42 protein-coding genes and 1 pseudogene (2 of these 43 only partly in view) are annotated in these 57,671 nt (G+C 70.5%); 18 read left to right on the plus strand and 25 right to left on the minus strand.

Annotated elements, in window-relative coordinates:
• From CMC5_RS04600 to CMC5_RS04640, 9 genes and pseudogenes are all read right to left on the minus strand, one after another.
• Window positions 1-142 carry the 5' end (the start) of a solute symporter family protein gene (locus tag CMC5_RS04600; protein WP_050429273.1) on the minus strand. Its footprint begins 1,406 nt before the window's first position, so 142 of the gene's 1,548 nt are visible here — the first part of the coding sequence; its start codon is at window positions 140-142; the stop codon falls past the left edge of the window.
• Window positions 139-414, minus strand: a pseudogene (locus CMC5_RS42040) (DUF485 domain-containing protein); the annotation flags it as partial. The pseudogene CMC5_RS42040 and the gene CMC5_RS04600, both read right to left, overlap by 4 nt.
• 134 nt (window positions 415-548) lie before the next feature.
• A complete protein-coding gene (gene acs / locus CMC5_RS04610) occupies window positions 549-2,498 on the minus strand; it encodes an acetate--CoA ligase (RefSeq protein ID WP_050429274.1) in 1,950 nt (649 codons plus the stop codon).
• Window positions 2,499-2,540: 42 nt separating this feature from the next.
• Window positions 2,541-3,923: a hypothetical protein gene (locus CMC5_RS04615; protein WP_050429275.1), complete on the minus strand. Its 1,383-nt coding sequence runs from the start codon at window positions 3,921-3,923 to the stop codon at window positions 2,541-2,543.
• A 268-nt stretch (window positions 3,924-4,191) separates the two neighbouring features.
• Window positions 4,192-5,586, minus strand: coding sequence for a sigma-54-dependent transcriptional regulator (locus CMC5_RS04620; RefSeq protein ID WP_050429276.1), 1,395 nt, complete (start codon window positions 5,584-5,586; stop codon window positions 4,192-4,194).
• A gap of 139 nt (window positions 5,587-5,725) precedes the next feature.
• Window positions 5,726-8,734: an ATP-binding protein gene (locus tag CMC5_RS04625; protein WP_050429277.1), complete on the minus strand. Its 3,009-nt coding sequence runs from the start codon at window positions 8,732-8,734 to the stop codon at window positions 5,726-5,728.
• Window positions 8,735-8,742: 8 nt separating this feature from the next.
• A complete protein-coding gene (locus tag CMC5_RS04630; RefSeq protein ID WP_050429278.1) occupies window positions 8,743-8,943 on the minus strand; it encodes a hypothetical protein in 201 nt (66 codons plus the stop codon).
• A gap of 53 nt (window positions 8,944-8,996) precedes the next feature.
• On the minus strand, window positions 8,997-10,505 hold the full coding sequence (locus CMC5_RS04635; protein WP_050429279.1) for a hypothetical protein: 1,509 nt from the start codon (window positions 10,503-10,505) through the stop codon (window positions 8,997-8,999).
• A gap of 192 nt (window positions 10,506-10,697) precedes the next feature.
• Window positions 10,698-11,513 (minus strand): SDR family NAD(P)-dependent oxidoreductase, encoded by an 816-nt coding sequence (locus CMC5_RS04640; RefSeq protein WP_050429280.1) that lies wholly within the window; start codon window positions 11,511-11,513, stop codon window positions 10,698-10,700.
• 107 nt (window positions 11,514-11,620) lie between these two features.
• On the opposite strand from CMC5_RS04640, the gene CMC5_RS04645 reads away from it, so the two are divergent.
• From CMC5_RS04645 to CMC5_RS04655, 3 genes are all read left to right on the plus strand, one after another.
• The gene (locus tag CMC5_RS04645; RefSeq protein ID WP_050429281.1) at window positions 11,621-12,193 is read left to right on the plus strand and encodes a prolyl hydroxylase family protein; all 573 of its coding nucleotides are present in this window, start codon (window positions 11,621-11,623) and stop codon (window positions 12,191-12,193) included.
• 82 nt (window positions 12,194-12,275) lie between these two features.
• Window positions 12,276-13,256: a diacylglycerol/lipid kinase family protein gene (locus CMC5_RS04650; protein WP_050429282.1), complete on the plus strand. Its 981-nt coding sequence runs from the start codon at window positions 12,276-12,278 to the stop codon at window positions 13,254-13,256.
• Window positions 13,257-13,265: 9 nt separating this feature from the next.
• Entirely contained in the window at window positions 13,266-14,111 is an 846-nt protein-coding gene (locus tag CMC5_RS04655) for a metallophosphoesterase family protein (RefSeq protein WP_050429283.1), read from the plus strand.
• Between the two features lie 51 nt (window positions 14,112-14,162).
• Here CMC5_RS04655 and CMC5_RS04660 read toward each other — a convergent pair whose 3' ends face one another.
• The 6 genes from CMC5_RS04660 to orn form a co-directional block, all read right to left on the minus strand.
• Window positions 14,163-16,253: a S9 family peptidase gene (locus tag CMC5_RS04660; protein WP_156338204.1), complete on the minus strand. Its 2,091-nt coding sequence runs from the start codon at window positions 16,251-16,253 to the stop codon at window positions 14,163-14,165.
• 11 nt (window positions 16,254-16,264) lie between these two features.
• Window positions 16,265-18,565 carry an ATP-binding domain-containing protein gene (locus CMC5_RS04665; RefSeq protein WP_050429285.1) on the minus strand — a complete coding sequence of 767 codons (2,301 nt, stop codon included), beginning with the start codon at window positions 18,563-18,565 and terminating at the stop codon, window positions 16,265-16,267.
• A gap of 125 nt (window positions 18,566-18,690) precedes the next feature.
• Window positions 18,691-19,581 (minus strand): hypothetical protein, encoded by an 891-nt coding sequence (locus tag CMC5_RS04670; protein ID WP_050429286.1) that lies wholly within the window; start codon window positions 19,579-19,581, stop codon window positions 18,691-18,693.
• A 202-nt stretch (window positions 19,582-19,783) separates the two neighbouring features.
• Window positions 19,784-21,448 (minus strand): serine/threonine-protein kinase, encoded by a 1,665-nt coding sequence (locus CMC5_RS04675; RefSeq protein ID WP_050429287.1) that lies wholly within the window; start codon window positions 21,446-21,448, stop codon window positions 19,784-19,786.
• A 24-nt stretch (window positions 21,449-21,472) separates the two neighbouring features.
• The gene (locus tag CMC5_RS04680) at window positions 21,473-22,168 is read right to left on the minus strand and encodes a glutathione S-transferase N-terminal domain-containing protein (RefSeq protein ID WP_050429288.1); all 696 of its coding nucleotides are present in this window, start codon (window positions 22,166-22,168) and stop codon (window positions 21,473-21,475) included.
• Window positions 22,165-22,752, minus strand: a complete 588-nt coding sequence (gene orn / locus CMC5_RS04685) for an oligoribonuclease (protein ID WP_050435714.1) — start codon at window positions 22,750-22,752, stop codon at window positions 22,165-22,167. Before orn ends, CMC5_RS04680 begins: the two co-directional genes overlap by 4 nt.
• 74 nt (window positions 22,753-22,826) lie before the next feature.
• On the opposite strand from orn, the gene CMC5_RS04690 reads away from it, so the two are divergent.
• The 5 genes from CMC5_RS04690 (at window position 22,827) to CMC5_RS43985 (ending at window position 28,401) form a co-directional block, all read left to right on the plus strand.
• On the plus strand, window positions 22,827-23,843 hold the full coding sequence (locus CMC5_RS04690; RefSeq protein ID WP_050429289.1) for a cation diffusion facilitator family transporter: 1,017 nt from the start codon (window positions 22,827-22,829) through the stop codon (window positions 23,841-23,843).
• Window positions 23,844-23,967: 124 nt separating this feature from the next.
• Window positions 23,968-24,669, plus strand: a complete 702-nt coding sequence (locus CMC5_RS04695; protein ID WP_245678296.1) for a (2Fe-2S)-binding protein — start codon at window positions 23,968-23,970, stop codon at window positions 24,667-24,669.
• A gap of 2 nt (window positions 24,670-24,671) precedes the next feature.
• The gene (locus tag CMC5_RS04700; RefSeq protein WP_050429290.1) at window positions 24,672-27,083 is read left to right on the plus strand and encodes a xanthine dehydrogenase family protein molybdopterin-binding subunit; all 2,412 of its coding nucleotides are present in this window, start codon (window positions 24,672-24,674) and stop codon (window positions 27,081-27,083) included.
• Window positions 27,080-28,057, plus strand: a complete 978-nt coding sequence (locus CMC5_RS04705) for an FAD binding domain-containing protein (protein ID WP_050429291.1) — start codon at window positions 27,080-27,082, stop codon at window positions 28,055-28,057. The genes CMC5_RS04700 and CMC5_RS04705 overlap by 4 nt, the downstream gene beginning before the upstream one ends.
• Window positions 28,054-28,401 carry a hypothetical protein gene (locus tag CMC5_RS43985; RefSeq protein WP_050429292.1) on the plus strand — a complete coding sequence of 116 codons (348 nt, stop codon included), beginning with the start codon at window positions 28,054-28,056 and terminating at the stop codon, window positions 28,399-28,401. The genes CMC5_RS04705 and CMC5_RS43985 overlap by 4 nt, the downstream gene beginning before the upstream one ends.
• 110 nt (window positions 28,402-28,511) lie before the next feature.
• Here the strand turns inward: CMC5_RS43985 and CMC5_RS04715 are convergent, their stop codons facing one another.
• From CMC5_RS04715 to CMC5_RS04735, 5 genes are all read right to left on the minus strand, one after another.
• Entirely contained in the window at window positions 28,512-28,991 is a 480-nt protein-coding gene (locus CMC5_RS04715) for a hypothetical protein (protein ID WP_050429293.1), read from the minus strand.
• A 45-nt stretch (window positions 28,992-29,036) separates the two neighbouring features.
• The gene (locus tag CMC5_RS04720) at window positions 29,037-30,422 is read right to left on the minus strand and encodes a hypothetical protein (RefSeq protein ID WP_156338207.1); all 1,386 of its coding nucleotides are present in this window, start codon (window positions 30,420-30,422) and stop codon (window positions 29,037-29,039) included.
• 5 nt (window positions 30,423-30,427) lie between these two features.
• Window positions 30,428-30,871, minus strand: coding sequence for a hypothetical protein (locus CMC5_RS04725; RefSeq protein WP_050429295.1), 444 nt, complete (start codon window positions 30,869-30,871; stop codon window positions 30,428-30,430).
• A 1-nt stretch (window position 30,872) separates the two neighbouring features.
• Window positions 30,873-33,368, minus strand: coding sequence for an Hsp70 family protein (locus CMC5_RS04730; protein ID WP_050429296.1), 2,496 nt, complete (start codon window positions 33,366-33,368; stop codon window positions 30,873-30,875).
• Between the two features lie 82 nt (window positions 33,369-33,450).
• Complete coding sequence (locus tag CMC5_RS04735; RefSeq protein ID WP_050429297.1) at window positions 33,451-34,614, minus strand: bestrophin family protein; 1,164 nt, start codon at window positions 34,612-34,614, stop codon at window positions 33,451-33,453.
• 177 nt (window positions 34,615-34,791) lie between these two features.
• On the opposite strand from CMC5_RS04735, the gene CMC5_RS04740 reads away from it, so the two are divergent.
• From CMC5_RS04740 to CMC5_RS04780, 9 genes are all read left to right on the plus strand, one after another.
• Window positions 34,792-36,117, plus strand: coding sequence for a cytochrome ubiquinol oxidase subunit I (locus CMC5_RS04740; RefSeq protein ID WP_050429298.1), 1,326 nt, complete (start codon window positions 34,792-34,794; stop codon window positions 36,115-36,117).
• On the plus strand, window positions 36,107-37,120 hold the full coding sequence (locus CMC5_RS04745; protein ID WP_050429300.1) for a cytochrome d ubiquinol oxidase subunit II: 1,014 nt from the start codon (window positions 36,107-36,109) through the stop codon (window positions 37,118-37,120). The genes CMC5_RS04740 and CMC5_RS04745 overlap by 11 nt, the downstream gene beginning before the upstream one ends.
• 122 nt (window positions 37,121-37,242) lie before the next feature.
• Window positions 37,243-38,127, plus strand: coding sequence for a hypothetical protein (locus tag CMC5_RS04750; protein ID WP_050429301.1), 885 nt, complete (start codon window positions 37,243-37,245; stop codon window positions 38,125-38,127).
• A gap of 197 nt (window positions 38,128-38,324) precedes the next feature.
• Window positions 38,325-39,755 carry a DUF2252 domain-containing protein gene (locus tag CMC5_RS04755; RefSeq protein ID WP_050429302.1) on the plus strand — a complete coding sequence of 477 codons (1,431 nt, stop codon included), beginning with the start codon at window positions 38,325-38,327 and terminating at the stop codon, window positions 39,753-39,755.
• Window positions 39,756-40,526: 771 nt separating this feature from the next.
• A complete protein-coding gene (locus CMC5_RS04760; RefSeq protein WP_218920228.1) occupies window positions 40,527-41,231 on the plus strand; it encodes a DsbA family oxidoreductase in 705 nt (234 codons plus the stop codon).
• Window positions 41,232-41,240: 9 nt separating this feature from the next.
• Entirely contained in the window at window positions 41,241-42,815 is a 1,575-nt protein-coding gene (locus CMC5_RS04765) for a hypothetical protein (protein WP_050429304.1), read from the plus strand.
• Between the two features lie 89 nt (window positions 42,816-42,904).
• The gene (locus tag CMC5_RS43990; RefSeq protein ID WP_050429305.1) at window positions 42,905-43,933 is read left to right on the plus strand and encodes a hypothetical protein; all 1,029 of its coding nucleotides are present in this window, start codon (window positions 42,905-42,907) and stop codon (window positions 43,931-43,933) included.
• A 556-nt stretch (window positions 43,934-44,489) separates the two neighbouring features.
• Window positions 44,490-44,897, plus strand: coding sequence for a group II truncated hemoglobin (locus CMC5_RS04775; RefSeq protein ID WP_082362242.1), 408 nt, complete (start codon window positions 44,490-44,492; stop codon window positions 44,895-44,897).
• A 272-nt stretch (window positions 44,898-45,169) separates the two neighbouring features.
• The gene (locus CMC5_RS04780; protein ID WP_050429307.1) at window positions 45,170-45,349 is read left to right on the plus strand and encodes a hypothetical protein; all 180 of its coding nucleotides are present in this window, start codon (window positions 45,170-45,172) and stop codon (window positions 45,347-45,349) included.
• Window positions 45,350-45,513: 164 nt separating this feature from the next.
• On the opposite strand, the gene CMC5_RS04785 is transcribed toward CMC5_RS04780, so the two are convergent.
• From CMC5_RS04785 to CMC5_RS04795, 3 genes are all read right to left on the minus strand, one after another.
• Window positions 45,514-45,801 (minus strand): GlsB/YeaQ/YmgE family stress response membrane protein, encoded by a 288-nt coding sequence (locus CMC5_RS04785; RefSeq protein WP_063796483.1) that lies wholly within the window; start codon window positions 45,799-45,801, stop codon window positions 45,514-45,516.
• 136 nt (window positions 45,802-45,937) lie between these two features.
• Window positions 45,938-48,517 (minus strand): hypothetical protein, encoded by a 2,580-nt coding sequence (locus CMC5_RS43995; protein ID WP_050429309.1) that lies wholly within the window; start codon window positions 48,515-48,517, stop codon window positions 45,938-45,940.
• Complete coding sequence (locus tag CMC5_RS04795) at window positions 48,514-52,080, minus strand: poly-gamma-glutamate biosynthesis protein PgsC/CapC (RefSeq protein ID WP_050429310.1); 3,567 nt, start codon at window positions 52,078-52,080, stop codon at window positions 48,514-48,516. The genes CMC5_RS43995 and CMC5_RS04795 overlap by 4 nt, the downstream gene beginning before the upstream one ends.
• 327 nt (window positions 52,081-52,407) lie before the next feature.
• Here CMC5_RS04795 and CMC5_RS04800 point away from each other — a divergent pair, with 327 nt between their 5' ends.
• Window positions 52,408-54,858 carry a hypothetical protein gene (locus CMC5_RS04800; RefSeq protein WP_179955509.1) on the plus strand — a complete coding sequence of 817 codons (2,451 nt, stop codon included), beginning with the start codon at window positions 52,408-52,410 and terminating at the stop codon, window positions 54,856-54,858.
• Window positions 54,859-54,902: 44 nt separating this feature from the next.
• Here the strand turns inward: CMC5_RS04800 and CMC5_RS04805 are convergent, their stop codons facing one another.
• Window positions 54,903-55,628, minus strand: coding sequence for a PspA/IM30 family protein (locus tag CMC5_RS04805; protein WP_050429311.1), 726 nt, complete (start codon window positions 55,626-55,628; stop codon window positions 54,903-54,905).
• Window positions 55,629-55,761: 133 nt separating this feature from the next.
• Window positions 55,762-57,671, minus strand: partial view of a pyruvate, phosphate dikinase gene (ppdK, locus tag CMC5_RS04810; RefSeq protein WP_050429312.1) — the 3' portion only. Its footprint extends 841 nt past the window's final position; the window shows 1,910 of its 2,751 coding nt (coding positions 842-2,751); the start codon falls outside the window, past its right edge; it ends in the stop codon at window positions 55,762-55,764.

Consider the following 57,671-nt stretch of genomic DNA (forward strand, 5'->3'; position numbering starts at 1 on the left):
TCCGACCCGCGGCGAAGAACTCGCTGGTGGTCTTGGTGCGCCGCGCCGCCCAGTAGGTGATCCCCATGGTCAGGGCGACGAAGCCGAAGAAGAAGGCGATGGCGATGGGGCTCGTCTGACCGAGCGAGGTGTCGGGCTTCATGAGTCCTCTCCAGCAGCGCGGATGGCTTCGACGGCGGGGTCGTACCGGCGGTTGGCCCAGACGACGTAGATGCCGGTGAGCACCCAGGCGGCGAGGATGACCGTGGCGCCGAGCGCGATGCCCACGCTCAGGCCGGGCCGGATCACCTGCCCGAGCAGGGGCTTGTCGAAGGCCACCAGCAGCACGAAGCCGAAGTAGACGATCATCGTGGTTGCGGTGAGGATGAGCGCGATGCGGTCGCGCCGGGCCGCGAGCTCGCTGAGCGCGCGGGTCGTGCTGGGGGGGCCCTGCGCTGGTTCCTTTCCGGCGCCAGGCGCCGACGTGTCAGGGGGGTCGTGCCCCGACGCGCTCCCGGTGGCGTCGTCCTCCGGGGCGTCCGTGAGCCGCGAGGCTGCTCGCTGTGCGCTCATGCTGCGCGCTCCTCACCGAGGACGGTGGTGATGATCGACTCGACGATGGCAGGCTCGGCCAGCGTGCTGGTGTCCCCGAAGCCCTCTCGTTGCCCTGCGGCGATGCCCCGGAGGATGCGGCGCATGATCTTCCCGGAGCGGGTCTTCGGCAGGCCCGGGACCATGTGGATGCGGTCGGGCGTGGCGATCGGACCGATCATGTGGCGCACCTGCTCCTTGAGCGCGCCGATGAGCTGTTCTGCGCTCTCGACGGGCGTGTCCGGGCGCAGCACCACGTAGGCGAAGATGCCCGTGCCCTTGATGGGGTGGGGGAAGCCGACGACGGCCGACTCGGCGACGGCGTCGTGGCGGCTGAGCGCGCTCTCCACCTCGGCGGTGCCGAGGCGATGACCCGAGACGTTGAGCACGTCGTCGACGCGGCCGGTGATCCAGTAGTAGCCGTCGTCGTCACGTCGGCAGCCGTCGCCGGTGAAGTAGAGCGACGGGAACCGGTTGAAGTACGTCTCCCGGAAGCGGCGGTGGTTGCCGTAGAGCGTCCGCGCCTGGCCGGGCCAGGGGCGCGTCACGCAGAGGTTGCCGCTCACCTCGCCGCCATGGATCACGTGCCCCTCGTCATCGAGGAGCGCGAGGTCGATGCCGTAGAACGGGAGCGTGGCCGACCCGGCCTTGCACGGCGTCACGCCAGGGAGGGGGGTGATCATCACGCCGCCCGTCTCGGTCTGCCACCAGGTGTCGACGACCGAGGCCTTGCCGTGACCCACTTTCTCGTGGAACCAGGTCCACACCTCGGGGCTGATCGGCTCGCCGGCGGAGCCGAGCACGCGCAGGGTCTTGCGGCTGGAGCGCTCGAGCACCTCGTCGCCGGCGGCGATGAGGGCACGGAGCGCGGTGGGCGCGGTGTAGAGGGTCGCCGCGCCGAGGGCGTCGGTGATCTCCCAGAGCCGGCCGGCGTCGGGGTAGTTCGGGGTCGCCTCGAGGAGCACCGTGGTGACGCCGTTCACGAGGGGGCCGTAGACCACGTAGCTGTGCCCGGTGATCCAGCCGATGTCGGCGGTGCAGAAGTGCACGTCGTCGGGGCGCGCGTCGAAGGCGTGCGCGTGGGTCATCGAGGCGTAGACGAGGTAGCCCGCGGTCGTGTGCAGCACGCCCTTCGGCTTGCCGGTGGACCCGGAGGTGTAGAGCACGAACAAGGGGTCCTCGGAGGCGACCCACTCCACGGGGCAGGTCGACCTGTGCTTCGCCGTCTCGTCGTCGAGCCAGAAGTCGCGGCCTGCGCGCATGGGGACGGAGGCGTCGGTGCGCCGGGCGACGAGGACCGAGCGGATCTGCGACAGGCCCTCGATCGCCGCGTCGGCGATCGCCTTGAGCGCCACCTTCTTCGGCCCTCGCGGCGCCTCGTTCGCCGTGACCAGCACCTCACACCCGGCGTCGAGGATGCGCTCGCGCAGCGCCTCGGCGGAGAAGCCGGCGAACACCACCGAGTGCACCGCGCCGATGCGCGCGCAGGCGAGCATGGCGAAGACGGTCTCGGGGATCATGGGCATGTACAGGCACACCCGGTCGCCCTTGCGCACGCCGTGGGCCTTGAGCACGTTGGCCACCCGGCCGACGTGGTGCTTGAGGTCGCGGAAGGTGAAGGTCTTGTACTCGCCGGGCTCGTTCTTCGCCCAGATCAGCGCGGGCTTTCCGGGGTGCACGGCGGCGTGGCGGTCGACGCAGTTGAAGGCCGCGTTGAGGCGGCCGCCGGTGAACCAGGAGAAGTCGACCTCCTCCACGTCGACGTCGAGGATGCTGTAGGGATCGTGGAACCACGACAGCGTGCGCGCCTGCTCACGCCAGAAGCGCTCTGGCTCGGCGAGGCTCTGGCGATAGCTTTCGCGGTACTCGTCCATGCTGCGTGCCCGCGGGTTCCCCAGCGCGAGGGGGCTCGAACTCAGATCGATCATGGTGACGGTTTCCCTCCACGGTCTCCCCGGCATGCGCCGGGGCTAAAGATAGACGTGCGTCTGCAGGGTCAGCTCGGATTTGCGTGTGTCTTCCACCGGCTTGCCCGAGGGCACGGGCTGAAACACCGGGCGGCTCCGGTAGTTGATCGTGATCTTGGCGTTGTGCCCGAGGATCAGCCAGTTGAGGCCGATGTCGGGGACGACGACGGGGTCGCCCAGCGCGGTGAAGTTGGACCAGCGCACGGACGCATAGGGCTGTAGCTGCCCCGCGCGCCCGAAGCTCCACGGCGCGAGCCAGCCGAGGATGCCGTAGTAGGTGATGCCCGTGCCCATGGTCGGTACCGCGTTGCCGGCACCGTTGAACGAGCCGGCTGCGCCTTCGGCGACGCCGGACGAGGGGTTGAGGATCCCGACGTTGCGCACGTACCCAGGGCCCGAATCCTCGTACTGGGCGCTGACGTAGCCGGTGAAGGCGCCTGCCTTGCCGGCGGGCAGATCGACGAACGTGTCCACGCCGAGGAAGAGCTGATCCGCCTTCCGCTCTTCGCCGGCGGAAAGGTACGACATGGCGTTCGGGTGGTAGTAGAAGCCCGTGCCGACGTTCCAGACCTTCTTCTTGCCGAGGTACGTGCCGACGGCGTAGGGGAGCGCGTTGCTCTCGGGTTCGAGGAAGTCGTACTTGAAGTAGCCGGTGAACGCCTTGCTCTGCGATCTCGGGTTGTAGTCGGCGCGGCCTTCGCCAGGGGTGCCAGGGGTGGAGAACGGCTCGTTGATCGCGACGCGGTAGTCGAACTTCTCGATCTTGCCCTTGGCGTACACGCCGAGTTGCCGCGCGAACTGGTCCGTCTTGTCGATGGTCGGCCAGTTGGAGATCGGCATGTCGATGGGGAGCATCGAGATGGTGGTGCTGTTCGCCAGCCGGGTGGGGCCCTGCCAGTAGTGAAGGCCTGCGCCCATGGAGAGCACCTCGTCGACGATCTGATACTGCCCCCAGATGTCGTGCATGTAGAGCTGTGGGCGCTTCGGGGTGTCGGCGCCCGTGCCGAAGCCCCCGGAGACGGAACTCTGGTTGTTCATGCCGAAGTGGGCGACGAGCATCACGTCCTTCGAGACCTGCGCTTGGACGAGGAGGCGCGCGCGGCGAACGGCGAAGTCGAGGGCCGAGGACGTGGGCTCCTCTCGCACGACGGAGTCGGGATTCAGCTCGGTGTAGCGGAGCCACACCTGGCTCCAGGCCATGACCCGCAAGAAGCGGGAGCCGTCCTCGCTGAGAGGGATGGTCGCGCCCTGGCTGAGGTTGGGGAACGCCGGTGTGGGGGTGCTCTGCACCGGCGGAAACCCTGGCGGTGGACTGATGACCTGAGCGCTCGCCGTCGCGGCCACGCTGAGCGCGGCGACGGTGAACGCGGCTCCGAGCACGCGCATGAGATGGCCAGCTCCCCCGCACCAGGGGACGGCAAGCCCCCCGGCGCGCTCGAAAGAATCGTCGGCGAGGCCCAGGCCCGAGCAGAGGTCGGGGGATCGGGTGGTCGCCGTGGAGCCTCTACAGCAAGCCCGGGGCCAAGCCGTGCGGCCGCCGATTCATGCGCCATGGGCGGTCCCGTGGATCGTGCGTCGGGCGACCCCGAGCGGGGTGGGGTGTTTCGTAACGAGGGGTCGCTACCTTTGGTAACGCTCACGCCTCACAACGCGCTCACGCCCCGCGCGGACGCGGCAGGCCGAGGCGCTGCCGGCGTTCCCACAGCGCCTTGCGGCTGATGCCGAGGCGCCGTGCCATCTCGGTCTCGGTGAGATGATCCTGGTGTTCGAGCACGAATTTCCGGAAGTAGTCCTCGAGCGAGAGGGAGCCGTGGTCGCTGCTGGTCGCAGCGGGGGGGTTGTCGGTGGTGGGAGACCCGGACCTGCTCTCGTCGCTCTCCAGGCCGAGCAGCTCGGGCGTGATTTCGCCCCCTTCACACAGGATCACCGCCCGCTCGATCGCGTTCTCCAGCTCCCGGACGTTGCCCGGCCAGGGGTGCGAGATGATGGCGCGCTCGGCGTCGTTGGTCAGGACGAACCGTCGGCCGGTGGACGAGGCGTGGGTGACGAAGCTGCGCGCGAGCGCGAGCGCATCACCCGAGCGCTCACGCAGGGGAGGGATGCGGATCTCGATGACCCGCAGGCGGAAGTAGAGGTCGTTGCGGAACGTCCCGTCCCGCACCATCGCCTGGAGGTCACGGTGGGTCGCCGCGACGAGGCGTACGCTGACCCGTCGGGCCTTGGTGGCGCCCACGTGCCGCACCTCGCCCGTCTGCAGGAAGCGGAGCAGCCGCGCCTGGGCCGAGGCGGGGAGCTCGCCGATCTCGTCGAGGAACAGGGTGCCTCCGTCGGCCGCCTCGACGAGGCCGGTGTGCGTGCTGGTCGCGCCGGTGAACGCACCGCGCTCGTGGCCGAACAGCTCGGACTCGATCAACCCTTCCGGGATCGCGGCGCAGTTCACGGGGACGAAGGGGCGATCTTTGCGGCGGCTGTGGCGGTGGAGGGCGGTGGCGACCAGCTCCTTGCCGGTCCCACTTTCGCCCAGCACCAGGACCGTCGCGTCGCTCGGGGCGACCTTGCGGATCCGCTCGAACACGTCGCGGATGCCGCGCGAGCTGCCGATCATGCCCAGGTCCGACCCCGCCCCCTCCGTGGGGGCGCCGGTACACTGGGTCGGAGGAGGTGCAGCCGCGCTCTCCTCGACGGCGCTGGAGCCCGGACGCGGCTGGGCGAGGATCGTCTCCACGAGCCGGAGCACCTCGTCGTGGTCGAAGGGCTTGGGCAGGTACTCGGTCGCGCCGAGCTTCATCGTCTCGACGGCCGACCGCACGGTCGCGTAGCTGGTCATCACCAGCACCGGGGTGCCGGGATAGCGCGTGACGAGGTCGGTCCCTGGCGCGCCTGGGAGCCGCACGTCGGCGATGATCAGATCGAAGGCGCGAGGATCCTGATCGGTCTCCGCTTCGCGTACCGACCCGGCCTCCGTCACCTCGTATCCCTGACGCATCAGCAGGCGACGCAGCTCTGCGCGGATCACCAGCTCGTCTTCGACGATGAGGATACGGGGCATCTCGACGGGCGCTGATCTTCCTTCGAAGCCTCCGCCAGGGGAAGCCGTACGGTTGTCGGCAGGGCGATTCCCTCCCGAGTTTCCAGGCGGTGCACGGGGGCTCGATGTGCGCTGCGTCAGGCTGAAACCTTCACGATTCTCAATGGTTTTCGGGATGACGCGCTGCATGAAGTGGGAGCCGCACGGTCACCGTGGTGCCGATGCCTTCCTGGCTCTCGAACACGACGTCGCCGCCGTGCTCGCGCACGATGCTGTACACGAGCGAGAGGCCGAGGCCCGTCCCCTCCGCCGGGTCCTTGGTGGTGAAGAAGGGCTCGAAGACGCGTGTCTGGAGGCCCTGAGAGAGGCCCACGCCATGATCGATGACCTGCGCGAGGACGGAGGTCTCCTCGGCCTGAGCGGTCACCACGACCTGCGCTCCTGCCGTCGAGGCGTCGCGGGCGTTGGTGAGCAGGTTGACGAAGACCTGGGTGAGCTGCTGCCGCTCGCCGAGTACGAGCAGGCCCTCAGGGCACAGGTTTTCGAGCTGCACCTGCTTTGCGGCCCGGTCGAGGCGGACGAAGCGGATGGCGTCGTCCACCACGGCGGCAAGCTCGACGCGGCCCACCCGCGCGCTCGCCACTTCGCCGACATGGCCGGGTGCGCCGGGTGCGCCGGGTGGGCCGGGGGCAATGGAGCTGGTACCCGTCTGACTGAACGTCTTGAGCGAGCGGACGATGGCGCTGATGCGCATGGCCTGCTCGACGATCATCCGGGCCCGCTCCTGCGTGTCGGGTGAGTCCGTCTCCTCTTCGAGGTTCTGCGCGAGGCAGGTGATCCCGGTGAGCGGGTTGCCGATCTCGTGGGCCATGCCGGCGGCGAGCCGCCCCATCGAGGCCAGGCGGTCGTGGTGGATGAGCTGCGCCTGCAGCGCCTCGCGCTCGGTCCGATCCTCGACGAGCAGCACCATCCCGCCCGACCCACCCGCCGGCGCGCTTCCGGGCAGCGCCGAACGCGCCAGCTCGGCGCGGTGTACGCGCAGCGAGCGGCGCTGTCCGTCGCGCGTCTGCACGGCGATCTCGTCGACGCCTTGTTCACCCGTCGCGACGAGGCGCCCCAGCACCTCGCCCCAGGGCGCCTCCACACGCTCGATGGGCAAGCCGACGGCGTCCTCGCCGGCGATGGTCGTCGTCGCGCCGAGCGCGCGGTTCCAGAGGATCACGCTGTGGTCCGGGCCGAGCGCGCACACGCCGAGCGGCAGGCCTTCCAGCACGGAGCGCAGGTAGCGTCGCAGCACGTCGAGCTGAGCGGCGGTTCCCTGGAGGGGGCTGCCGCTCTGTCCCAGCCGCTCTTCCAGAAACCGGAGCTGATCCGCGAGCGCCGCGTCCTCGCCTGGGCTCGTGTCCGCGCCCTGATCGACCACCATCCGCGCGAGGACCGGGCCGAGCAGGCCCGAGAGGTTCTGTTCGACGCGCTCGCGGAGCTGCCGTTGCTCGGCAGGTCGGAGATCCCCGGGCTCGAGGTCGAGTTCCTGCACCGCGCGCTCCACCTCCGCCTGCGCCGCGCTCTCACCGAGGGAGCGCGCGAGGCGCTGGGTCAGCTCCGCAGCCGAGGTGGCGGGCGCGCCGCGCTGCGGGGCGGGACCTTCGCGCGCACACCGACGTGCCGCTTCGACCTCGGCGTCGCCCTGGCGGGTGAGCAAGGAGACGATCGCGAACAGCGTCACGTTGAGCGAGAGCGACACCACGGTCGGGGGCGTCCAGCTGTCGGTGTAGAGGTCCCCGAACGCGGGCAATCGGAGGCTCGTGCCATGGCTGGAGCTGACCAGGGGCAGCATCGCCATGGCGATCCACGCCAGCGCGCCGGCGCCGAGGCCTGCGAGGAAGCCCTGACGCGACGCGCGCTGCCAGAACAGCAGGCCGAACAGGCCTGGCAGGAGCTGCGCGAAGGCGACGAACGACACCAGGCCGGGCTGCACCAGGGGGCCGCCGCTGACCTCGAGCAGGTAGAGACCGTAGCCGGCCACCACGATGGCCGCGATGAGCCCTCGCCGCAGCCACAGGAGCCGCGCATAGGCGTCGCGCTGGAGCACCTCGATGCGCGCGGGCAGGACCAGGTGGTTCAGCGTCATCGCCGCGAGCGCGATGGTCGTGACGATCGCCATGGCGCTTGCGGCGGCCACGCCGCCGACGAAGCCGAGCAAGGAGAGCGAGACGGACCCCAGCGCGCGCGGCACGGCCAGCACCAGGACGTCCGCCGGGGCGCCGGGGGCTACCTCGCGTCCGGCCCACAGGATGGGCAAGAGCGGCAGGTTGATCAGCAGCAGGTAGAGGGGGAAGCCCCAGCCCGCCGTGAGCAAGGAGCGATCCGGCGGGCCCTCGGCGAAGGCCACGTGGTACTGCCTCGGGAGCAAGAACGCGGCGCCGAAGGAGAGCAAGAGGAGCGTCATCCAGCTCGTGCCTCGCCTCACGGGGGCGAGCTGAGCGGCCCACGCCTCCGGGTGCGCGGTGAGCCAGGTGGAGAGCCCAGCGGTGCCGCCGAACACGCCCCAGAGCGCGAGCGCGCCCACGGCCAGGAGAGCGCCGAGCTTCAGTAGCGAGGCGAAGGCCATCGCCACCGCGAGGCCCGCGTGCCGCTCGCGGGGGGTCACGTGGCGGGCGCCGAAGAGCACGGTGAAGAGCGCGAGCAGCGCCGTGACCAGGAGCCCGAGCGTCGGGATGGAGTGCTCGGGGGCGAGCGCGCGCGCCGAGTCGACGATGCCGCGGATCTGCTGCGCGATGTACGGCACCGAGGCGAGGAGCGAGAACAGCGCCACGACGGCGCCGGTGAGGCGGCTCGGGTAGCGAAAGGCGAACAGGTCGGCCAGCGTGCTGAGCTGGTGCGCGCGCGCGAGCCGGAGGACCGGGAGCCAGATGGCCGGGATGGCCAGGCAGGCGAGCGTCGGCCCGAGGGAGATGGCGAGGAAGTCGAGGCCGTGCTGGTCGGCAACTCCGACGCTCCCGAAGTACGTCCAGGAGCTGGCGTAGATGCCGAGCGAGAGCACGTAGGTCAGGGGGTGGCGCGCGAGCCCGGCGGGCAAGCGGCCCCGCTCGGCGGCGTGCGCGAGCAGGAAGAGCACCGCGACGTAGCCGAGCGCAGCGGCGAGCAGGTGGGCGTCGGAGAGCGCCAAGGCCGTCTCTACTCGTCCTCGCGCGTGGCGGAGTGGGAGGCCCACGCGGCGAGCCCGATCAAGACGATCCACACCACGAACGGGGCGAGCCAGCCTGCTTCGGCGCGCGCCCAGAGAAAGCGCGCCGGCGTCACCAGCAGGAGAAGGCCGAGGCCGAGGCCGACCATCGAGATCTCGGCTGCCGTGCGGCCGTCGCGTGACCCTCCCATGAGCGCAGCATACCTCGACCCTGTGGGCGTCGCGTGGGCGTGTGCGCCCGGTCCTACGCGCGAGCGGTCTTCAGCTTGCCCAGAAGGACCGACCGTCGGAGCCCCAGTCCGTGCTGCTCCTGGGTCTCCTTGGCGAGCAGGTAGTAGCGGAGCGCCTCTTCCTTGCTCCCCCGTGCGCCGTGGACGTCGCCCATCACCTCCTGACAACGGGCTCGTTGCGTCGGGCTCGGCATTTCGAGGAAGCAGCGCTCGGCGTCTTCTAGCAGCGCCAGGGGATCGAGGGGACGCGCGGGATCGGGTGGTAGCGCGGACGCGAGTTCGAGGAGCGTGTCCCCCCGGAGGCGGAGGCTCCAGGCGTGCTCCAGGGTGGCATGGAGCCGCGAGAGCGCCGCGTCGACGTCGGTCGGGGGGGCGGCGAGGCGCGTGAGAACGACGATCTCGGCGCTCTGGAGCGCGGCCAGCTCCTTGAGATGCTGCTGCTCCGCGACCTCGGGCAGCGTGGTGGCGAGGAGGGTGTGGGCTTCGTCCCACCGCGCCGCGCCGACAAGGATCTTCACGAGCTTGCGGGCGAGCAGCGGGACGGCGTCCGGCCACTCGGCGCGCGCTCGCGCGAGGGCGCTGGTCGAGAGGGTGGAGGCCCTCGCGAGTTCCGTGCCTTCCAGGGCGAGCAGCTCGCCACGGAGGGCGGGAAAGAGGATGGCGTACCAGGGTGGATCTGCCGAGGCGATGTCGAGCGCGACCCGCTCCGCCAGGCTCAGCGTCGCCTCGACCTGACGGAACGCGGTCTCCGTGACGCCGTCGACGTCACTGGCCCTCCGGGTCAGGTCGATCAGGAAGTCGCTGTACAGGTACAGGAGCCCGTCCTGCCGCTCGCGCGCGGCTGCCGCGATCAGGCCGTCCACGCGCGCGATGATCGGCTCGATGCGCCCGTCCTGCTCCAGGGAGAGCCGCAACATGAGGCAGTGGGTGTCGGGATCGATCTCGTTTTCTGGCGTCGCGGACGAGTGGACGAGGTGCAGCGCGTGGTCGGCGGCCTCTCGCTCCCCGCGCGCGAAGTGGCACGCTGCCAGGCCCACCTGGATGGGGGCGGTGTTCATCCCGCGCTGCTCGTGAAGCGAGAGCGCTTCGCGGAAGTCCTTCTCGGCGATCTCGAGCGCCCCCCGTTCGAGTGCGGCGCCAGCGCGGAACTGCAGGGCTTGCGCGCGGCTGGGCTCGTAGACGGCGGGCATCCGATCGGCCTCGCCGAAGAGCTGCGCGGCCATCCTGTAGTCTCCACGTGACTGGGCGGCGAGACCGGCGCGGAGGAGGACGAGCCAGTCGTTCATGGTGCGGTCGTCCACGCCCGGGAGTGCGGCGAGGGCGCGCGCCATCCCGCGCTGCTCGGTGCCGAGGGGCGTCGGGTTGGACGCTTCGAGGAGCCGCCGAAGCGAGGGCGCCTCGGGCCCCGTGGCGCCCTCGCTCTTGGCGAGCCCTGCCTGGATCCAGTGCCGTGCCTGCGTGAGCCGATCTCTCTGCGCATGGACGGCGGCAACGATCATGTCGAGTTCAGCTGGGATGACCATGAACTCCTCGCTGAGGGATGTGGCCGCAGGGGGTGGCCGGCGGTTCCCGGACGAGCGACCGGGCCTGCATGCCAGGATCCACGTGAGGGGCGTGCTTGTGCAAGCGGCATCCGGCGCTCGCTTGCGCATCCTCCCGCGGAAGATGGCCATTCACACCCTGGAGCGCGGGCCACGGGCCGTGGCCTGCGGCCCTCATCCCATCCGGCGGAAAACTTGCGGTACGATCCAGTCGTAGAAGGCCTGCGGCGCGCTGCGCTTCGCCTGCCACGCCAGGCGTCCGTCCAGGTGCGGCAGCGCGTAGAGTTCGTTCTGCTCCACGGCCTTGATCGCGGCGCGTGCCACACCGTCGGCCTGCACCTTGGACCGCGCCATGAGCCGCTCGATGGCCTCGGGGCCGGAGTTGGGGACGTGGGTGCGACCGCTCGCGGCGATGCCGGTCTTGAAGAAGGTCGGGCACAGGACCGTCACCGTCACGCCAGCGGGTGCGAGTTCGACGCGCAAGGTCTCCGAGAGGGCGACGACGCCGGCCTTGGTGACGTTGTAGGGGGCGAGAGGCGGGGTGCAGAGCAAGCCGGCTGCGGACGCGACGTTCAGGATGGCGCCGCTCCGCTGGGCCTTCAGCCGCGGAGCGAAGGCGTGGCACCCATAGATCACCCCCCAGAGGTTGATGCCCATCACCCAGTCCCAGTCCTCGAGGGGGACGTCGCCCGTCAGACCCCCGACGGCGACGCCGGCGTTGTTGATCAGGAAATCGACGCCGCCGATGGCACGGTCCGCCTCGTCCGGGAGTGCGAGGACGTCTTCGCGCCGGCTCACGTCGCAGGCCACGACGGAGGCCTCCCCGCCCGCGTCCCGGACGAGGCGTGCGGTCTCCTCGCCCGACTCCTTGTTGAGCTCGGCGATGAGGATCTGGGCGCTCTTGCTACGGGCGAGTTCGAGCGCGAGGGCACGGCCGAGGCCAGAGCCAGCACCAGTGATCACGACACGGGGACGATCGGGCAGCCGCATGGTTTTGCCCCCTACCATGGTCACGCCTCCGCTTCTGCCCGGTTCTGCCCGGTCCGGTCCGGGGGCTGCCCTGGAGGATCCGGCAGGCGTCGCGCCATCGTCCACGCATGACCTCCATCGAGAAGCAGGCTCTGCAAGGCGATCGGCTCTTCACCCTGTCCCCCGTGCTCTCCGCTGCGGAGTGCGACCAGCTCATCCAGCAGGCCGAGGGCGTGGGTTTCGCCGAGGCACCCATCACCGTGGGGCCCAACAAGTTCCGGATGGCGCCCGAGGTGCGCAACAACCTCCGGGTGATGCAAGACTCCCCGCGCGACGCGGCCTGGCTCTGGAAGCGCATCGAGCCCCTGGTGCCCCCAGCGTACGGGGACCTCTACGCCATCGGGCTGAACGAGCGGTTCCGCTACTACCGCTACGAGGTGGGACAGTTCTTCGACTGGCACCGTGACGGCGCCTTCGTGCGCTCCAGCGCGGAGCGCAGCATGCTCACGGTGCTCTTCTACCTGAACGAGGATTTCGGCGGAGGCAGCACCGACTTCTACGACTGCGACGGTGATCTCCGCGTCACCCCTCGGCGAGGCGCGGCGCTGCTGTTCATCCATCACCTCTCGCACCGGGGCGCGCCAGTGACCCGAGGGAGAAAGTACGTGCTGCGCTCCGATGTCATGTATGCCCGCGCCTGAGCTTCCGGGGCCTGGATCAGGGAGGGCCCGATGGACGGCGTGGTGACGTGGCGGAACATCTCTTCTCTGGAGAAGCTCTGCCATGCCCAGACCGCTGGCCATCGTGCTCAACTGCGCCGCCCGGGAACGGAGGGCCGCAGCGACCCGCTCGTGGCTCGTCGAGCGCCTGCGCGCCGAGGGGTTCGAGGTGGATCTGTTCTGCGTCGACCGAGGGGGTGACGTGATCGGGACGGCACGGCGTGCGGTGGCGCAGGGGTATCCCGCCGTCGTCGCCGCGGGCGGAGACGGCACGATCAGCGCCGTCGCTTCGGCGGTGGTGGGGACGAGCGTATGCCTGGGCGTCCTGCCTGTCGGGACCATCAACCACTTCGCACGGTCGATGGGGATCCCGGCGGACCTCTCGGCCGCGGTGAAGCTGATCGGCCAGGGGAGCACGCGTCAGGTGGACGCCGGCGAGGTCAACGGACACGTCTTCGTCAACAACTCCACGTTCGGGCTCCACCCGAGCGTCGTCCGCTACCGGGACGAGCTGCGGGTGCGCCGGGGGATGAACAAGTGGGTCGCCTACGCGGTGGCCACGGCGGCGCTGCTGCCGCGTCATCAAGCCCAGGAGGTGCTGATGACGACCCGAGCTGGAGCGGAGCGGCTCCAGACACCCTTCGTGTTCATCGGGAACCACGACTACCTGCTCGGTGCGTTCCTGCTCGGGATGCTACCGGCTCCAGGGCCTGGCGAGCTGGGGGTCGGCGTGGCGCAGACCGGGGGCAGGCTCGGCCTGGTGCGCTTGCTCGGGGCCGCGGCGCTGGGACGGCTCCATGCGGCGCGGGAGTTCGCGCATTTCAGGAGCCCCGAGATCCGGATGGACGTGGAGGCGCGCCGGGTTTTGGTCGCCCTCGACGGCGAGGTCGTGGAGCTGACGCCACCGCTTCGTTATCGCTCGCTGCCAGGGGCGCTGCGGGTCATCACCCCCGAGCGGGCCGCCGTCATCCAGGGGGTCGAAGCCCAGGACGTCGAGACCGACTCGCGCTCATGGCCTGCGACCATCGCTCCGATGAGCGGGTAGGGACTTCTCATGCGCACGATCCTTCACCTCTCCGATCTGCACTTCGGCCGTGTCGATCTGGCCCTCCTCGAACCGCTGCGCGCGGTCGCGCGAGAGGTCGTGCCGGACCTGGTGGTCGTGTCGGGGGATCTGACGCAGCGAGCGCTGTCGAAGGAGTTCGTGGCAGCTCGCGCCTTTCTCCAGTCGCTCCCCTCGCCGCAGGTGGTGGTACCGGGCAACCACGACGTGCCCCTCTACGATCTGTTCTCTCGCTTCTTTCGCGGGCTCCGTCGTTACCGGCGATACATCACCGACGATCTCGCGCCCTTCTGGTGCGATGAGCGGGTGGCGGTGATGGGCATCAACACGGCGCGCTCGCTCACGATCAAGGACGGGCGCGTGAGCCGTGAGCAGATCGCGGCGGTGAAGGCGCGCATGTGCGGGCTGAGCGACGACATGATCAAGATCCTGGTGACCCACCATCCGTTCGACCTCCCGGAAGGGTCCCACCACAAGAAGCTCGTCGGGCGCGCCCACGAGGCCATGGCGGCGTTCGACGACTGCAAGATCGACGTGATCCTGTCCGGGCACCTGCACGCGATCCACACCGGGCACTCGGCGGAGCGCTTCGACGTCGACAACCACTCCGCGCTCCTCGTGCAGGCGGGGACGGCCACCTCGACCCGGGGGCGTGGCGAGCGGAACTCGTTCAACGTACTGCGGATCGGGCACCAGCGGGTGGAGGTGGAGCGTCGGGTCTGGCATCCGGCGTCGAGGGCGTTCGCCGCGGCGTCCCGTGAGGTCTTCGAGCGCTCGGCGCGGGGCTGGGTACGGCCGCCTCCGAGCCAGGCGGCATGGATCGCCGACGACGGGTGAGTTCACGCCGGGCTCGCGGGGCCTCGGGAGTCTGTGCCTCTTCCCGGTGACTCAGTGGGCAGCGTACCAGGCGGACCAGGTGGCCCAGAGGTGAGCGCGGTGGGCTGGCTCCTGGAAGCCATGGTGCTCGCGGGGGTACGTGAGCAGCCGTGTCTCGCAGCCGATGTCGACGAGCGCGCGGTAGAGGGCGCGTCCCTGGACGGGCGGGACGCGATCGTCCTGCTCGCCGTGCAAGACCAAGGTCGGCGTGGTGACCTGGTGGAGGAAGCGCAAGGGGTTGCTGTCGGCGAACTTCTCGGGCTGCTTCCAGGGGTTGCCGAGGAACTCCCACTCCGCGGCGCTGCCATGGTTGATGTCGGAGAGCACGTACTGGCTCACGACATCGATCACGCCAGCGCCGACCACCGCGGCGCGGTAGCGGCGGGTGTGCCCGATGGTCCAGGCGGTGATGTAGCCGCCCCAGGACCAGCCGCCGTAGTAGAGCCGCTGGGGATCGGCGCGTCCGGCGGCGATCAGCGCGTCGACGCCGCTCTCGATGTCGGTGAACTCGATCGCGCCGAGCTTGCCCCGGTTGGCGGCGTAGAAGGCGTGCCCGTAGCCGAAGCTGCCACGGTAGTTGGGGCGAAACACCGAGTAGCCGCGCGCCGCGAAGTAACGCGCGAACGCGTCGAACCGATCCTGGCTCACGGCGTCGGGACCACCGTGTGGGGCGACGAGCAAGGGCGCGGACCCCGTGCCGGCGTGAGGAGAGACCGTGAGGATGCCCTCGATCTCCACGTTGTCGGCCGTCTTCCAGCGGAAGGTCTCGGTCTTCACGGGGGACCAGCCGTCGGTGTGTTGACCTTGCGGCAGGACCACGTCGAGCGCGCCCGTCTTGAGATCGACGAGGGTCGGCGCGAAGTAGTCGTTGGGCGTCGAGCTGAGCACGGCGGCCCATCGCCCCGCCTGATCCGTGAGGAGCGGGGGTTCGAGGAGCCGCGAGGTCGCGCCGAGCTGGGTGCTGCGACCCCCTCTGGCGGGGACGCGCACCAGCTTGGTCCCCGTGCGTTCGCTGATGAGCAGGGTGAGGTGCTTTCCCTCGTCGGACCAGGCGAAGCCGGCGAGCGTGGTGTCGATCCCCTCGGTGACGTTCCAGGCACGGCCGGTGTCGACCTCGTGCACGGTGAGCGTGTTGAGCATCGAGAAGGTCTTGTCGCCGCTCTCGATGGCCACGTGGCGCCCGTCCGGAGACCACGCGAGCGTGCCGAGCGGGCGTGACTCCTTGGTGAGCTCGCGGACGGTGGTCCCCTCGGTGGAGATGACCCGCGCCGTCTGGTGGGACGAGGCATCGTAGGGGTCGGACGTGGGCGAGGTGACGAGGGCGAACCGCTGGCCGCTCGGGGACCAGCGGAAGCCGAGGACGTGCGCGGTCCCCTGGGTGATCTGGCGCGGCGTACCGCCTCGCTCGACGACCCAGAGCTGGGAGGAACGAAAGCGGGTCGCCTCGTCGATGACGCCTCCGTTCCGCCAGCGGGCCTCCTTCTCGGCGGCCGTGAGCGACGGTGGCGCGGTGAACGCGATGAAGCGGCCGTCGGGCGAGAACGCGTAATTCTCTGGCATGAGGTCGCCCAGATCGACGACCTCGGCTTCGCCTCCGTGCAGCGGCAAGAGGTGAAGGGCGGGCCGTTGCTTGTGGGCGCGTACGAAGGCGATGGCGCGGCCGTCCGGAGACCAGCGCAGGTTCGTCGGCGCGTCGGTGCTGTGCGTGAGCTTTCGCGGGACGCGGGTCTTGCGATCGACGATCCAGAGCTGGGCCTCGGTGGTCCAGCCAGCCAAGGTGTCGTCGTCGGAGGGCTTCGCCTTCGGGTCGAGTCGAGGCTTGCGCTGCACGTAGGCGAGCTGCTGCCCGTCGGGCGAGAGGGCAAAGCCGCGGATCTCGGGGAGCGATGCGATGTGATGGGCGCGCGGCAGCGTCTCGGAGTGGGACTCCTCGAGGAGTTGCGGTGCGGGGGCGGGCTCAGGCGGCTCGGCCGAGGCGTCGAGGAACGACGGCGGCGCCGGTGCAGGGGTCATCATGGCCGAGGGGTGTGCGGGGGGGGTCGTCGGCGCCGTGCCGCAACCGACGAGAGAAGCCAGGAGCCAGGCCCGGGCGGGGGTACGCATGGCGGGCGACGCTACCACGAGGTGCAGTCCAGGCGGCTCTCCGGAACCACGCTGCGCAGGCGTGCCAGGATGGGTGAAGGGGCTCCTGGAGCGATCAGCCAGGCCTGGTGCGAGGCGCGGGTCAAGGCGACGTGCAGCATGCGCCGATGCGTGTTCGTGTCGGGATAGCTCGCGGCATCGGCGTCGGGCACCACGACCACGTCGAACTCGAGTCCCTTCACCTGGCCGATCTCGGTCACCTCGATCCCTGGAGCGAAGGCGAAGTCTCCGTCGAGGACCAGGCGCGCCGAGAGGACGCGGGCGAGCACCTCGTGCGCTGCGCGTGCCGTCGTCGCATCGTGGGCGATCACCGCGATGGCGGCGCGCGGCTCGCGGTGCACGAGATCACGCAAGGCCTCGGTGAGGGCGACGGCGGCGTGGCCTTCGCTCGGTACCCTCGTCAGGAGCACTGGCGGGCCTTCGCGTGTCACCCGCGGCAAGGTCTTCGGGGCATCCTCGCCAAGGACGGCGTGGGACACCTCGACGATGGGGCGCGGGCAGCGGTACGAGGTCTCCAGGTGGGTGGGGGTGGCGTCGATGCCCAGCGCGCCGACCACGGCGTCCCAGGACGCGAAGTGGCTGGTCTGGTCGATGCGCTGTGCCGCGTCGCCAGCCACGGTGGCGCTGCCACCTGCGAGGGCGCGGCCGAGGACGCGCAGCTCGATGGGCGCGAATTCCTGGGCCTCGTCCAGGACGAGGTGGGTGTAGCGCGAGAGCTCTCCAGCTCGGGTCTCGGTGCGCCCCGTCTTGCGGTAGAGCAGCTCCAGCAGCAGGGCGTAGTCCTCGACGTCCACCGTGCCCGCGAGCGCGTCGGGCGTTCCTTCGTCGAGCGAGCGGCCATCGAGGGTCGCTCGGCGATCCGCATCCACGTGCGCGTACCGGACCTCGCTGGATTCGTCGAGCTGGCGGCGGGTGTGGTCGGTGACCTGCGACAGGACCAGGGGCGGTAGGTCGTCCGGCGCGACCCGCGCTGCGTGGTCGAGCAAGGCGCGGTCGCCGACGAGCTTTCGAAGGTCACCGCGGACGCGGGTGAGCTTCTTGCGTTCCTCCCGGAAGGCCTGCTCCAGCAAGCGACGCCGGGTGGGTGGCGTCTCGGGCACGAGCTCCTGCTCGGCGAGCCGCAAGCGATCGTCCAGGATGGGCTCGGTGCGGCGCGTGATGGCCGCGTCGATGGCGCCGCGGCCCACGAGGAGGCGGTCGAGGCGAGCGCCGATCTCGCGCGCGGTGGCGTCGAGGAACGCGTCGATGGCCAGGGTGAGCGCCGGGTGCCGCTTGACGCGGCGGACGCCGAACGGCGCCTCCTCGGACTCGCCCGGGAGCCTGGGAAAGAGCCGGCGCGCCTCGCCTCGGATCCAGCCGTCGAAGGTCCGCACCGCCACCTGCTCCATGCCCAGGTCCGCCAGCATGCGGCGAGCGAGGTGCAGCAAGCCCTCCTCGGGAACGATCACGAGCAGGCTCGCCGGGTCGAACCGATCGGGCTGCTCTCGGACGATCGCCGCCACGCGGTGGAGCGCCACCGTCGTCTTGCCGCAGCCAGCCGCCCCGAGGACGAGGAGCGGCTCGCGCGGATCACGCCGGAGCAGTGCCCGCTGGGTGTCGTCGAGCAGCGACGCGAGCCTGGGGCCTCCCTCCACGCGCGTCGGAAGCTCCGCGGCGAGCGCCTGACCAGCGGCGCGGGACAGGGTCGGGATCAGTGTGCCCGGCTCGAAGCGCCATCCCGCGTTCCCTCGTCGGAGCGTCCCTCCAGGCACGCTCACCGCGGTGAGGACGTTGCGCTCGAAGGACACCAGGTGCCGGCGCTCCAGAACGCCCTCCACGGTGCGGCCGTCGACGTCGATCTCGTAGTCGTCGCCAGGAAGGCAGGTGAAGAACACCTCGGCGAGCGGTGCGCGTCGGTAATCGATGAGGGAGACCCCCGCCGTGGTGTCGAGCAGGGGACGGGCGCCGAGGAGGACGTCACGCGACCTCGTTCCGACGCGCACCCGCATGTGGGCGAAGTAGGGCGCGTCGTGCTCGGTGAGCGGCTCCTCGCGCCTTCGATCCTCCCGTGCGGCGACTTCGTGGAGCTGCGCCAGCAGCGCTGGCCGGTCTTCCTCGCCCGCAGTGGCGTAGTCGTCCCGCAGCGTGATGCGCGCAGCGCGCGCGAGCGGGTCGTCACTGGCGCGCCCGCGTGCGGCCTTCATCGCCTCGCGCACGGCCCCGGCGAGGCGCTCTTGCTCGGCCACGATGACGGACTCCTCCGCCGTCAACGGACGACTCTTCGGCTCCTGCATGCGTTCCTCCCCTCCGCGGTCGATGGACCGCTGGTGAGCCGGAACCTACGGATCCCGAGAGAAGCCACAAGTCTTGATAATAATTGTGGTTTTGTTAGTATTTCGTGCAGGTCGAGCGAGCGACGTCACGGCGCCGTGGCCGCGGGGCCGCCGGGTTCACCGCTGGCGCTCACGCTTTCCACGGAGGCTGCGCTGCCGACCATGATGGGAGCGGGCAGGATCCGGGGGCGCGTCGGCTGTGCGCCACGCGCGGAGAGATCGGCGAAGGCGACCAGCTCGTGGGTCTGGGTCGAGACGCGCTTCGCCAGGGCCTTCGCCGCTGTGGCCGTGGCTTCCATCTCCAGCTCCCGGTGCGAACGTTCGGCGCCGATCATGAACGACTTCTGCTCCACCTGCATGGGCTCCACGACGGAGAACAGGATCGTCCCGGTGCGCACGTCGAGCAGGTCCACCTGGGAGAGGCCGCGGCTCTTCACGGTGACGCCGGGCGCGACGAACATTCCGATCAGCGTCGGGTACAGGAACGCCCAGCCGTTGAGGTGTGACGCGTCCTCGAAGCGCTCGGAGTAGAGCAAGAGGTAACGGAGGCGGTAGCGCGCGGCGATGGTGCGCAGGCCCTCGATGCCGCCGACGTTCGGCAGCTCGGTCGAGATGTCGCTGACGTGGGAGAAGTGCGGGTGCCCGGTGAGCGCTCGGGCCAGATCGCGGGACGCGACGCTGCGGGTGGCCAGGGAGACCTGCCCCTCCGGGTCGAATGGTTGCGCGAGCGGGACCACGCCGACGCGTGCCGGGAACTGGAGATCGATCGGCGCTTCGAGCACGCGCTGGAGATCGCTCTCGGAGAGCGCGCCGGACGCATCCCGGGCATACAGCGATTGCGTCAAGATCGGTCGTGGTGCGGGCGCCTGGGCCGCGGCGGTCTGAGGCTCGGGCCGATGGGGAGCGGACGCGCTGCAGCCAGCGAGGAGCGAGAGCGCGGTGACGGCGGGCGCGAGGAAAGCGCGGGCGGTGGTCATGGCGGGCAGTTCCTTCGTCGTCGGGGGGACGCGCGAGAGAACGAGGCGGGCTGGAGGACCTTACAGGGGACGCGAGCGGTGCTCGGATCCCGGGCAGCCCCGACGCACGCTGCTCGGCAGGGGCTGCTCGGGGCTCCTCGGGGCGGAGAGGAGCGCCGTGTCGACGCGATGGGGGTCGCGAAGCGACCGCCGCGTCACGCGATCAGGAGCGTTTGCGGGAGAGGGCGCCGAGCGCCTGGGTGAAGACCTGGAAGCTCACATCGGTGAGCAGGGCGAACACGATGTGCCGGATCGTGCTGGTGGGGCGCTGCAGGTGCTCGACGGCCGCTTCGAGCAAGACGGGGGCGGCCTTCTCGATCGGGTAGCCGTAGCTCGTGCTCATGCCGGGGAAAGCCACGCTGCGCACGCCGTACTGCTCGGCGCGCTGCAGGCTCACCTCGACCACGCGGCGCAAGAGTGCGGCACACTCCGGCTCCCGGGATGCCTGGAACAGCGGCCCCACGGCGTGAATGACGTTCCGGATGGGCGCGGGGAGGCGCCCGGCGCCCGTGATCTCGGCGTTGCCCTGGGCGCAGGGACCGATGCGGGTTGCCATCTCGGCGAGCTCGGGCCCAGCGGCGCGGTGGATCGCCTGGCTCACCCCATCGAAACCGGGTGAGAGCTTCTCGTCCGCGGGGCAGACGATGGCCTCGGTGCCGAGCTTGACGATGTGACCGCGCACGAGGGAGACCCGCCCCTCTTTCACCTGGAGCTCCTGCGCTTCACGCGGCACCGGGCCGAGCCTGGAGCGAGGGCTGTCGTCGGTGACCGAAACGGCGAGCCGGCGGGACTCGGGACCACGCTCACGATCCCCGAGCGCGCTGGCGCCGAGCGCGGTGGAGAGCGGCCCGCTCATGAGGCTCCCGCCCGACCAGCTCGGTGGACCTCCCAGACCAGGTCTCGAATCAGGCGTGGGCGGCACCGAGCGCGCCGTGGGGCGAGACGAGATGCTCGCGCCCGACTCGGGTTCGGTGGCCCTCACCGTCGCTCCCGAGGCCTGCTCGAAGGTCTCCGCCAGCTCACGCGCCGACGAGAAGCGCGCCTCGGGTTGCCGTTGCAGCGCCCGCGCGATCCAGACGTCGATCGCCTCCGGAAGCCCGCGGCGCAGGGTGCTGGGACGCGCGAACGCGCTGGTCTCGACGGCGATGATCAACCCGCTCACCTGGTCGGTCCGGAAGGGCGGGCGTCCGGTGAGGGCCTCGTAGACCACCACCGACAGCGCCCACAGATCGGCCTGCTGATCCGGCTGCCGCGCGCCGTCGAGCTGCTCCGGACTCAGGTAGGAGGCGGCAGCGAGCTGGCCAGGCGTTGCGATGGAGCGGGTGCTGTCGATGCACGGCGGCCTGGCCAGGCCGAAGTCGATCACCTTGACGAACGGCTCTCCCTCCACGTCGAGCAACAGCAGCGTCTCTGGCCGGATCTCGCCATGGAACACCCCGAACCGGTGCGCTTGCCCCAGCGCCTTGGCCGCCTGGGTGACGATGCGCGTCACCTCGGTGAGCGGCCTCGGGCCGAGCCGCAGCAGCCTGCTCTGGAGCGTCTCGCCCTCGAGCAGCTCGGTCACGATGTACGGCTCGCCCTCCTCGGAGATCCCGTGGCCCAGGATCTGCGCGACGTGCGGGTTCTTGAGCTGCGCTGCCGCGCGCGCCTCCTGCCGGAAGCGCATCGACAGATCGGGATCCTTCGCCTGGCTCACATCCAGGAACTTCACGGCCACCTGCGTGCGGAGCGCTGCGTGCTCCGCCACCCAGACGCCGCTGCCCATCGCCCCTGATGTCAGAGGACGCGTGAGCCGGATGGCTTGCGTCAGTTGCTGCCCGGCCTGCATTCGGCGCCGCTCCCTCGCCCTCGCTCAGGCCGCGTAGGTCGCGTTCAGGTACGCGACGATGTCCGCCGACTCGTACAGGCTACGGTCGGTGTTGGGGTCGTGAAGCCAGGGCACCTGCATTTTTCCCCCTCGTGCGACGAAGGCCTCACGCTTCGGGCTCTTCTTGCCGACATTGTGGAGCAGGTAGGGGATTTCGAGTTCGCAAAGCTCCTCGCGCACGATCCGACAGAAGGGAGAGGCCTCGAAGCTGTAGAGCTCCAGCGGTTTCTCGGGGGCTCTGGCCGTCCGGTACACACGACCTCGGTGCAGGCGCCAGAGAGAGCTGGAGGCAGCGCGCGCCATGGTGAGTGGACCGAGCGCCAGGAGGGTCGGGACCTTGCCGGTCCCGTACTGCTCCGAGAGGTAGTGGATGATGGCATCCGACTCGTACATCTCCCGGCCCGTGTTCGGGTCGACCAGATACGGGAACTGCGCCTTGCCGCCTCTCTGTTCGACCACCTTGCGAAAGCGGGGCCCTCCGCTGGGGCAGGGGTAGATGATCGCGTCGAGGTCGAGGATGGTGAGCGCCTCACGGACCTTGCGGCAGAAGGGGCAGCGCTCGAACTCGTAGAGCTCCAGCGGCTTCTCGGGGCGCGGACCGAGCGGGCCGACGGTCAGACCGCCCGCCAGGCTGGCGAGCGTGGCGGCGAACGAGGTGGCGACGTCGAGGGTGCGGTTCATCGGGTTGGGCTCTGAGGATCGGAAGACAAGCCTGCGGGGGATTGCAGGGGAAAGATACGATCGCGGTACCAGCGCAGCTCGGCAATCGACTCCCGGATATCGTCCAGGGCGCGGTGGACCTCACGTTTCTTTGGCGCCTCGTGAGTCGGGCACCATCTCCGTACCAGCTCTTTGATCGTGGAGACATCGATGATGCGGTAGTGGAGGAACGAGAGGATCTCCGGCATTCCGCGCTGGAGAAAGGCGCGATCTTTCCAGACGGAGTTGCCGCACAGGGGGGACTTTCCCGGCTCGCAGTGCTCCGTCAGAAAGGCCAGCGTCTGGTCTCGCGCCTCGGCGAGGTTCACCGTCGAACTCCGGACCCGGTCGAGCAAACCCGACCGCGTGTGAAGGTCGCGAACGAAGTCCGTCATCGACGCGAGCGCCTCCTCGGGCTGGTGAATGACCAGGCAGGGGCCTTCGGCGACAATCTCGAGGTTCGACTCTGTAACAATCGTGGCGATCTCGACGATGGAGCACTTCTCCTCGTCCAGGCCGGTCATCTCCAGATCGACCCACACCATGCGCTGCGAACGGTCGGGCATCGTACCGAGCATAGTCTGGATCGGGCTCGGGGGGTTGCAGCGGATGCGAGGAGGCGTGAGGATGCAGGACGTCCATGCGAGACGCCCAGGGCGACCGGCGGCTGACTCTCGGTGGTCACGACCACGAAGGTGATCGTGAACACGACCATGATCATGAGCACGATGCTCACAGCCATGGTTCGGGTGAGCACGAACACCACCACCACGATCACAGCGCGACACCTCTGAAGCGGCTCGCGTGGGCCTTCGGCATCACCGCGGGCTTCATGGGCGTCGAGGCCGGCGTGGGCTGGTGGTCGGGGAGCCTCGCGCTGGTCGCGGACGCTGGCCACATGCTCGCCGATGCGGCGGCGCTCGGCTTGGCGATGATCGCGCAGCGCATCGCCGCGCGAGAGCGGACGCACGACCGCACCTTCGGTTACCGACGGGCAGAGGTGCTCGCCGCATTCGTGAACGGCATCGCGCTCGCGCTCACGGCGATCTGGGTCTTCTATGAGGCCGCGTCGCGGTGGTCCTCACCGCCGCACATTCACGCTGGTGCGGTGGCGATCACCGCGGCGGTCGGTCTGCTCGTCAACCTGCTGTCGGCCACCATCCTTTCTGCAGGGAAGGGGGGACACAACGTCAACACCCGGGCGGCGCTGGCGCACGTGATCTCCGACGCCTTGGGCTCGGTGGGGGCGCTCCTCGCGGCGGCAGCGATCCTGCTCTTCGGCTGGAACCGGGCCGATGCCTTGATCAGCGTCGGCATCGGCGCGCTGATCCTCTGGGGCGGCTGGCGGCTCGTGCGCGACACCTCCCGCGTGCTCATGGAGGGCAGCCCGGCCCAGATGGATCTGGCCGTCGTCGAGGCGACGATCCTCGACGTGGAGGGCGTCGCGGCGCTGCACGACCTGCACGTCTGGTCGATCTCCGAGGGCTTCGACGTCCTCACCGTGCACGTCGTGATCGAGCCGGGCCATCACGGGATCGAGGTCGCCGCGGCCGTGAACCGCCGGATGCGAAAGGACCACGGCCTCAGTCACTGTACGGTCCAGCCCGAGGCGCCGCGCGACGAGCGCCTCGTGACGCTGCGACGCGGCCCCGCGTGAGGCCCGGTCTCTCACCCGGGCGGCGATCCTTTCTCGCTCCTGCTCTGGCCACCTGCCGTGGAAGACCTCGGCCATGAGGGGCTGATTCGTGGACGTGACCAGCAGTCCGGCATACCCTTTTGCCGTGTCGAATGAGGGAAACGGTCGAGACGACCGGGGGTCCACGGCTGGTGGGGCGCCGGATCGAGACAACGGACAGGCGTCATCGCCCGGCGGTTCGCCCCTGTTCAGCCGGCGCAAATTTCTCGCAGGGACGAGCCTGACGGCAGCGACCTCCGCGGTCCTCGAAGCGTGCAAGCCCGCCGAGGCGCCAGGCGTGAGCCGCAAGGCCGTCGAGGTGATCGGCCCCTCTCCGATCCCCATCTCTCTCCAGATCAACGGAAAGCCCCGCACCCTCTCCGTGGAGCCTCGCGCGACGCTCGCGGATGCCCTCCGCGTCGAGCTCGGCCTGACCGGGACCAAGGTCGTGTGCGATCGCGGCGCTTGCTCGGCCTGCACCGTCTGGCTCGACGGCACCCCGGTGTGCTCGTGCATGACCTTCGCGCTCGACGCCGTGGGCCACGCCATCACCACCGTGGAAGGCCTCGCGCGAGGTGACAAGCTGCACCCCGTGCAGCAAGCCTTCGTGGAGTGCGACGCCGCCCAGTGCGGCTTCTGCACGCCGGGCATGGTGATGAGCTGCGCCGCGCTGCTTCAGCGCAACCCCTCGCCGACCCTCGACGACGTGCGAACGGCGACGAGCGGCAACCTGTGCCGCTGCGGCACGTACCCCAAGGTCTTCGAGGCCACCCTCGTCGCGGCGCGGCGCCTGGGCAAGGGGAGCTGAGCATGGCCGAGGAGAAGGGCAAGGTCACGCTCCAGACGGGTCTCGTGTTCCCGGGCGGCTCCTCTCTCGGCGAGGTGGAGCGGGTGATCCCGGCCGACGAGCCGCCGCCGTGGCCCCTGAACGACAAGCTCGCCGTCGTCGGCAAGCCCGCCCAGCGCATCGACGGCCCGCTCAAGGTGACGGGGGCCGCGACCTACACCGCCGACGTGCGCCTGCCAGGCATGCTCCACGCGCGCGTCGTCCGGTCGCCGCACCCGCACGCGAGGGTGACGAACATCGACATCAGCGGCGCCGAGCGGCACCCGGCGGCGCGCGCCGTCCACGTGCTCGATCACATGCGCGGCGGGGCCAAGCTCCGTGACCCGCGGCAAGAGATGCGCTCGAAGTACCCCGTCGTGCGCTACGTCGGTCAGCCCATCGTCGCCGTCGCGGCGGTGAGCCCGGAGGCCGCCGACGAAGTCGCGCGGCTCATCAAGGTCGAGTACGAGGTGCTGCCCTTCGTCGTCGACCTGGACGACGCGCGCAAGCCCGACGCCCCGAAGGTCTTTCCAGGCCCCACCGAGCAGCCCGCTTCCGCGGGAGGGGGCGGCGCGGTCCCGAACGTGCCCCAGCAGGGCAACGTCCGTGGCCCCACGAAGACCGGCCCCCTCGGACCGCCCCGTGGGGATGTGGAGCGCGGCTTTGCCGACGCCGACGTGATCGTCGAGGGCACCTTCCGCACGGCGGTGCAGACCCACTCGGCGCTCGAGACGCACGGCGTGGTCGCGGACTGGAAGCCCGAACTCCTCACCGTCTACGCCTCCACCCAGGGCACGAACACGGTCCGTGACGAGCTGGCCGAGGTCTTCAACCTGCCCAAGGGCAAGGTCCGGGTGATCACCGACTTCATGGGCGGCGGCTTCGGCGCCAAGTTCGGCATCGGCAACTTCGGCGTGCTCGCCGTGCACCTCTCCAGGAAGGCCAGCGCGCCCGTGCGCCTCATGCTCGACCGCAAAGAGGAGCACACCTCGGGCGGCAACCGGCCCAGCTCGGTCCAGCACCTGCGCATCGGCGCGAAGAAGGACGGCGCCCTCACCGCCATCCACCACGTCTCTCACGGGACCGGCGGCACGGCCACCGGTGCGGGCGCGGGCGCTCCGGCCAAGAACATGTACGCCTGCCCGAACATCCTCATCGAGGAGAGCGACGTGTTCACCCACGCCGGCCCCTCCGCCGCCTTCCGCGCGCCCGGGCACCCTCAGGGGGCGTTCGCCCTCGAGCAGCTCATCGACGAGCTCGCCGAGAAGCTCGGGATGGATCCGCTCGCCCTCCGGGACAAGATCGACATCGACGAGGACCTCGGCGGTCGCAACGTCGACAGCGAGGCGCGCCGCATGGAGCGCAAGATCGGCAGCCAGAAGTTCGGCTGGTCGAGGCGCAAGGCGCCGGGCTCGGACCCGGGGCCGGTGAAGCGCGGCCTCGGTATGGCGCAGGCCATCTGGTACCGCTTCGTGGACCTCGACGCGAGCTGCGAGGTGCGCATCCTCCGGGACGGCTCCGTCGAGGTGCTGTCCGCGGTGCAGGACATCGGCACCGGCATCCGCACCGTGCTCGCGCAGGTCGTGGCCGAAGAGCTCGGGCTTCAGCCGAAGGACATCACCGTCCGCATCGGCGACACCACCTACCCGACGGGCGTCCCTTCCGGCGGCAGCAGGACCACCGGCTCGATCACCCCGGCGGCGCGCAACGCAGCCCACCAGGTCCGCCGCCGGTTTCTCGCCGACGTCGCCGCCGGCATGGGCGCCAGGCCCGAGGCGCTCAGCCTGAAGGGAGGCAAGGTCCTGCTCGGGGACGACGGCGGTCGCGGCATCGCCTTCAGGGCGGCTGCCTCCAAGCTGAAGACCGAGCAGATCACCGCCACGGCCACCCGCGCCAACGACTACGGCGGCTTCGCCCCGGGGCGGCGCGGCGCAGGCATCGGCGGCTTCGGCGGCGTCCAGTTCGCAGAGGTCGCCGTCGACACCGAGACCGGCATCATCAAGGTCGAGCGCGTGGTCGCGGTGCACGACTGCGGCCGCCCCCTCAACCCCCTCGCCCTGGAGAGCCAGGTCAACGGGGGCATTCTCCAGGGCATCTCCTACGCCCTCTACGAGAACCGTGTGCTCGACCGGCGCGCGGGCGTGCAGCTCAACGCGAACCTCGAGCAGTACAAGGTGCTCGGCGCGCGCGAGGTGCCGACCATCGAGGTCGTGATCCTGGAGGAGTACCTCGGCCGCAGCTCGACGGACGCGGGCGGCATCGGCGAGCCGGCAACGGTGCCCACCGCGGCGGCGGTCGCCAACGCCGTCTACAACGCCACCGGCGTGCGGATGGTCGAGCTGCCGATGACACCGGCGCGGGTGATCGAGGCGCTGGCGAGGAAGGGATCGCGATGAACCGCTTCAGCTGGGTGAACCCTTCCTCCATCGAGGACGCCGTGGCGGCGCTGGAGCCGGGCGCGTCGATCAAGGCCGGCGGCATCGACATGATGGACCTCCTCAAGGAGGGTCTCATCGTCCCCCAGCGCCTCGTGAACCTCCGCGCCGTGGAGGGGCTCGACCAGATCGAGGAGACCTCGGACGGGCTCCACATCGGCCCCCTGGTCACCCTGGCACGTCTTGCCGCCGACCCGACGATCCAGAAGCTCCATCGCGCGCTCGCCGACGCGGCCAGCCGTGCCGCAACCCCCCAGATCCGCAACGTGGCCACGGTGGGCGGCAATCTCCTCCAGCGCCCTCGCTGCTGGTATTTCCGCAACGAGGCCTTCGTCTGCCGCAAGAAGGGGGGAGGCCGCTGCTACGCGCACGGCGGCGAGAACGCCTACCACGCCATCCTCGACAACCAGCTCTGCGCGGCCGTGCACCCCTCGGCCATGGCCACTGCACTGCTCGCCCTCGGAGCGCAGCTCGAGATCCGCGGACCCGTAGGCCAGCGCAGCGCGCCGCTGGAAGGCTTCTTCGTCGCACCGGAGGTGGACGTGATGCGCGAGAATGCGCTCGGGGACCGGGAGATCATCACCAAGATCATCCTCCCCGAGCCCCCCTCGGGCTCCGGCTCCGCCTACCTCAAGCAGGGCGAGAAAGAGTCGTTCGACTGGCCGCTGGCCGAGGTGGCGGTGATGCTGGAGCGCGAGGCGAACCGCTGCAAGCGCGCGTCGATCGTGCTGGGCGCCGCGGCCCCGGTGCCCTTTCGCGCGAAAGCTGCGGAGGACGCGCTCACCGGCAAGGTCGTGGACGAGGCGACCGCCCGCGCCGCGGCGCGGGCCGCGGTGCAAGGAGCGAAGCCGCTCGAACAGAACGCCTACAAGGTGACCATCTTCGAGGCCATCGTCCGGCGGACGATCCTCGCCGCGCACGGGAACGTGAAATGAGCCACGACGGCGGACCGACGCGACACCCTGGCCATGCCCTCCCGATCGCCCCCGAGGACACCGAGCGCGCACCGGAGGGCGTGAAGGTGCCTGGAGAACGCCAGGCCGAGCCTCCGACCGTGTGCCGGAAGCTCCGCACCAAGATGGCCTTCGGCTCGCTCCACGAAGGCACGCTCGACTGGCGCCACGGCCACTCCAGCACCGCGGTCTACTGGTGCCTGAGCACCATGGAGACGGCGGGCCCGGACGACTCGTACGCTCACCCCCACGGCTGTCGCGCGGGGCGCTCCTGCTACCTCCCGCCGCCAGGCGCCGAGCTGGACGAAGCGAACGACGTGGCTTGACCGGGGTACGGGCGCTCGCACGAGGTGTGCCGCGTGGGCCGAGCACCTCGCTGGATCACGAAGGACAGCCAACGTCGCTCGCACGAGGTGTGCCGCGCGGGTGGCGCACCTCAATCGATCGCGAAGGACAACGTTTCTTCCTCGAAGACCTCGTTCGTCTCGAGGTCCTCGAGGAAGACCGTGATCTTATACTTCCCTCTGATCCAGGGACCCGTACGGATCGGAACGGTCGGTGAGGCCGGATCGGGTGCCCCGAGCAACTGGATGTCGATTCTTCGCTCGCCATCGAGCTGGTTCCGGCTGGGACGCGGATGAAGTGAGCCCTGATAGCTGAGGGCGTTACCGCCGGGTTCATCGGGCGTGCTGGCCCTCCAGCTCAGCGTGTACCGCAGGCGGGTGTTCACGCCGCCGCCCTGCAGGACGACGATGCAGTGAATCTCGTCGAAGTCCTGGAACGTGGTGGTGCCGAACTCACCGTTGCCGTCCCGCGACATGTACACTTGCATCGTCGGCGCGCAGCCGGCGGCGATGAGCGTGGAGGCGGCCAGCGCGAGCGACGCGAGCGATCTCCTGGAAAGAACGAGCGCCATGACGGCCTGGACGATATCACCGTGCCGCGCTCACCAGAAGACCGCTCACACCCCGCAGTCCAGGTTCTTCCGGGCCAGCTCCGCCGCGCGCTCGTCGCCCACCGCCTCGGCCTCGGCGAGGAGCCAGCGGAACATTCCGTTCGACAGCGCACGTTGCCCTCGCTGGTTGAACAGCCACACCGCCAGATGGCAGACGTCGCTGTTCACCTTGGGGAACGCCAGGCGCCGCAGCTCCATCCCGGCCAGCGATGCAGCCTCCTCGTAACGCGCGCGCAGCGCCATCCACGCCCGCCACTCGTCGGGTGCGGGCAGCTCACGCGCCTCATCGACCCGCTCCCGCAGCCGCCCCGCGATCAGCTCCAGCTCCGCGAGCAGCTCGTCCCGCAGCCGCCGGTGCGACCGAGAGAGCGTCTCTCCGAGATCCTCCCAGGCCGCGCGCGGGATTCCCGCGCCTCGGATGAGCGACACCATGTCCTCGATCACGGCGCCGCGCATCGCCGCGACGGCCACCTCCGCCCGCGTTGCCCCGATCGCCTGTGCGCGCACCCGCACCTCGGCGACCGCGGCGTCCTCGTCGAAGACCGCGTCCCATGCGCCGCCCAGCCGGCGCAGATCTTCGCCGGACACGCCCCCATCCCCCTTCAGGAGCGTCGTCGCGTGCAGCGCCACCGCGCGGCCCCAGAGATCGCCCTCGACCACCGGGACCGCGTGCAGCTCGGGGGACGCGGCGGGCTCGTCCCGCTCGAAGCGCGGCCCGAGCGCCCTTCGCACGAGCGGCAGCGTCGCCGCGTGGTGGGGCGCCATGAGCCAGTACAGCCACAAAGGAAGGTCGGAAGCCCCTTCGGCCCCGGCGAGCAGCCGCCGGGCGACGGCCCCGAGCAGCCGCGCGTCGCCGCTCTGCCAGAGCCTCACGGGGCAGAGCGCGGCGACCCGCTCCCAGTCTCCGCGCGATGCGGCCTCGGCCGCGAGCCACCGCGTCGCCACCTGACGCGCTACCGAGGGACAGGCCCGTTCGTCGAGGAACGACAGGCTCTCGAAGAGCGCGCGGGCACCCGCTCGATCCCCGCGGTGGGCGGTGAGCAGCGCGAGCGCGGCGATCCCTGCACCCCGAAGCGGCGCGATCATCCGCACCACGACCGGCTCTGCCTCGCCCAGGGCGGCTTTCGCGAGCTCGTCCGGGTCCACCCACGGCACGGTCGCGACGAGCTTCTCTTCGAGCCAGGCCGCCGTGTCCTCGTCGTGCCGTCGGGACCGGCTCAGTGCCCACGCGCCGGCCAGCACCGCGCCACCACGCCGGTCTGCGGCGAACACCCAGTCCGCGAGCGACGTCGCGTGGAAGGCGAGCCGTGCGAGGCCCAGCGGGATCAGCACCCACCGGATGACCAGCCCGGGACCCAGCAGCGCCAGGAGCCCTGCGACCAGCGCCGCCACCCCCATCATCGCCGGCTCCCGCGGGGCGCCCAGCCGAAGACCTCCAGCGCCTCGGCGAACGGCGCGCGCGGATCCTCCCGCGCCTCGGCGCGCGCCACCTCCGCCGCCATCGCCAGAAGCTCCTCTTCCTCGGCGTCGGCGGGCATCTCCCCGCCCGCCGCGCCCGTCGCCCCCGAGGTGGCCGGCGCGAGCCTGGCCCACAGCTCGTACCCGAGGCGCTTCTCCGGATCCCGCAGCTCCGCCATCGCGCGCCGCACCTTGTCCGCCGTCCGCTCCCCCGGCCCCACGGGCGTCGTGTAGAGCGCCGCGCTCGCGAGCTGTAGCTCCAGCATCCCCAGGAGCTTCTGCCCCTCGCGCTCCACCTCCATCCGGCTCGCCGTGGGCCGCAGCCCGAGCACGTAGAACGGGTTCTCGCGGATGCGTCGCAGCGCCTCGTCCTCGTGGCCCATTTCAGCGCACCCCCGAGTCGTGCCCCAGCCGCCGCTTCTGCACGTCCACTGGCAGCAGCTTCCAGATCTGCTCGGTGATGGAGCGCAGCGCCGGCATGTCTCCTCGCTCGAGCGCCTGCCGCCCCTCCAGCACCAGCCCCTGCGCGCGCACCAGGTCCGTCGCCTGATCCACCTCCGACGCCGCCTCCTCGAAGGCCCACTGCCATGCCTTCGGGTGTCGATAGAACGCCGCGTTGCTCAGGTTGCGCACCAGCCGGAGCTGACGCTGAAGCTCCACCGCGTTGCGCTCCGCCCGTGCCCTCGCCACTGCCTCCGCGGCTTCCCCGAGGAGCTGTTGCTCCATCTTCGTCCCGTGCTCCCCGATCCAGTGGGACGCCGTCGACAGTGCGATCTGTGCCTCCGACGTGAGTTCCGGCCACCGCTTCTCGCTCTCGGCCTCTTCCAGCGTCACGTCCAGATCCAGCAGCGTCCGTCGCGCCTTCTGCCCTGCGTCGGCGTCTCCTCCACGCGCTGCCTCCACGTCCCGCTCCACCTCGGGCAGTGCGCACTCGACATAGGTCAGCTTGCCGAGTGCGTGGGCATCCTCCCGCCGCAGGGCGTCCCGCTTCAGCGCCCGGAGCCGCGATCGCATCGCCGCGAGCGTCGCGTCGAGCACCTCCACCGCGGCGTCGGGCACGAGCAGGTGCGCCACGTGCTCGAAGACCAGCCCCTGCGCCGGGATCAGCGCCCGCGCCGACAGGTGCCCTCCACGGTCCAGCTCCAGGGTCAGCTCCACCGAAGACCCCGCCGGCAAGCTTGCCTTCAGCCCCTCGCCCTTGATCTCCAGCGTGCCCACCACCCGACACTGGTGCGCCAGCTCCATCTCCCCCTGCACCACCGGGATCTTGAGCAGATGACCCCCGCTCCCCTTGGCCACGCTCTCCACCGTCTGGTGCACGAACGTCCGCTTCGCCGGCAGCGGCGCCCCGCGCTCGAAGTACACCCGCACCGAGTCGTCCGCGAGCGCCACGCCGATGGTCCGGGACAGCGGCGGATCGCTGATGGTCAGCCCTTGCACGATGGTGATCGTCGCCGGGTGCACCGGCACGGGCGCCCCCGTCGTCGACCTCGCCTCCAGCCGGAACACGTTCGGACGGCGCGGCAAGAGCTCCGCCGACACCACGAACGCCCCCTCCGCGTCCAGCTTCGCCTCCACGCTCTCCCAGAGCCCGTCGCCGCGCACGAGCCGGATCGACGCCAGCGCGCCCTCGTCCTTCTCGCCGCCGCGCTTCGCCCCCGGGTTTCCACCGTCCACGCGCCGACCGATCACGTGCGGCATCAGATCGCTCGTCATCGCCGGGTACTGGAGCCAGAGCCGGTGCGCCGCTTGCGCCTCGGCCTCCTTCGCCTCGGTGCGCGCCTCGAGCCCCGCCGTCGCCGCGTAGAGCGCCGCCCCTTGCGCCACCAGCGTCATCGGGTCGAGCCCCTCGCCGAACGGCGCGCCGAGCGCCTCCTTCACGCGCGACCGCACGACGGGCATCACCGTCGGGCCGCCGACCAGCACGACCCGCTCGAGCTGCCCTGGCGCGAGCCCGTGCGCCGCGAGCAGCCGCCGGCACACCTCGATCGAGCGATCGACGATCGGCGCGCACAGCGCCTCCAGCGTCGCCCGGTCGAGCGTCAGGTCCACGTCGATCGACTTCCCCTCCACCTCGAACAGCTCCGGCAGCGACAGCGACGCCTCCCGCGCACGCGTCAGCTCGATCTTCGCGTCCTCCACGAGCAGCTTCAGCTTGCGCACCCCGGCCGCGAGCGTTGCGTCGGAGCGGCTCAACGTCACCCCGTGCGGGCGCCCGAGTTCTCCAAGCGCCCAGTCCACGACGGCCCAGTCGAAGTCGCGCCCGCCGAGGAAGTTGTCCCCGTCGTGCCCCACCACCCGCAGCAGACCATCGCGCGTCTCCAGCAGCGACACATCGAACGTCCCGCCCCCCAGATCGTAGACCAGCCAGCTCCCCGTCTGCTCCTCCGCCGACCACCCGGCGGCGAGCGCCGACGCCACCGGCTCCTGGATCAGCTCCACCCGCTCGAACCCTGCGAGCCGCGCCGCCTCCGAGGTTGCCGCGCTCTGCGGCAGCTCGAACAGCGCCGGCACCGAGATCACCGCCCGGCTCGGCGCCACCCCGAGCTGCTCGGCGATGTCCGACCGCAAGGACTTCAGCACCTCGGCGGAGAGTTCCTCCGGCTTTCTCGTCACCTTCGCCGCCGAGAACGAGAGGGCCTGCGCCGTCCCCATCAGCCGCTTGAACTCGCCGCGCGTGTTTTGTGGATCCGTCTCCAGGAGCCTCCGGGCGCGTGCGCCCACCGTCACCGCCCCCTTGCCGTCGATCCGCACCACGCTCGGGGTGAGCGTCGCGCCCTGCGCGTTGCGCACCAGGGTGAGCTGATCCCCGTCGAACACGGCGGCAGTGGAGTTCGTGGTGCCGAGGTCGATGCCTACGTAGAGGGGCCTTTGCGACATCGAGGGCAATCATACCCCGGACCCGCCCGGACGCGAGACCGGGGCTGGATCGAGGCGCGCTCGCCCTCGGGTGCCCCCGCCCTCAGTACAGCATCCCCTTCATCGGCTGGAGTGGCGCCGGCAGCGCCGCCTCGCCCAGCATCTGACGCAGGTTGATCTCGATCGTCCGGCACAGGGACGTCATCGGTATGTCGCTCACGTCGTCCTCGAAGGGCGTCTCGATGTCGCGCCCGATGGCGTCCATCGCGATGAAGAGGAACGCCACCGTCGCCGTGACCGCGGCGGTCATCCAGCCCAGCTCACTCACCACGCTGAGCGGCACGAGCAGCAGGTACACGCGCACCATCGCCCGCGGCAAGAAGTCGTATTGCCGCGGGATGGGCGTGTTCTTGATGCGCTCGCACGCGCCCAGGATGTTCGTCAGATCGGTGAGCGACCCGTCCATGGCCACCAGCCGGAACACGTCCTGGGGGCTCGCCTCGCGCCCGTAGATCCGTCGCAGCCGCGTGCCCATCCACACCAGGATCGCGGCGGGCACGTTCTGCTCCTGACGCAGCGCGTCCAGCACCGCGGGCCGGAAGAAGTTCTCGATCTGCGGGATGGGATCCTGGCGCCGCAGATGGCACCGCAGGGCGTGGACGAAGCCGATCTGCGCGTAGATCAGGTCCCTGCCGTTCTCGACGACCTTCTCCATCGAGCCGGCCGCCGCCTCGTTCCGTGCAGCGCGGCCCAGCTCGAGCGACGCGCGGATCTTCCGACGGCTGCTCGGCTCCAGCAGGTCCAGCGCCTTGCCCACCTGATCGCGCACCGCCCCGTCGCTCGATCGGCCGTAGACGCTACTCGGGATCCCGGGCGGCTCCTCGTCGTCGTCGCCTTCGACCATCGCCGCCGTCTGCAAGAGGCGCGATGCCGGGATCGCCTCGTCCTGATCGCCAGGCTCACCGCTCACCTGGGTGGGCAGGAAGATGAGCACCTGGCGCGCGATGGAGCGCGAGGTGTTCACCAGCCCTCCCCACAGGGTCCGCGCCTCCCACCAGCGGTCGTAGGCGTTGTTGTTCCGGAAGGCGAGCAGCACCCCGAGCGCCGCGGCGAGCACCGAGACCGGAAGCTCCGGCACGGACAGCCAGGTGTACCCGAGCAGCTTGTAAGCAGCGGCCACGGACGTGCCGAACAGCACGTGCAGGATCACCGGCAAGCCCGTGTACCGAAGGACGATCCGGGCAGACAGCGTGCGGCTGACGATCACGGTGTGACTCCTCGACCAGAGAGCATGAGCAGAGGCCCGAAAGCATGACCAGGAAGGCGGGCACCGCCATGCACAATCCTCACCAGCGGATCATCGCAGCCGTCCGGGCGTTCCGTGCATACGGTGCTCCCTGGTTGATTGCCTAAGAACCTCCCCTAGAGGAGAGTCACCGTCGCCATGGACCTGCTCTACGCGCGTGCTCAGATGGGCCTGTCCCTCGCCTTCCACATCATCTTCGCGGCTGCGGGGATCGCGCTGCCGCTGCTCATGGTGATCAGCGACCTCAAGGCGCGGAGGACGGGGGATGCCGACTACGCGGCGCTCAGCCGCAAGCTCGCCAAGGGCACGGCCATCCTGTTCGCCGTCGGGGCGGTCAGCGGCACGGTGCTCTCCTTCGAGCTGGGGCTGCTCTGGCCCGAGTTCATGGGCACGTATGGTCAGGTCATCGGGCTGCCATTCGCGCTCGAAGGGACGGCGTTCTTCACCGAGGCCGTCTTTCTCGGCATCTACCTCTACGGCCGCGACCGGATCTCGCCGGGGCTCCACCTGTTCTCCGGGATCATGGTGGCCTTGAGCGGCGCGGCGAGCGCGTTCTTCGTCACCCTGGTGAACGCCTTCATGAACCACCCCACGGGCTTCACCCCGTCGCCGGACGGGCCGGTCGACATCGACCCCATCGCGGCGATGTTCGGCCCGAGCTGGCCTCACCAGACCGTGCACACCTTGCTCGCGTGTTATCAGGCGAGCGCCTTCGCGATGGCCGGCATCCATGCCTGGGTCTTGCTCCGGCACCCCGGGTCGACGTTCCACCGGAAAGCGCTCAGCGTCGCCTTGCCGCTCGCCTGCGTCACCGCGCTCCTCCAGCCCGTCGTCGGTGACCTCTCGGCCAAGCACGTCGCCACGGCGCAGCCGGTGAAGTTCGCGGCGCTCGAGGGCCTGTTCGAGACCCGGAAGGGGGCGGGCCTCAGCCTGGGGGGCATCCCCGACGTGGAGACCGCCACCACGCCGTACGCAATCGAGATTCCCAAGGCGCTCTCGGTGCTGGCGTTCGGCGACCCGAACGCGGAGGTGAAGGGGCTCGAAGAGTTCCCCCGCGCCGACTGGCCCCCCGTCGCCAAGGTGCATCTCTCCTTCCAGCTCATGGTCGGCACGGGCAGCGTCATGGCCGTGCTCTCGGCGATCACCCTGTTCCTGCGCTTCCGGCGCAAGGCGTGGCCCGACGGCCGGCGCCTGCTCTGGGGCTGGCTGCTCTGCGGGCCGCTCGGGGTCGTCGCGATGGAGGCCGGGTGGCTGGTCACCGAGTGGGGCCGGCAGCCCTGGATCATCCGTGGCGTCATGCGCACCGCCGACGCGGTGACGCCGGTGCCTCATCTCGCCGCGCCGTTCTGGACCTTCACCCTCGTCTACGCCTTCCTCGGCGCGATGGTGGTGTTCCTCCTCGTGCGTCAGGTGTCGGGCACCTTGCCGGGCCGCGCGGCCTCGGAGGCGTCTCATGGAGGGTGAGCTGTGGCTCGGCGCGGCGATGGTCGCTGCGTTCGTCCTCTACGCGGTGTTCGGGGGAGCCGACTTCGGCGGTGGCGTGTGGGATCTGCTCGCTTCCGGCCCGCGCCGGGAAGAGCAGCGCGCGCTCATCGCCAAGGCCATCGGCCCGGTGTGGGAGGTGAACCACGTCTGGCTGATCATCGGCGTGGTGCTCCTCTTCGCGGCCTTCCCTCCGGCGTTTGCCGCCGTCTCGGTGGCGCTGCACGTGCCCTTGACGCTGTTCCTGCTCGGCGTCGTTTTCCGGGGCACGGCCTTCACCTTCCGCACCTATGACGCGCGCGGTGACGCCGTACAGCGCCGCTGGGGCCGGGTGTTCAGCATCGCCAGCATCCTCTCGCCCGCCCTGCTCGGCGCTTGCGTGGGCGCGGTCGTGAGTGGCGCGATTCGTCTCGAGGGGCGCGTCGTGGTGAGCGGCTTCTTCGGCGCCTGGCTCTCGCCCTTCGCTCTCTCGGTCGGCGCGCTCGCCCTCTGCCTCTTCGCGTTCCTCGCGGCGGTGTATCTGACGGCGGAGACGCAGGAGCGGGACCTGCAAGAAGACTTCCGCCGGCGCGCGCTCTTCGCGGGGATGGCCGTCTTCGTCGCCGCCTTCGGGGTGCTGCTGCTCGCACGGAGTGGCGCACCGCGGGTGTGGTCGGGCCTCACCTCCTCGCCCTTCGCGCTCCTGCTGCACGGAGCGACCGCGGTGGCCGCCGTGGCGGCATTCGCGCTGCTGCTCGCGCGGCGCTACTGGCCAGCGCGCATCGCGGCGGCGGCGCAGGTGGGCCTCATCGTCATGGGCTGGGCGGCGTCGCAGTACCCGTTCCTCGTGGTGCCCGACATCACCGTGCAAGGCGCCGCCGCGGCCCCTGCCATCCAGCGCGTCCTGCTCTGGGCGCTTGCTGCGGGAGCGCTGCTCATCGTGCCGTCGCTCGTGCTCCTGCTGCGCGTGTTCCAGTCCTCGGACCGGGAAGCGTTCCGCGACTGACGCGGTTGCGGCGGTCGCGGCGGTCGCGGTGGTCTCGCTGCGTCTCGTGGTGGCGCGAGAGGTCCTGCCGATGGCGCGGCGGGTCACTTCTTTCGGCGGAGGCTCCCGGTATCCCTGCGCGCATGGCGAAGGCACGCATCCAGACGGCTCCACAGATGGTCATCCACGGTCGGCACGAGCACGCGGGGGCCCGCGCGGTCACCGACTGGAAGTCGAAGGACCTCGCGTGCTCCTTTTGCGGGGAGAACATCGCGTGTGTGCAGGTGTCCTCGTTTCCCGTCGAGGTGCAGCACATGCCGATCTTCGACGGCCTGGGTCAGGAGTTCGGGTCTCTGTCCGCCGACCGCATCGACAGGCGCTGCGCCAAACTCGCGAAGTTCACCGCCGCCGCGGCGCCGCTCTCCGCGTGGGACAACCTGACGGTCCTCGGCCGCTCGCCGAAGCCGGCCGCTCCCCAGGGGACGCCTTCACCATCGGAGGGCGATGGCCAGAAGATGTTCGCGCTCGTGCTGGCCGCGAGAGAGGACTGGCTCTCGGCCATCCGCGCGGCGCTCTCGGGACCCCTCGCCGTGGCGGCGGTGCTCCACCTGGGGCTGCGTGAGCCATGCCGGGCGGCATGGCAGTTCAACCCCGCGCTGCCCGTCGATCCAGAGGTCGTGAGCGCCTACGAGGCGCACCGCAGCGGGAAGACGACGTCGTTTTTCGTTCGGTCGCCGGAGCTCGAGGTGAAGCGCACCGAGATCTTGCTCGACGCCTGGGCCGATGCGCGCCCCGAGATCCAGGACGCTGCCGTGAACTCCCTCACCGGCGGTCCTGCGGGCTACTCCCAGCACGGGGTGCTCGAGCGCTGGCAGGGTTTCACCCGCGCCCAGAAGGCGCGGGCGATGGAACTCCATGCGAAGGACAAGCGCGGGCTCGAGGACGGGACCATCGCCACGCTGTCGCGCCCGCTGCGCACGTCACACCTCACCAACATCGGCAACGTGATCGGCGCCATGAAGGGCTGACACCGCCCTGCCATCGGCGCTGCGTGGGTATGGGGGCATCGGCGGGTTGCATCGGTGGGGGCAGCCGCGCATCCGCAGGGGCGCACGGAGACGGGAGGGCGGTGTCGAGGACGGTCCTGCGCGCGCCCGAACCCTCTGACACGGGACTGTCGCGCGTCTGATGCGGGGCCCTTGCGGTGACCGCTTAGATCCAGAGCATGAAGGAAGCGCGCGCGGCTCGCGGTGGGCTCGGCCTCGTCACGTCCATCGCGGTCCTCTCCTGCCTCGCTGGTTGCGCCGTCGACGCGGGCGGCGAGTTTGCCGACGACCCGATGCCAGTGCGGCCCCTCGCCGTCGCCTCGCGCACCGGCGACGTCGCCGCCGAGATCGACGCTGCCAACGAGGCCCTCCATCCCGACGTCCGTGCCGAGAAGTACGCCGCCATGAGCGCGTCGCCCTTCGCGTTCTTCCGCGGCTCGAACCATCTCTACTGGCGCGATCTCGGCGCCTCGCCTGCGCGGTTCCCCTACGGAGGTCAACCGAGCACCCGGGCCGTGCTCGCTGGCGACATGCACGTCGACAACATGGGCGCCTTCGACGACGCCGAAGGGAAGGTCGTCTACGCCCTCAACGATCTGGACCAGGCCGTCCTCGCCGACTACCAGCTCGACGTCTGGCGCCTGGCGATCAGCATCGTCCTCGTCGCGCGTGCCAACGGGGGCTTCACGTCTGCCGACGAGGCCACCGTCGTGGATGCCTTCTCCGAGGCATACCTCGACGCGATGAAGGCGTACGCGGCGAGCGACGCGGAGCGGACGCGCACGTTCACCGAGGCGACGACGTACGGCAGGCTCAACGACTTCCTCGACGACGTGAGAGACAGGAAGTCGCGCAAGAAGATGCTCGACGAGTGGACGGTGAAGCAGAGCGGCGTCCGCGTTCTCGCCACGGCCAGCCACCCGGACCTCGGGCCGGTCACGCCCGAGGTCGAGGCGGAGCTGCGCGCACAGATCCCCGCGTACCGCGCACGGCAGCTCGGCGGCTCCTCACCCCCGGCGAGCCACTTCCAGGTGAAGAGCGTCGCGCGTCGTCTCCACGCCGGGCTGGGCTCTCTGGGCGTCGCGCGGTACTACGTGCTCGTCGAGGGGGCGTCTGCGTCTCAGGACGACGACCGCATCCTCGACGTCAAGGAGCAGCCGCTCGCTGCGGCTTACGAGTACGTCGGCGGGGAGCAGGTCGCGGCGACCGAGGCGCTCTGCGCAGGCAACCAGGCGCTCCGCGTGGTGCTGGCACACGGCGCGCTCGGTTACCGGGTCGATCCCTTCCTGGGGTGGCTGCGGCTGTCGGACGGGGAGCACTACAGCGTGCGCGAGCGCTCTCCGTGGAAGGCGACGTTCCCGACCGAGGAGCTGACGAGCCTCACGCGCCTGACCAAGCTGTCGGAGCAGTGGGGCGAGGTGCTCGCGGCGCACCACGCGCGCAGCGATCGGGACTGGGATGCAGGGATCCAGCCTCATGATCTCGATGCGACGATCAAGGCGCGGAGCGCCGGTGACCACGCGGGTTTCCGCGCGCTGGTGCGGTCGATCGCGATCCCGTATGCGGACCAGGTGGCGCTGGATCACCAGAGCTTTCTGGAGCGGTTTTGAGGGGCGGGCCGCTGCGGCAGGGGGTCGGCAGCGGGTGGGCGAAGGGCGTGGGCAGGTCTGGCGCCGTCCCTGGGTCGCCTGGAACTGACAGGAGACCACCGGGAATCGAGAAAAGGTAGCCGGGGACACGGTGGGAGCGCCGGGAATTGAGCGGAGACCACCGGGAATCGAGAAAAGGTAGCCGGGGACACGGTGGGAGCGCCGGGAGTTGAGGGGAGAGCACCGGGAATTGAGGGGAGAGCACCGGGAATTGAGGGGAGAGCACCGGGAATTGAGGGGAGAGCACCGGGAATTGAGGGGAGAGCACCGGGAATTGAGCGGGGACCACCGGGAGCTGACTTGAGACCACCGGGAATTGAGCGGGGACCACCGGGAGCTGACTTGAGACCACCGGGAATTGAGCGGAGAGCGTCGGGAGTTGAGCGGAGAGCGTCGGGAGCTGACTGGAGAGCACCGGGAGCTGACCAGAGAGCACCGGGAGCCGGCGGGCGAGGGCCGCGAGGTGCAGGTCGAGCGGGGGAAGTGGACTCGGCCGAAGGAAGTCGGGATCGGGGAGGTCCGCGGCTCGTCGTGTCGCAGGAGAGCATCTCATGGAGATGAAGGGGCACCGGGAGCGAGCTGGAGAGCGCGGCGTCGCCCGTGATGGGAGCGGCGAGCCCGAGGTCGTGCCTTCCCTCGTCCGGTTGCCGCGCAGGGGACGGCAGGAAGCAAAGCGCGCGTCCGCACCTCTGGCGGTGACCGAGGTGTGCTCGACCTGCTTAGATGCTGTGTATGAAGGTCGAGATCTGGTCCGATGTCGCCTGCCCCTGGTGCTACATCGGCAAGCGGCGCTTCGAGCGCGCGCTGGCGCAGTTCGAGAACGGAGAGCAACTCCAGGTGAGCTGGCGCAGCTTCGAGCTTCAGCCGGACGCGCCCCAGGTGCGCGAAGAGAAGCTCGTGGCGCTGCTGGCGCGGAGCAAGGGCATGAGGCCCGAGCAAGCCGAGGCGCTCGTGGCGCACGTCGCGGAGGTCGGTCGCGAGGATGGGCTCACGCTGGACTTCGACCAGGTGCGGGGGGCGAACACGTTCCTCGCGCATCAGCTGATCCATCTGGCAGGGGCGCATGGGCTGCAGGATGCGGCGAAGGAGCGGCTGCTGCGCGCTTACTTCAGCGAAGGGGCGGTGGTGAGCGAGCTGGAGACGCTGGTGCGGCTGGCGGTGGAGATCGGTCTCGACGAGGGGAGCGCGCGAGAGGCGCTCACGGGCGGCACGTTCGCGGAGGCGGTGCGCGCGGACGAGCAGGAGGCGCGGGAGCTGGGTGTGCGTGGGGTGCCGTTCTTCGTCCTCGATCGGCGGTATGCGGTCTCGGGGGCCCAGCCGGTGGAGGCGTTTCTGGAGGCACTCCGCGCGGCGTGGTCCGACGCGCACGAGCGCACGGAGGCGGGTGGTGAAGCGGGGGCTGCCTGCGGAGCCGACGGCTGCGACGGTCCTTCCTGAGCGCGGTCGATGTGCGCGCGCTTCTGGGACTGGACGAGGGCGTCACGGGGCGTCGAGGGCGCGCTGGTCGGCAGTGTGCTGGTCGGCAGCGTGCTGGTCGGCAGCGTGCTGGTCGGCTGCTCTCGGGAGACGGCGAGGGACGGTGAGGACAGGTCCGGCGGGTCGACCGTGGCGTCTGCACCGACATCGTGGTCGGGTGGCGGGGAGCGCAAGCGCGGCGAGTTCGCCAGCGCGTCGTCGGCGGGCGTGGTCGAGCGGCCGGGCGTCGGCGTGGCGCGTGTGCTGGTAGAGGGGATCGCGAGGCCGTCGACGCCGGCTTCGAGGGGCGCCGCGGCGTCTGCGTCTGCGGCGTCGCCACCGCCTTCGGGGTCGTCGTCGGCCTCGGCGCTCGCGTCGACGTCGTCGGCTCTCACGTCGGTCTCCGCGTCCTCCGCCACGACGGCGTCCTCGTCGTCGCTCGCAGCGCCGTCGGTGTCGCCGTCGGCGTCTCCATCCGGATCTACGTCGTCCTCCGTGGCCGCGTTGCTGGTGCCTTCGCCGTCGCTGTTGCCGGTCGCGCCGACGTCGCCCGTGCCGGTGGCGTCGGCGGGTCCGGGGGCGGCGCCGCGAGGGACGCCGTTCCAGGGGCTTCTCGGCGCTGCGTTCGACGCCATCGCGCAGGAGGCGATGGTGCTGGTCGGGGACACCGAGAGAAACACCTGGGCGGTGCGCGTCGACGCCGAGGGGCGGCCGCTCGGGTCACCGGTCGCCGTGAACCTGCCGCACGACCGTTTCTACCAGGACCAGATGGGCAGGGTCGGGGGCGCCTGGTTCGCGATGGCGGAGGACCTCGTTCGCCTTTCGGGCGCGCGAGCGGGGGAGCGTCTGCCCGATCTTGCGCCGCGCCGTTCTTTGCTCACCTCGGTGCTGGTCTCGGAGCCCGGGGCGCTGAGCGTCTTTGCGCTCGCCAACGCGGACGATGCGCTCGTGCGGGGCGCGCCGCCCGGCCTGGCGCGCGATGAGCTGGTGCTCACCGTGCGGTCCATCGACCCGGACGTGGGCCTGCGGGGTGAGCCGTCCGTGGTCGCCGATTTCCTCGTCGACGGTGTGCCGCGGGTCCCGCTGCCGGTGCGGCTCGTGCCCGATGGTCTGGGCGGGGTGGTGGTCGTGGGGTCGAACAGCGCGCTCGACTTCGTGGTGGCGCGGCGTGATGCCGCCGGGCGCTGGGGAACGCCGTGGGTCGCGGGGCCGAGCCTGCCCACCCTCCATGCCGTGTTCAGGGGTGAGGTGGCGGTGCTCGGGAGCCCGCCGGAGGCGCTCCTCGACGTGACGAGCGGGATGCGCACGCCCTTCGAGGCGGAGGCGCGGTCCCTGCTCTCGGCGAGCTTCGGGCCGCTGCTCGACGAGGGGCGCGTGCTGGATGGGCGCGGGGCGCTGTGCCGGCTGCCCGACGGGGTGCGCGAGCGGCTGTCACGCCATGGGTCCGCAGCAGGGCCGTGCGAGGGCGCGATCGCGACGGGGGTGCGGCGCGCGCTGCTGTTCTGTCGGGACGCGGTGGAGGGAGAGGGCCGTCTCGTGCTGACGGTGAGGGCCGTTCACTACTGATGGGACGGATGGGCAAAGAGATGGCGCCGTGGAGATGCGGTGTCGCGGCGTTCGCGGTGGGGAGATCTTGCGGGGAGGAGGGCTAGCGCATGGCGACGCGTCGTGGGGCTTCATCGTCGAAGGCGTCCTCTCCGAAAGCTGCGTCGCCGCGCGGTGCGTCGTTCGATGCGAAGCTGGCGAGGATCCGGGCGCTGGAGGGGGAGCCCGCGGTGGTGGCGGCGGCAGAGCTGAAGCGGTTTCTCGGGGAAGCGAGCGGGTACCTGGTGGGTGAGGCGGCGCGGGTGGTGGCGGCGCTGGAGCTGAGCGCGCTTTCGGGGGATGTGGCGGACGCGGTGCTGCGGTTCGTGGCGGCGCCGGCGGAGGCGGACAAGGGGTGCTTCGGGAAGCGCGCGATGGTGGAGGCGCTGATGGCGCTGGATGCGTCGGCGCCCGAGGCGTACCTGGCAGGGCTGCGGCACGTGCAGAAGGAGCCGGCGTACGGGGGGCCGGTGGATACGGCGCCGTCCTTGCGGGGGATGTGCGCGCACGCGCTGGTGGAGATGGACTTCCGGTGGGCGGCGCTGGAGATCGCGCCGATGCTGCACGATGCGGAGCCGGTGGCGCGGGTGGCGGCGGCCGAGGCGCTGGCGAGGACGGGGGAGGTGCTGTGCGCGGCGGCGCTGCACGTGAAGGTGCTGTCGGGGGACGCGGAGCCGGAGGTGCTGGGGGCCTGTTACAAGGGGCTCCTGGCGCTGGATGCGCGGCGGTACGTGCCGCTGGTGGCGGAGGCCCTTCGGCAGGGGGAGGAGCTGGCGGCGATCGCGCTGGGGGAGTCGCGGTTGCCCGAGGCGCTGGGGGTGCTGGAAGAAGCGGTGGCGGGGGCGGCGACCGGGAAGGGGACGGGGCGGTTCCTGGAGGGGGTGATGCTGGGGGTGGCGCTCCTGCGGTCGGATGAGGGGAATGCGTTCCTGGTGCGGTGTGTGGCGGAGGGGTCGGAGGCGAAGGCTGCGGCGGCGCTGGGGGCACTGGCGCTGCACCGGCACGATGGGCGGCTGGTGGGGCACGCGCGGGAGGCGGTGGCGCAGCGGGGGTCGGCGAAGCTGCGGGGGGTGCTGGAGGAGAAGCTGGGGGCGGCGTGAGCGGCGGCGTGATGAGGGGGGTCAGGAGGGCGGCGTGAGCGCAGGCGTGGGGGATGGCGTGGCCGCCTCGGTGGGGCGTTGCGCGTCCAGAAACGGGTATTGCCTGCGCGAGTGAACGCGCGCCACGGAGGATGAAGGCACGGGGGAACGAGCACACGCTTCCTGTGTTCTCCTGTCTCTCGCTGCTTCCCTTGCTCCCGTCGTGGGCCGGTCGAGTTCGCGCAGTGATGCCCATCCGGATGAGTCGGGCATGCGCACTCCGAGCTGGTGCTGCGCCTCTGGCGTGCAGCCTTTCAACGGCGCATTTCAGATCTGAATGTCGTTCGAGAGGGCGTCTGTGCAAATCACGAGAACCTGGTCCGCGGAGCGTGGCACAGGGGCTGCAATAGCCGTGGACAGCGCCGTACGGGTCCTAATCCCCCCCCAGGGCCTGTGTGGCGCGCTAACTCGCACGCCGTGAGTCCTCGTTCCCCCCCCCCCGAGGCCACGGCGTGCTCTTTTTTTGTCTGCCGTGCGGGGCTCCAGCGCGCGCCGAGACGCGCTAGACGAGCCGGTGATGTCGGCGCCCGAGTCTCTGTTCAATCCCTTCGAGGCCATCGGCGGTGAGGCCGCGGTCCAGAAGCTGGTGGAGCACTTCTACGACGCGATGGAGCGGCTCGAACCCGAGCTGACCCGCCTCCACGAGTGCGACGAGCACGGCAAGATCTCGCGCGGGAGCCGGGACCGGTTCGCGCTGTTCTTGATGGGGTGGCTCGGTGGTCCCCAGCTCTACATGGAGCGCCACGGGCATCCGAGGTTGCGCATGCGTCACGCGCGGGTCCCGGTCGGGACGGGCATGCGCGACGCCTGGCTTCGCGCGATGAAGGTCGCCATGGACGAAGTCGGGGTGGAGGGAGAGCTGCGGGCGTTCCTCGAGCCCCGCTTCGCCGAAGTCGCCGACTTCCTGAGGAACCGGCCGGGCTGACCTGCGTCGGCTTCGCCCGCCTTGCGGCCGATTCCCACGATGACGCAGGGGTCTGTCCCCGGTTTGCTCAGTCGGCGCGCGACGCGGACGGTGAGGTTGGCGCTCCGCGTTGTCACGTTGCGTCAAATCGATTGCGGAGGTGGTTCCGCTCCGTTAAGCACCCGCTGGCTGACGGAGCGCTGCGGATGATCTCTCGACGAGTGCGGGTTGCGGAGTGGGCGAGTCCTGTCGGCGAGGCAGCAGAAGCCGCGGTCATGGCGAGGTGCGCTCCGATGGATGGGCGGCACTTGCAGGCCATCGCTGCACTCCGTGAGGAGCTCGAGCGGACGGTGGATGGGCGTGAGCGGCGCCGGTTCTCGCGGGCGCTGTGCGAGGCGACGGCGCGGCTCGGGGCGATGATCGAGGACGCGGCGCGTCTGCGTGCGTGCGAGGAGCGCGAGTACCTCGTGTAGTCTTCCCGCTGGTCGCGTTCCTGCGGGCGCGGGCGACAAACGCGGTCACGCCGGTGGGAGGGCCCTCGTGAAGGGATGTGTGCGGGGCAGCGTCTTGGGCTGCGCGTTCACATCCGTGACGAAGGCCTTCCTACCGGCGCGACGAGGCGGTGCCAGGGCGTGCGTCAGAGCCGTGTTCGATAGGCCGCCCGTCTGGTCATGGCGAGGACGGCCAGGAGCACGATGGCGCCCAGGATCGCCCAGAAGACTTCGACGGTGTAGCCGTCGATCGTGACGCCGAGGAGGGACGGGAGCCCCACCCAGCGCGCCAGCGACGTGCCGATCAGCGCGCCCAGGAAGCCCACCACGACGGAGCCGAGGAAGCCCCCCGCGCTGAAGCCGACGATCATCTGGGCAATCGCGCCGCACAGGGCGCCGACAAGGATGAGCAGCAGCAAACCGACCAGGGTCATGATGTCCTCCGTCGAGAGGACTTTGCAGCGCATGTGCCAGCGGACGCCGCGATCCTTGTTCACATCGGTCGTGCGGAAGCCGCCCCCCAAGGCGGTGAGACTGGCGGGGTTGGTCGGGTTTTCCAGGCTGGTGGGGTCACTCGTCCTCGACCCAGACGCGCGGATCGGTGGGTTTCGCGCCTGGGGGCTGGCCGACGAGGACCGGGCCCACCCAGAGGCGGTTGGCCATGCCGTCTTCTTTCTGGCCCTGGAGCCAGAGGCGCACGGTGCGCGGGCCCGGGCTGAGGTCGTCGCCGAGGCGGATGACGGCGCGGGCGATGCCGTCGACGCCGCGGCGGTCGGTGGCGGCTTCCCAGAGGGTGCCGCGGCCGAAGTCGCCCGTGCGGCCAGTGAGGATGCCTTCAGGGATGGTGATGCGGCGGAAGAAGGCGCCGAGGGTGGAGCCGGGTTTGGCGCCCTCGATGTCGTAGCGGACGCGGTAGGGGGCGTTGCCGCCCTGGGTGACCATGAAGAGGACGAGGTGCAGGGTCTCGCCCGGGTGCTGGTCGAACTTGAGGACCAGGGGGCGGGTGCCCGTGAGTTCGTAGACGTCGCGGCGACGAACGATGGGGCCGCCGTCGGCGGGTGCCGCGTCCATGTACGCGGCGCCGGTGCTGCCGAGGCCCTGGATGGCGAGGTGGTGCTTGCCAGGTGAGAGGTCGAGCTTGAGGGTGCCCGCGAGGGCGGCGATGCGCTCTTCGGTGGCGGTCTCGCCATCGACGACGAGGGAGACTTGCTTGCCGAGGCGCGCACGCTCGGCGCGCCAGGTGACGACGACGCGGCCCGCGCGGTTGCCAGCGGCCTCGATGAGGGCGTGCTTGGGGTCGATGAGCGGGGTCCACGCGTCGCCGGGGTAGGCCTCGCCCGGTGACTGGTACGCGGGGGAGAGCAGGCGGCGGCGGACGGGGGCGTGCTCGGGGAGAAGGGGGCGCTCGGGGACGTCGCCAGGGCCGCGGGCGCCTTTGCCGACCTTCTCGATGCGGACCTGCTCGCGCAGGTCGGAGAAGCGGTCGTTGCGCTCCAGTTCGTCGAGGTTGGCGGCGCGGATGTCGGTCCACTCGCTGATGTCGAACGGGGCGTAGCGCCAGGTCTCGTCGTCCTGGAGCTGGACGCGGTAGGGGATGCGGTAGAGGGTTTCGAGGACGCCGGGTTCGAGGGTGCGGAGGCGGACGTGGGTGCGGGGGTCGCCGGTGAGTTCGATGCGCTCGGCGCCGGGGGGGACGCGGAGGATGGCCATGCGAGGGTCGGTGGCGTCGAAGCCTTCGGACCACCACTCGAAGCGGGAGCGCGGGAGCATGACCTGGAGCTTGGCGAACTCGCGCTCGCCAGGGCCCCAGCGGGCGACGAGGTTGGCTTCACCGGCCTCGACGTCGGCGCCGAGGTCGATCTCGGTGCGGAGGAGGATGCCGAGGAAGTCCTGGCCAGGGGCGATGCGGGCGACGACGGGCGCCTTGGGGTCGAGGTCGAGGTAGCGGACGATGCGGACGTCGGGCGGGGTCTCGACGCGGAGGCCTTCCGGGGTGGTGCGGTGGAGGATCTCGCCGATCTGGACGCTGGCCTGGTCGCGGGGGACGGCGAAGCGGACGCCGAAGTCGGGGCCGAGGGCGTCGATGATGACGCTGCGGATGTCCTCGCGCTGGAGGAGGACGACGGCGCGGCCTTCAGGGCCGAGGACGACGGGGGAGGGGGCGACGTAGCCGTCGGCGATGCGCACGGTGCGGCCTTCGGGACCTTCGAGGTGGAGTTCGGCAGGGCCGCGGAAGTTGAGGGCGGCGGCGTGGCGCTCGCCGACGACGAACTCGCTGGTGCCTCGGCCTTCGGCGCGGGGGTAGGGGGTGCGGAAGCGGCGGAGGAGGAGGCGCGAGACGGTGTAGTCCTTCTGCTCGATGCCGGCAGCTTCGAGGCGACGGGCCCAGGTGGTGAGCACGCGTTCGCGGGCGAGGTCGGGCAGGTCGGCGAAGCCGAGGGCGGAGACGTTGCGCACGACGCGCTGGCGTTCGTCGGCGTCGAGGCTCTGTTCGAAGACTTTGCGGAGGGCCTCGCCGCGCTGGTAGCGGCCTTCGAGGCGGGTGAGGACGGTGAGGCGCGGCAGGACGGGGGGGACGTTGTACGCGGGGCGCCCGTCGGGGCCGGGCGTGGTCGGCGCGGGCTTGGCGCGGAGGCGGAGGTGGCCACCGCGCGGGAGGGTGTCGCGGGTGACGACGAGGGACATGCGTGGGTCGGTGACGGGGCCGCCGCCGTTCGCGAGGCGGGCGGCGTACTCGCTGCTGTCGGCGGGGCGATCGGGGTCGCAGCTGATGCGGCTCTCGAGGTCGAAGTCGTGGCGGGCGACCTGGTGGCCTTGCTCGTCGATGAAGGTGGCGGTGAAGCCGTAGGGGTAGCGGAGGGCGGAGTCGCAGGGGACGTCGTCCTGGGGTGGGAGTGCGGTCCAGGTGGTGACCTCGACGGCGTCGATCTCGATGGGGACCTTGACGACGATGTCGCGGTCTTCGTCGACGTGGTAGGCGAGGATCTCGTCCTCGGCGGGCGGGGTGCGGCCGACGCTGAGCGGGTTCTCGTCGATGTTGGCGAGGCCGAGGGCGACGACGGCGATGAAGGTGAGGGCGACGACCCAGCGCGGGTTGCCGACGCGGGTGGCGATGGAGCGGTGCTTGGCGGTGAAGCGACCGACGTTCACGGCGCAGCTCCTGGCGCGATGGCGGGCGCAGGGGTCGTGGGCGTCGAGGTCGTGGGCGTCGAGGTCGTGGGCGTCGAGGTCGTGGCCGGCAGCGGGATCTGAGGGAGCAGGATCTCGGTGCCGATCCGGATGGGGCTCGTGCCGATGGCGATGGCGCGTCGGAGGCGCTCGAGGGTGGGGATGCGCCGGGGCTCCTCGGTGGTGCCGACGCCATCGAGGGGCATGAGCAAGGCTTCACCAGGGCGTGCGGTGATGGCCCAGGTGTGGCCGCTGCCGCGGTCGTGTACGAGTTCGACGGGGCAGTGGGCGTGGCCGCGGGTGGCCTGGGCCTTGAGATCGTAGGGGTTGCGTTGCGCGGCGTACCAGCGGAAGCCGGCGATGGAGGCGTCGAGGTCGCAGTCGTCCGGTGCGCGCCGGCTGGTGCATGCAGGGGTGGGGTTGGCGAGGTCGCTCGCGCCATCCGTGTTGCCGGGGTCGCTGGGGGCGGGAAGATTGGTGCAGGTGGCGAGCCAGACGCCGCGGTCGGCGACGTCGCCCGTGGTGGCGCGGAGGCCGAGGCGCGCGAGGCGCTGGAGGAGGCGGTCTTCCGGCTCGGTGCGCGTGGTGTCGGTCTGCCCGGGCGGTGGTGGGGTGCTGCCGTCGTACGCGCGCCGTAGCTCGAAGAATTCGCGCATGCCACTGCCGAGGTAGACGATGGCGAAGCGGCCTTCGGCGAAGCGCTTGGCGTAGGCCATGCTGGCGTCGATGGCGGCGCTGTAGGGGACCTGTTCGCGGGTGCCGTCGAAGATGGTGGTGCGCAGGGCGAGGTCGTCCCGGAACGTCTGGAGCAAGGGGCGGGCGTAAGGCGGCAAGAGGTCGGGGCGGAACAGCTCGCGGCCGAAGGAGACGACGACGTCACGGTCGTTGCTGCGATCGGCCTCGATGGCCTGGATGGAGAGCGTGTTGTTGCCGCGGCCGAGCCAGAGTTCGTGCCAGCGCTGGTACCAGGAGCGGAGGCCCTCGCGGCGGCGGACGTCGGCCGCTCCCGAGGGATCGGCGGTGGGAAGGGCGCCGGCGATCATGAGGGAGCGTGCGCCCTCGGCGCGTGCGATGGCGAGGCCAGCGCCGAAGGCGCCAATCTGCCAGCGAGGAGCGGGGATCTGCACGAGGAGCGGGGTCCGGGTGTCGCTGCTGGCGGAGGGGGCGAGAGGGGGCGCGCTGCTGGCGCTGGGTTCGGTGGAGGGGAGGGCGGACGCCGTGGCAAGGGGCGCGGTGCCGGCAGGGGGCGCGCTGCTGGCGGAGGTCGCAGGAGCGCCGTCGAGCATCGCGGGGGTGTTCTCAGGGGGGCTCGTGGCGGCTGATCCTTCGGGACGCCTCAGCATGATCCAGGTGGGGTTGCCGCGGCGCGGGGGCAGGACCTCGCCTGCGGCTGCGGGCTCGTCCGGCGGGGGGTCGAGGATCCCCCACGCTTCAGGGGCGCCGTCGTCGGCGCTCCCGATGCTCACGGCGCGGAAGCCGAGCCGACCGAGGATGGCGCGCTCCCAGGGGGAGGGCTCGCTGTCGCCGCCGTCGAGCAGGCGCGGGGCGACGATGGCGTCGAAGAGGCGGAGCTCTTCGAGGGGGGGAGTGCGAAATGCGCCGGGTTCGACGGAGGTGAGCGCGTACATGCGCGCGGAGAGTTCTTCGGCGAGAGGGCCGGGCCAGCGGAGGGCGGGGGCTGCGCCCAGGCGGGTGGCGCCGACGCGCTCGGCAAGGGGGCGGCTGATGCGGAGGCGAGGCGCGTCTTCGAGGCGGCCGAGCTTCGAGGGTTTGCGGAACCGGAGGTCCATCGATGTGCTGAGGGCCTGGCCGATGGCGGCGACGGGCAGGCCGACGGCCGAGCCGACCACGTCGAGGGTGGCGCTCTGCTCGGTGGCGCGGGTCTCGAGCCGGAGGAGGCGGACGTCGCCGAGGTGGCTGGCCATGTCCTCGATGAAGGCTTCGTCGTGGCGGCGGATGCCTGGGTGGCGTGAGAGCATGACCACGCCGGTGGCGTCGAGGGCTTCGGCGACCTGGAGGGCGACGGCGGGGAGGGGAGAGCCGGGCTCGCTGGGGGCGGCGAGGAGGAGCCAGGCGACGCCGGGAGGGCGGGCGCGGAAGGCGGCGCGCGGGAGGCTGGGGGCGTGCTCGGTGTCACGCAAGCGGCCGCCGAGTACCGTCCAGCGGTGGCCTCGGGTCCCCTCTTCTTGGAGGGCGACGATGCCGGCGGTCTCGGCATGCCTCCGGGTGTTCTCGGTGAGCGCGCCGCGGTCGAGAAGCTCGCGGGCGGCGCGGTGGGCGATCTTGCGGGCTTCGATGTCGGCGAGGGTCGCGTCGGGGCTGGGGATGGGGCCCGGGCGCGGGATGGTGTCGGCGAGCATCAGCGAGAAGGCGGCGCTGCCGGTGGCGCGTGCGGGGCCCTGGGGAGGTGGGCCGCCCTGGGGTAGGACGCCCGCGCCGGGGGCGCTGCCGAGGCCCGCTGCCATGGGGGAGATCATGCCGCCAGCGCCGAGCGCGACGAGGATGTAGCCCACGGCATTGCCGACGAGGAACGCGGTGAGCGAGACCTGGATCGTCGGCATGATGACCACGCCGATGTGCTCCTTGTTCCACATCTTCACGGCGAGGAGACTGGGGAGCAGATAGCCGAAGCCGAAGTAGTCGATCATCTGCAGGCCCGGCGCCCAGCGCGCCGCGGCGAAGCCGATGAGAAGCTTGAGCAGGTAGCCGGCGATGTAGACGAACATCATCCGGCGCGGACCCACGAGGAGCATGCGCGAGAAGGGGGGGCGCGCGATGAGGAAGCGGGTGATGAGGTAGATGACCAGCGCTTCGATCGTGGTGGTGAGCAGCTTGGTGGGCTCGTACCAGGCGACGGCGAGCAGGGCGGGGACGAGGATGCCGTTGTAGTCCCAGCCGTAGAGCACGTTGGCGCGGGCGCCGAGCAGCGCGCCGATGACGAGGAGCAGGTGCGCCTTGGGAGACTCGAGGAAGGCGAGGGAGAGGCTCTCGTTCAGGACCTGGAAGCGCGAAACGGAGAGATTGGTCGTCCGCAGGATCACGCCGAGGATCGCGGCGGTGACGGCGGTGACCACGGCGAGGCGCGGGCCGGCCTTCTTGAGGCCGGAGTTCCAGAAGGCATTGGCCACGAGCGGGACGAGGACGAGGCCGAGGCTGTACAGCTCGCGCGAGTGGACGAAACCACGGCTCTCCGCGAGGCGCGGCACGGCGCTGCCCTCGATGGCGAGGCGGACGAAGACGGCGCCGACGATGAACAGGTAGAACCGCTCGCGGCCGAAGGCCGTCGACCACACACCGGTCTTCGACACCCACCGGCCCAGGAGGCCGACGAAGAGGTAGGTGAGGATGGACTCGAAGACGATGAAGGCGGCGGTGATCGGGGCGGCGTAGAAGACGGTGGCCAGGTAGCCAGGGACGACCAGGCCTGCGTACGTCCACCCGAGGGTCTCGGTGAAGAAGGTGCCGATGAGCAACCCGATCAGCACCGCCGTGTGGAGGCTCCGATCGAGTCCGTTGGGTGGAAAGATGTGAAGTGGGAACGTCATCGGGGGTGGGCTGCGCGGCGACTGTACGATCGGGGGCCGTGGTGATGCGAGCTGGGTGATCAGGTGCCCCAGACGCACCTACGATCTCTCACCATGGATGGCCGTGGGGTGGTTTGAAGTGGTTTGGCCCACGCGGAGAAGAGGGGAGCTGCCCTTCGATGTGAGCCAGGCCATGCGTCCATGACCAATGACCCCACGCAGGTGTCGCCTCCGCGGTTCGGGGCCGCTACCATGGCTAGTCGCGAGGGAACTCTTGGCATCCCCGCGAATGCTGGTTGCGAACCAGGATGTCCCTGGCAAGTGTGCTAGCGCTCTCATTTGATCACCATGGCCAACTTCTTCCGTCCGCGGATCCCGAAGCCATTCCGCACTGCGCGGCCGATGGCGTCTGGTCCCGCCCGGGGACTGCCGGCGTGGTTGGACGTCGACGCGGCGGCCATGGCGGCAGGGATGCTGGTGGCGGCGGTGTCCCCGCTCGCAGACGCCGACGCTGCCGCGCGCGCGTGGGCCCTGATGGCCGTGGGGGATGCTGCGCCGTCGGAGCGGGTGGCGCTGCTCACCGTCTCACCCGAGGCCTTGCGAGCAGGGGGTTGCGATCGCGCGCTGGCAGAAGCGCTGCGGCGTGGCGAGGCGCGCGGTGCGCTCTTGCTCGAGCCCACGGAGACGCTGTGCAAGCTGGAGGAGGGAGCGTCGCCTCCGGTCGCGCCGCTCGCCGTGAGCGACCTCCACCTGCGGGGTGGTTCGGTGGTGGGGTTCGGGCCTGGGGCTGCGGCTGCCTTCGGTGTGTTCGGTCAGGAGTCGTCGCCGTGGGTGATGCCTCGGGGTCGTGAGTCGGTTCCTGTGGTGAGCCTCGGTGATCTGGACCGCAAGGCGGTGCCGGCGACGGTGTTGCGTGGTCGGGTCGCGCTCGTCGCGGTGGGTGAAGAGGGCGCGTTGCCACCGGGCGATGGTGCAGCAGCGGCGCTGGGAGGACTGCTCGAGGGCGGAGCGCGTCAGGAGGCACCGCGCTGGGTCGCGCCGCTCTTCGTGCTCGCCGCCGGCCTGTCGATGCGGTTCGCGGTGCGTCGCGGGGTGCTCGCCGCGTCGGTCGTGATGGTGGCGATGGTGGCGGTGCTGCTCGGTGGGCAGGTGCTGCTGGCAGGTCGCATCCCTGCAAGCTTGCTGGCGCTCGCGAGCGCAGTGGTCGGGCTGGGACTCGCGTTTGCTGGGGTGCTTGCGGCAGGGACGCGCAGGACGTCCTCCGCAGCGCGACGGGCGGGAGAGCTGCTCGAGCGGACGAAGCAGGGCCGGCTGGAAGAGATCCGCAGCCTCCCCGACGCGGAGTTCTGGCTGCGGGTGGCAAGGCTCGCCGAGCAAGCACACCCGTCGGAGGTGGTGCTCGTGGCTGATCTTCCGCCTTCCCGGTGGCACCTGCGCTTCTGGAACGAGCGGCAAGGTGGCGAGCGGATCGTGGCCGAGCAGCGACGTGACGTTCGCCGTTCGCCGTTCAGCGACGCGCCGGGCGTGTACAAGATCCAGGCCCTCACGGGCTTCCTGTCGCGCGCGGAGATGCCCGTGATCGCCGTCCCGCTGCTCGCGTCGGGGGAGCTGGAAGGGTACGTGTTCCTGTGCGGGAGCGCGGCGGAGTCGGCGTTCGCTCGGGAGCCCGAACGCGCGGAGCGTCTGGGCCGCGAGCTGGGCCTGCTGGCGCGACGTCGGAGGCTGGCCCGCGGTGCAGCAGCGCAGGGCGCGGTGGCCGGTGCCGAGGAGGAACTGGTCGATGGGGTGCGCGGCGCGCTCGGGGATCTTCGGTTGCTGGGCGCGGCGATTCGCGGTGTGCCTGCCGCGGCGCTGGTGGCCGATGCGTTCGGCGACGTGCGGGTGGTGAGCCGTGAATTTGCGGCGTGGTTGAAGGGTCGCGATGTGGTGACGCCGCCTGATGGACCGGGCGGTACACTCGCGCCAGGCTCGCTGTCGCTGGGCGATGTGCTCGCGGCAGTGCGTGGCATCGGGGCGGAGAAGGGATCGAGTGGGCGCGCATCATCACAGATCCTCTCCCGGGTGATGGAGCGCGACGAAGGGCTGGACTTGCCGGTGACCGGACCGGAGCCGGGCGTGCTCCACGTGCGCGCGGTGCGCCAGGAAGCCGAAGGGCTGTCCTGGATCGCGGGTTACGTGGCGACGTTGACCCGCGCGGAGGTCTCGGCATCAGCGGCGAACGTGCGGTCGATCACGGGGCGAGACTCCTTCGATCCGCTGGTGACCTTCGCGCTGGGCGAGCTGGTGACCGAGGCGGTGACGGCCTGCGGTCGATCGTCGGGACGTCCGCTGAAGCTCGAGCCCATTCGGGGTGCGACGCACACGCTGGGGCATCGCAGCGAGCTGGCCCAGGCGCTCGAGGCTTTCTTGCTCGACATGTCGTCGCGTGCGCTTCCGGGTCATCAGCCGGTGGTGTCCGTGCGAGAGACGCCACAGGGGCCGCAGCTTTCAGTCCTCGACGTGGGCTTCGGCATGGGGTTGCCCGAGTCGGCGCTGGAGCGGGTGCTGGTCGCGCCGAGCACGGCGCCCGCCGGGCTGGAGACGCTGGGAAGGTTGATCGTCGCCGTCGAAGACAGCCATGGTCAGGCGGAGCTCCGCACGAACGACGGCTGGGGCATCACCTTGGTGCTGACGATGCTGCGAGCGCAGCCTCGGATGAGCATGGCGCCGGAGTCCACGCGAGCGGCGCCAGAGCGTCCTTCGACGCCGGAGCGCACCTCGTCTCCGAACGTGTTCACGCTGGGTCGGAAGCAGGGCTGAGCCTGCGAGGTGGCTGAACCTGCGAGGCGCATGCGCCCGCTGGTTCAACCCCCGATGCGGATCTTCTTCTTCAGCGCGGCGAGTTCGTCGTCGATGGCAGCGCCACCTGGCTTGTCCTCGCTCTCCGAAGCGCCACCGCGGCCCTCGAGCTGAGCAAAGCGGGCCTCCAGCTCCGCGGAGGACAGCCCTCCGCTCTTGAGGACATCATCAACCTCACGCGCTGCGGCGACCTGGGCGACCTGGCCCTCGATCTGATCCTCCATGCGGCGGAACTCGGCGAAGGCTCCGCCTCCGGGCTTGGCACCGAGCGACTCGGTGCCGCCTCCAGCTTTGGCCTGTCGGAGCTGGGCTGCGAGGGTGCCTTTCCTGGCTTCGAGTTCTTGCTGCTTCCCCTTCATGCGGTCGAGCTCGGACTTCATGTTCAGCACGGTGGAGCGCTGCTCGGCGCGCATGGCCTCCGCGCGGTCACGCTCGCCGACGACTCGCTTCTTCTGCACGAGGGCTTCACGCGCGAGCTTCTCGTCGTCGGCCTTGAGCGCCAGCTCGGCGCGGCGCTCCCACTTTTCGGCCTCGACGTCGAGCTCTTCCACCTTTCTGCGGAGCACCTTCTCGGCCGCCACCGCGTCGACCAGCTCCTTCTCGGCGGCGCGGATCTGGTCCTTCATCTCCTCGACGATGAGATCCAGCGACTTCTTCGGATCTTCCGCTTTGTCGAGGAGCGCGTTGACGTTGCTGGAGATGACCTTCCCCATCCGGTCGAAGATGCCCATGTAGGACAGGGTGCATCGCCCGGTCGCCCCTGTAAAGAGCGTGCGGGAATGCGGAGGGGGACGGGAAAAGGGGAACGATGCGCTGATGGTGGGCGCAGAGGTGGGCGTCGCGAGAGACGGCGTGCGGCCCGCGCTAGTCGGTCGCCTTTGGGCCGCCGTGCGTACCGGCGTTGAGGGCCGCCTGGGCCGCCGCGAGGCGCGCGATGGGGACACGGAAGGGAGAGCAGGACACGTAGTCGAGTCCCACCTTCTCGAAGAAGGTGACGGACGCGGGATCGCCGCCGTGCTCGCCGCACACGCCGAGGTGGATCCCTGGGCGCTTCGCCCGACCGCGCTCGGACGCGAGCTCGACGAGCGCGCCGACTCCGTCGACGTCGATCGACTGGAACGGGTCGCTCGGGAAGATGCCGAGGTCGACGTAGGCGCCGAGGAACTTGCCGGCATCATCGCGCGAGATGCCCAGGGTCGTCTGCGTGAGGTCGTTGGTGCCGAAGCTGAAGAACTCCGCGTGCTCGGCGATCTCTCCGGCGCGGATGGCGGCGCGTGGTAGCTCGATCATCGTGCCGAAGTGGAAGCTGACCTTGCGGCCCTTCTCGGAGAAGACCTGCTCGGCGATGCGGTCGACCAGCTCGCGCATCAAGGTGAGCTCGCGCTGGGTCATGGTGAGAGGAATCATGATCTCGGGGTGCACGTCGACGCCTTCTGCGGCCACGTCGCAGGCGGCTTCGAGGATGGCGCGCACCTGCATCTCGTAGATCTCGGGGTAGGTGACCGCGAGCCTGCAGCCGCGGTGGCCGAGCATGGGGTTGAACTCGTGCAGCTCCTCGTTCTTGCGTACGATTTCTGCCACGCTGACTCCGAGCACCTGGGCCATCTGCTCGAGCTGGGCCTTCTCCTGAGGCAGGAACTCGTGCAGCGGGGGATCCAGCAGGCGGATGGTGACGGGCAAGCCTGCCATCTCACGGAACACGCCCGTGAAGTCGTCACGCTGGTAGGGGAGCAGCTTGTCCACGGCGCGGTGACGCGCGTGTTTGTCACCGGCGAGGATCATCTCGCGCATGGCCTCGATCCGCTTCTCGTCGAAGAACATGTGCTCGGTGCGGCAGAGCCCCACGCCTTCGGCGCCGAAGTTGCGCGCCGTGCGGGCGTCGTGCGGGGTGTCCGCGTTCGCTCGGACCCGCATGCGCCGGACCCCATCCGCCCAGGCCATCAGCTCTCCGAACTCGCCGCTCAGCGCGGCAGGCACCGTGGGGATGGCGCCGAGGTAGACGCGACCGGAGCCACCGTCGAGCGTGATCACGTCCCCCGCCTTCAGCGACTTCGAGCCCGTGGGGCGGCCATCGTCGTCGTAGAGGGACACCGTGACGATGTCGCGACCCACACTCACCGACGAGCACCCGGCGACGCAGCTCTTGCCCATGCCGCGTGCGACGACGGCTGCGTGGCTGGTCATGCCGCCACGCGCGGTGAGGATGCCTCGCGCGGCCTTCATTCCGTGGATGTCCTCCGGCGACGTCTCGGCGCGCACCAGGATGACGGCCTTGCCCTGCGCTGCTCGGCGCTCTGCCTCGTCGGCGGTGAACACGATCTCGCCGGTGGCAGCGCCGGGGCTCGCAGGCAGGCCCCGAGCGAGGATCTCCTTGGGCGCCGAGGGGTCGAGGCTCGGATGCAGCAGCTGATCGATGGATCCCGGGTCGACACGCAGGACGGCCTCGTTCTGGGTGATGAGCTTTTCCTTCACCATCTCGACCGCGATGCGCACCGCAGCGCGGCCCGTGCGTTTGCCGTTGCGGGTCTGCAAGAGGTAGAGCGAGCCCTCCTGGATGGTGAACTCCATGTCTTGCATGTCACGGAAGTGGTGCTCCAGCCGGGCCTGCACCTCCATCAGCTGAGCGAAGGCCTGGGGCATGCGTACCTCCAGGCTGCGCTCGTCGTCGCTGCCGCCTTTCGACAGGGGGTGAGGGGTGCGTACGCCGGCCACGACGTCTTCTCCCTGCGCGTTCGGGAGCCACTCGCCGAAGAAGCGCCGCTCGCCGGTCGAAG

The sequence above is a fragment of the Chondromyces crocatus genome, from assembly GCF_001189295.1.
In the GTDB taxonomy this organism is placed as follows: domain Bacteria; phylum Myxococcota_A; class Polyangia; order Polyangiales; family Polyangiaceae; genus Chondromyces; species Chondromyces crocatus.

Excerpts from the sequence above, each read along its gene's own strand:
- acs (WP_050429274.1), bottom strand. The coding sequence starts at position 2,498 with ATGATCGATCTGAGTTCGAGCCCCCTCGCGCTGGGGAACCCGCGGGCA.
- CMC5_RS04615 (WP_050429275.1), bottom strand. The coding sequence starts at position 3,923 with ATGCGCGTGCTCGGAGCCGCGTTCACCGTCGCCGCGCTCAGCGTGGCC.
- CMC5_RS04620 (WP_050429276.1), bottom strand. The coding sequence starts at position 5,586 with ATGCCCCGTATCCTCATCGTCGAAGACGAGCTGGTGATCCGCGCAGAG.
- CMC5_RS04630 (WP_050429278.1), bottom strand. The coding sequence starts at position 8,943 with ATGGGAGGGTCACGCGACGGCCGCACGGCAGCCGAGATCTCGATGGTC.
- CMC5_RS04635 (WP_050429279.1), bottom strand. The coding sequence starts at position 10,505 with ATGGTCATCCCAGCTGAACTCGACATGATCGTTGCCGCCGTCCATGCG.
- CMC5_RS04640 (WP_050429280.1), bottom strand. The coding sequence starts at position 11,513 with ATGCGGCTGCCCGATCGTCCCCGTGTCGTGATCACTGGTGCTGGCTCT.
- CMC5_RS04645 (WP_050429281.1), top strand. The coding sequence starts at position 11,621 with ATGACCTCCATCGAGAAGCAGGCTCTGCAAGGCGATCGGCTCTTCACC.
- CMC5_RS04650 (WP_050429282.1), top strand. The coding sequence starts at position 12,276 with ATGCCCAGACCGCTGGCCATCGTGCTCAACTGCGCCGCCCGGGAACGG.
- CMC5_RS04655 (WP_050429283.1), top strand. The coding sequence starts at position 13,266 with ATGCGCACGATCCTTCACCTCTCCGATCTGCACTTCGGCCGTGTCGAT.
- CMC5_RS04660 (WP_156338204.1), bottom strand. The coding sequence starts at position 16,253 with ATGCGTACCCCCGCCCGGGCCTGGCTCCTGGCTTCTCTCGTCGGTTGC.
- CMC5_RS04665 (WP_050429285.1), bottom strand. The coding sequence starts at position 18,565 with ATGCAGGAGCCGAAGAGTCGTCCGTTGACGGCGGAGGAGTCCGTCATC.
- CMC5_RS04670 (WP_050429286.1), bottom strand. The coding sequence starts at position 19,581 with ATGACCACCGCCCGCGCTTTCCTCGCGCCCGCCGTCACCGCGCTCTCG.
- CMC5_RS04675 (WP_050429287.1), bottom strand. The coding sequence starts at position 21,448 with ATGCAGGCCGGGCAGCAACTGACGCAAGCCATCCGGCTCACGCGTCCT.
- CMC5_RS04680 (WP_050429288.1), bottom strand. The coding sequence starts at position 22,168 with ATGAACCGCACCCTCGACGTCGCCACCTCGTTCGCCGCCACGCTCGCC.
- orn (WP_050435714.1), bottom strand. The coding sequence starts at position 22,752 with ATGCCCGACCGTTCGCAGCGCATGGTGTGGGTCGATCTGGAGATGACC.
- CMC5_RS04690 (WP_050429289.1), top strand. The coding sequence starts at position 22,827 with ATGCGAGACGCCCAGGGCGACCGGCGGCTGACTCTCGGTGGTCACGAC.
- CMC5_RS04700 (WP_050429290.1), top strand. The coding sequence starts at position 24,672 with ATGGCCGAGGAGAAGGGCAAGGTCACGCTCCAGACGGGTCTCGTGTTC.
- CMC5_RS04705 (WP_050429291.1), top strand. The coding sequence starts at position 27,080 with ATGAACCGCTTCAGCTGGGTGAACCCTTCCTCCATCGAGGACGCCGTG.
- CMC5_RS43985 (WP_050429292.1), top strand. The coding sequence starts at position 28,054 with ATGAGCCACGACGGCGGACCGACGCGACACCCTGGCCATGCCCTCCCG.
- CMC5_RS04715 (WP_050429293.1), bottom strand. The coding sequence starts at position 28,991 with ATGGCGCTCGTTCTTTCCAGGAGATCGCTCGCGTCGCTCGCGCTGGCC.
- CMC5_RS04725 (WP_050429295.1), bottom strand. The coding sequence starts at position 30,871 with ATGGGCCACGAGGACGAGGCGCTGCGACGCATCCGCGAGAACCCGTTC.
- CMC5_RS04730 (WP_050429296.1), bottom strand. The coding sequence starts at position 33,368 with ATGTCGCAAAGGCCCCTCTACGTAGGCATCGACCTCGGCACCACGAAC.
- CMC5_RS04740 (WP_050429298.1), top strand. The coding sequence starts at position 34,792 with ATGGACCTGCTCTACGCGCGTGCTCAGATGGGCCTGTCCCTCGCCTTC.
- CMC5_RS04745 (WP_050429300.1), top strand. The coding sequence starts at position 36,107 with ATGGAGGGTGAGCTGTGGCTCGGCGCGGCGATGGTCGCTGCGTTCGTC.
- CMC5_RS04750 (WP_050429301.1), top strand. The coding sequence starts at position 37,243 with ATGGCGAAGGCACGCATCCAGACGGCTCCACAGATGGTCATCCACGGT.
- CMC5_RS04755 (WP_050429302.1), top strand. The coding sequence starts at position 38,325 with ATGAAGGAAGCGCGCGCGGCTCGCGGTGGGCTCGGCCTCGTCACGTCC.
- CMC5_RS04760 (WP_218920228.1), top strand. The coding sequence starts at position 40,527 with ATGAAGGTCGAGATCTGGTCCGATGTCGCCTGCCCCTGGTGCTACATC.
- CMC5_RS04765 (WP_050429304.1), top strand. The coding sequence starts at position 41,241 with ATGTGCGCGCGCTTCTGGGACTGGACGAGGGCGTCACGGGGCGTCGAG.
- CMC5_RS43990 (WP_050429305.1), top strand. The coding sequence starts at position 42,905 with ATGGCGACGCGTCGTGGGGCTTCATCGTCGAAGGCGTCCTCTCCGAAA.
- CMC5_RS04775 (WP_082362242.1), top strand. The coding sequence starts at position 44,490 with ATGTCGGCGCCCGAGTCTCTGTTCAATCCCTTCGAGGCCATCGGCGGT.
- CMC5_RS04780 (WP_050429307.1), top strand. The coding sequence starts at position 45,170 with ATGGATGGGCGGCACTTGCAGGCCATCGCTGCACTCCGTGAGGAGCTC.
- CMC5_RS04785 (WP_063796483.1), bottom strand. The coding sequence starts at position 45,801 with ATGACCCTGGTCGGTTTGCTGCTGCTCATCCTTGTCGGCGCCCTGTGC.
- CMC5_RS04795 (WP_050429310.1), bottom strand. The coding sequence starts at position 52,080 with ATGACGTTCCCACTTCACATCTTTCCACCCAACGGACTCGATCGGAGC.
- CMC5_RS04800 (WP_179955509.1), top strand. The coding sequence starts at position 52,408 with ATGGCCAACTTCTTCCGTCCGCGGATCCCGAAGCCATTCCGCACTGCG.
- CMC5_RS04805 (WP_050429311.1), bottom strand. The coding sequence starts at position 55,628 with ATGGGCATCTTCGACCGGATGGGGAAGGTCATCTCCAGCAACGTCAAC.